This is a genomic window from Kitasatospora sp. NPDC048545, assembly GCF_040651155.1.
Lineage (GTDB): Bacteria > Actinomycetota > Actinomycetes > Streptomycetales > Streptomycetaceae > Kitasatospora.
Genome location: NZ_JBEZIQ010000044.1, coordinates 1 through 57,671 on the forward strand (window position 1 = coordinate 1; position 57,671 = coordinate 57,671).

General features: G+C 73.3%; 37 protein-coding genes and 1 pseudogene (1 of these 38 running past the window's edge). 27 read left to right on the plus strand and 11 right to left on the minus strand.

Going from position 1 to position 57,671, the window contains the following annotated elements; genetic code table 11:
- Positions 1 to 17 precede the first annotated feature (17 nt).
- Together AB0D10_RS32670 and cysD are read left to right on the plus strand one after the other, a co-directional pair.
- The gene (locus tag AB0D10_RS32670) at positions 18 to 7,862 is read left to right on the plus strand and encodes an amino acid adenylation domain-containing protein (RefSeq protein WP_360262638.1); all 7,845 of its coding nucleotides are present in this window, start codon (positions 18 to 20) and stop codon (positions 7,860 to 7,862) included.
- 240 nt (positions 7,863 to 8,102) lie between these two features.
- Positions 8,103 to 8,662, plus strand: a pseudogene (cysD, locus tag AB0D10_RS32675) (sulfate adenylyltransferase subunit CysD); the annotation flags it as partial.
- Between the two features lie 256 nt (positions 8,663 to 8,918).
- Here the strand turns inward: cysD and AB0D10_RS32680 are convergent.
- Positions 8,919 to 11,558 carry an Ig-like domain-containing protein gene (locus AB0D10_RS32680; protein ID WP_360262585.1) on the minus strand — a complete coding sequence of 880 codons (2,640 nt, stop codon included), beginning with the start codon at positions 11,556 to 11,558 and terminating at the stop codon, positions 8,919 to 8,921.
- 466 nt (positions 11,559 to 12,024) lie between these two features.
- Between AB0D10_RS32680 and AB0D10_RS32685 the strand changes: the two genes are divergently transcribed.
- Positions 12,025 to 12,372, plus strand: a complete 348-nt coding sequence (locus AB0D10_RS32685; RefSeq protein WP_360262586.1) for a VOC family protein — start codon at positions 12,025 to 12,027, stop codon at positions 12,370 to 12,372.
- A gap of 108 nt (positions 12,373 to 12,480) precedes the next feature.
- On the opposite strand, the gene AB0D10_RS32690 is transcribed toward AB0D10_RS32685, so the two are convergent.
- The gene (locus AB0D10_RS32690) at positions 12,481 to 13,404 is read right to left on the minus strand and encodes an endonuclease/exonuclease/phosphatase family protein (protein ID WP_360262587.1); all 924 of its coding nucleotides are present in this window, start codon (positions 13,402 to 13,404) and stop codon (positions 12,481 to 12,483) included.
- A gap of 201 nt (positions 13,405 to 13,605) precedes the next feature.
- A complete protein-coding gene (locus AB0D10_RS32695) occupies positions 13,606 to 14,940 on the minus strand; it encodes an FAD-dependent monooxygenase (protein WP_360262588.1) in 1,335 nt (444 codons plus the stop codon).
- Between the two features lie 433 nt (positions 14,941 to 15,373).
- Between AB0D10_RS32695 and AB0D10_RS32700 the strand changes: the two genes are divergently transcribed.
- The 6 genes from AB0D10_RS32700 to AB0D10_RS32725 all read left to right on the plus strand — a co-directional run bounded on the left by AB0D10_RS32700 (position 15,374) and on the right by AB0D10_RS32725 (position 20,561).
- Positions 15,374 to 16,918 carry a hypothetical protein gene (locus AB0D10_RS32700; RefSeq protein WP_360262589.1) on the plus strand — a complete coding sequence of 515 codons (1,545 nt, stop codon included), beginning with the start codon at positions 15,374 to 15,376 and terminating at the stop codon, positions 16,916 to 16,918.
- Positions 16,919 to 17,139: 221 nt separating this feature from the next.
- Complete coding sequence (locus AB0D10_RS32705; RefSeq protein ID WP_360262590.1) at positions 17,140 to 17,304, plus strand: hypothetical protein; 165 nt, start codon at positions 17,140 to 17,142, stop codon at positions 17,302 to 17,304.
- 188 nt (positions 17,305 to 17,492) lie between these two features.
- Positions 17,493 to 18,089: an XRE family transcriptional regulator gene (locus tag AB0D10_RS32710; protein ID WP_360262639.1), complete on the plus strand. Its 597-nt coding sequence runs from the start codon at positions 17,493 to 17,495 to the stop codon at positions 18,087 to 18,089.
- 63 nt (positions 18,090 to 18,152) lie between these two features.
- Entirely contained in the window at positions 18,153 to 19,139 is a 987-nt protein-coding gene (gene lepB, locus AB0D10_RS32715; RefSeq protein ID WP_360262591.1) for a signal peptidase I, read from the plus strand.
- 293 nt (positions 19,140 to 19,432) lie between these two features.
- Complete coding sequence (locus AB0D10_RS32720; protein WP_360262592.1) at positions 19,433 to 19,807, plus strand: hypothetical protein; 375 nt, start codon at positions 19,433 to 19,435, stop codon at positions 19,805 to 19,807.
- Between the two features lie 94 nt (positions 19,808 to 19,901).
- The gene (locus AB0D10_RS32725) at positions 19,902 to 20,561 is read left to right on the plus strand and encodes a zinc ribbon domain-containing protein (RefSeq protein ID WP_360262593.1); all 660 of its coding nucleotides are present in this window, start codon (positions 19,902 to 19,904) and stop codon (positions 20,559 to 20,561) included.
- Positions 20,562 to 20,667: 106 nt separating this feature from the next.
- On the opposite strand, the gene AB0D10_RS32730 is transcribed toward AB0D10_RS32725, so the two are convergent.
- Positions 20,668 to 22,293: an LCP family protein gene (locus tag AB0D10_RS32730; protein WP_360262594.1), complete on the minus strand. Its 1,626-nt coding sequence runs from the start codon at positions 22,291 to 22,293 to the stop codon at positions 20,668 to 20,670.
- Between the two features lie 221 nt (positions 22,294 to 22,514).
- Here AB0D10_RS32730 and AB0D10_RS32735 point away from each other — a divergent pair, with 221 nt between their 5' ends.
- The gene (locus AB0D10_RS32735; RefSeq protein WP_360262595.1) at positions 22,515 to 22,886 is read left to right on the plus strand and encodes a hypothetical protein; all 372 of its coding nucleotides are present in this window, start codon (positions 22,515 to 22,517) and stop codon (positions 22,884 to 22,886) included.
- A gap of 177 nt (positions 22,887 to 23,063) precedes the next feature.
- On the opposite strand, the gene AB0D10_RS32740 is transcribed toward AB0D10_RS32735, so the two are convergent.
- The 4 genes from AB0D10_RS32740 to AB0D10_RS32755 all read right to left on the minus strand — a co-directional run bounded on the left by AB0D10_RS32740 (position 23,064) and on the right by AB0D10_RS32755 (position 27,000).
- Positions 23,064 to 24,038, minus strand: a complete 975-nt coding sequence (locus tag AB0D10_RS32740; protein ID WP_360262596.1) for a ParB N-terminal domain-containing protein — start codon at positions 24,036 to 24,038, stop codon at positions 23,064 to 23,066.
- 460 nt (positions 24,039 to 24,498) lie between these two features.
- Positions 24,499 to 25,911 (minus strand): hypothetical protein, encoded by a 1,413-nt coding sequence (locus AB0D10_RS32745; protein WP_360262597.1) that lies wholly within the window; start codon positions 25,909 to 25,911, stop codon positions 24,499 to 24,501.
- Positions 25,912 to 25,956: 45 nt separating this feature from the next.
- Positions 25,957 to 26,244, minus strand: a complete 288-nt coding sequence (locus AB0D10_RS32750; RefSeq protein WP_360262598.1) for an acyl carrier protein — start codon at positions 26,242 to 26,244, stop codon at positions 25,957 to 25,959.
- A 60-nt stretch (positions 26,245 to 26,304) separates the two neighbouring features.
- Positions 26,305 to 27,000 (minus strand): 2OG-Fe dioxygenase family protein, encoded by a 696-nt coding sequence (locus AB0D10_RS32755; RefSeq protein WP_360262599.1) that lies wholly within the window; start codon positions 26,998 to 27,000, stop codon positions 26,305 to 26,307.
- A 443-nt stretch (positions 27,001 to 27,443) separates the two neighbouring features.
- Between AB0D10_RS32755 and AB0D10_RS32760 the strand changes: the two genes are divergently transcribed.
- The 11 genes from AB0D10_RS32760 (at position 27,444) to AB0D10_RS32810 (ending at position 43,429) form a co-directional block, all read left to right on the plus strand.
- Positions 27,444 to 29,888: an amino acid adenylation domain-containing protein gene (locus AB0D10_RS32760; RefSeq protein ID WP_360262600.1), complete on the plus strand. Its 2,445-nt coding sequence runs from the start codon at positions 27,444 to 27,446 to the stop codon at positions 29,886 to 29,888.
- A complete protein-coding gene (locus tag AB0D10_RS32765) occupies positions 29,885 to 31,186 on the plus strand; it encodes an ATP-grasp domain-containing protein (protein WP_360262601.1) in 1,302 nt (433 codons plus the stop codon). The genes AB0D10_RS32760 and AB0D10_RS32765 overlap by 4 nt, the downstream gene beginning before the upstream one ends.
- Positions 31,183 to 33,180 carry a hypothetical protein gene (locus AB0D10_RS32770; RefSeq protein WP_360262602.1) on the plus strand — a complete coding sequence of 666 codons (1,998 nt, stop codon included), beginning with the start codon at positions 31,183 to 31,185 and terminating at the stop codon, positions 33,178 to 33,180. The genes AB0D10_RS32765 and AB0D10_RS32770 overlap by 4 nt, the downstream gene beginning before the upstream one ends.
- Positions 33,181 to 33,486: 306 nt before the next feature.
- Complete coding sequence (locus tag AB0D10_RS32775; RefSeq protein ID WP_360262603.1) at positions 33,487 to 33,705, plus strand: MbtH family protein; 219 nt, start codon at positions 33,487 to 33,489, stop codon at positions 33,703 to 33,705.
- Between the two features lie 44 nt (positions 33,706 to 33,749).
- Positions 33,750 to 35,474 (plus strand): condensation domain-containing protein, encoded by a 1,725-nt coding sequence (locus AB0D10_RS32780; RefSeq protein WP_360262604.1) that lies wholly within the window; start codon positions 33,750 to 33,752, stop codon positions 35,472 to 35,474.
- 2 nt (positions 35,475 to 35,476) lie between these two features.
- Positions 35,477 to 37,138, plus strand: coding sequence for an amino acid adenylation domain-containing protein (locus AB0D10_RS32785; protein ID WP_360262605.1), 1,662 nt, complete (start codon positions 35,477 to 35,479; stop codon positions 37,136 to 37,138).
- Positions 37,107 to 38,681, plus strand: a complete 1,575-nt coding sequence (locus tag AB0D10_RS32790) for a carbamoyltransferase C-terminal domain-containing protein (RefSeq protein ID WP_360262606.1) — start codon at positions 37,107 to 37,109, stop codon at positions 38,679 to 38,681. The genes AB0D10_RS32785 and AB0D10_RS32790 overlap by 32 nt, the downstream gene beginning before the upstream one ends.
- 222 nt (positions 38,682 to 38,903) lie before the next feature.
- Positions 38,904 to 39,740, plus strand: a complete 837-nt coding sequence (locus AB0D10_RS32795) for a hypothetical protein (RefSeq protein WP_360262607.1) — start codon at positions 38,904 to 38,906, stop codon at positions 39,738 to 39,740.
- 16 nt (positions 39,741 to 39,756) lie between these two features.
- Complete coding sequence (locus AB0D10_RS32800; protein ID WP_360262608.1) at positions 39,757 to 40,656, plus strand: 3-oxoacyl-[acyl-carrier-protein] synthase III C-terminal domain-containing protein; 900 nt, start codon at positions 39,757 to 39,759, stop codon at positions 40,654 to 40,656.
- Between the two features lie 47 nt (positions 40,657 to 40,703).
- Positions 40,704 to 42,485, plus strand: a complete 1,782-nt coding sequence (locus tag AB0D10_RS32805; RefSeq protein ID WP_360262609.1) for an FAD-dependent oxidoreductase — start codon at positions 40,704 to 40,706, stop codon at positions 42,483 to 42,485.
- Positions 42,482 to 43,429 carry a formyl transferase gene (locus AB0D10_RS32810; protein WP_360262610.1) on the plus strand — a complete coding sequence of 316 codons (948 nt, stop codon included), beginning with the start codon at positions 42,482 to 42,484 and terminating at the stop codon, positions 43,427 to 43,429. The genes AB0D10_RS32805 and AB0D10_RS32810 overlap by 4 nt, the downstream gene beginning before the upstream one ends.
- Before the next feature lie 136 nt (positions 43,430 to 43,565).
- Here AB0D10_RS32810 and AB0D10_RS32815 read toward each other — a convergent pair whose 3' ends face one another.
- Genes AB0D10_RS32815 through AB0D10_RS32825 form a run of 3 tightly spaced genes read right to left on the minus strand, consistent with a single transcriptional unit; the run spans position 43,566 to position 47,686 of the window.
- Entirely contained in the window at positions 43,566 to 44,720 is a 1,155-nt protein-coding gene (locus AB0D10_RS32815; RefSeq protein WP_360262611.1) for a glycine amidinotransferase, read from the minus strand.
- Entirely contained in the window at positions 44,711 to 46,360 is a 1,650-nt protein-coding gene (locus AB0D10_RS32820) for an AMP-binding protein (RefSeq protein WP_360262612.1), read from the minus strand. The genes AB0D10_RS32815 and AB0D10_RS32820 overlap by 10 nt, the downstream gene beginning before the upstream one ends.
- A gap of 12 nt (positions 46,361 to 46,372) precedes the next feature.
- Positions 46,373 to 47,686, minus strand: coding sequence for a peptide ligase PGM1-related protein (locus AB0D10_RS32825; protein ID WP_360262613.1), 1,314 nt, complete (start codon positions 47,684 to 47,686; stop codon positions 46,373 to 46,375).
- 193 nt (positions 47,687 to 47,879) lie between these two features.
- On the opposite strand from AB0D10_RS32825, the gene AB0D10_RS32830 reads away from it, so the two are divergent.
- The 6 genes from AB0D10_RS32830 to AB0D10_RS32855 all read left to right on the plus strand — a co-directional run.
- Positions 47,880 to 49,031 (plus strand): GNAT family N-acetyltransferase, encoded by a 1,152-nt coding sequence (locus AB0D10_RS32830; RefSeq protein WP_360262614.1) that lies wholly within the window; start codon positions 47,880 to 47,882, stop codon positions 49,029 to 49,031.
- A gap of 44 nt (positions 49,032 to 49,075) precedes the next feature.
- Positions 49,076 to 49,888: a methyltransferase domain-containing protein gene (locus AB0D10_RS32835; protein WP_360262615.1), complete on the plus strand. Its 813-nt coding sequence runs from the start codon at positions 49,076 to 49,078 to the stop codon at positions 49,886 to 49,888.
- Positions 49,889 to 50,095: 207 nt separating this feature from the next.
- On the plus strand, positions 50,096 to 51,814 hold the full coding sequence (locus AB0D10_RS32840; RefSeq protein ID WP_360262616.1) for an ABC transporter ATP-binding protein: 1,719 nt from the start codon (positions 50,096 to 50,098) through the stop codon (positions 51,812 to 51,814).
- Positions 51,811 to 53,565: an ABC transporter ATP-binding protein gene (locus AB0D10_RS32845; RefSeq protein ID WP_360262617.1), complete on the plus strand. Its 1,755-nt coding sequence runs from the start codon at positions 51,811 to 51,813 to the stop codon at positions 53,563 to 53,565. Before AB0D10_RS32840 ends, AB0D10_RS32845 begins: the two co-directional genes overlap by 4 nt.
- Before the next feature lie 125 nt (positions 53,566 to 53,690).
- Complete coding sequence (locus tag AB0D10_RS32850) at positions 53,691 to 53,981, plus strand: acyl carrier protein (RefSeq protein WP_360262618.1); 291 nt, start codon at positions 53,691 to 53,693, stop codon at positions 53,979 to 53,981.
- Between the two features lie 102 nt (positions 53,982 to 54,083).
- Positions 54,084 to 57,671: the 5' portion of an amino acid adenylation domain-containing protein gene (locus tag AB0D10_RS32855; RefSeq protein ID WP_360262619.1), read on the plus strand. The gene runs 3,567 nt beyond the window's last position; 3,588 of the gene's 7,155 nt are visible here — the first part of the coding sequence; it begins with the start codon at positions 54,084 to 54,086; its stop codon lies beyond the right edge, outside the window.

The following is a 57,671-nucleotide window of genomic DNA, read 5'->3' on the forward strand; positions in this document are numbered from 1 at the left end:
GGCGGGCGGACGGGAACATCGAGTACCTGGGCCGCACCGACGACCAGGTCAAGATCCGTGGCTACCGCATCGAACTCGGCGAGATCGAAGCCCAGGTGGTCGCCCATCCGCTCATCGCGCACGGCGCCGTGGTCGTCCGTGAGGACGTGCCGGGCGACAAGCGCCTGGTTGGCTACGTTGTGCCCGAACCCGGGTTCGACGCGGCCTCCGTCCGGACCGATCTCGCCGCCGTGCTGCCCGACTTCATGGTCCCGGCGGCGATCGTGGCGCTGGACGTCCTGCCACGGACGGTCAACGGCAAGCTGGACCGCCGGGCGCTGCCCGCGCCGGAGTTCACCTCCCTCGCGAGCGTCTACCGCGCGCCCGGCACCGAGCGCGAGCAGGTCGTCTGTGAGGTCTTCGCCGAGGTGCTGGCCACCGAACGGGCGGGCGTGGACGACGACTTCTTCGAGCTCGGCGGCCACTCGCTGCTCGCCGTCTCGCTCGTGGAGAAGCTGCGCGCCCGGGGCGTCCCGGTGGACGTGCGGACGCTGTTCACCTCGCCGACCCCGGCCCGGCTCGCCGCCGCGACCCAGGCAGGACAGTCCCGCACCGTCGTGGTGCCGCCGAACCTCATCCCGGCCGACGCCACGCACCTCACTCCGGACATGTTGCCGCTCGTCTCGCTCACCCCGACCGAGATCGACCGCATCGTCTCCGCCTTCCCCGGCGGCGCGGCCGACATCGCCGACGTCTACCCCCTCGCCCCGCTCCAGGAAGGCATCTTCTTCCACCACCTGCTCGCCACCGACGGCCAGGACCCCTACGTCCTGCCGTCGCTGCTCACCTTCGACTCGCGCGAGCGCCTCGACGCGTTCCTCGGCGCGCTGCTGTTCGTGATCGACCGTCACGATATCCTGCGCACCGCGTTCTTCTGGCAGGGCCTGCCCGAGCCGGTGCAGGTCGTCGCCCGCCGGGCCGAGCTGCCCGTCGAGACGGTCGAGCTGAGCGGCGAGCAGGACCCGGTGGCCGAGCTGCATGCCGTCTGCCCGGCCCGCATGGACATCGGCACCGCTCCGCTGCTGCGCGCCTTCGTCGCGGCCGAACCCGGCAGCGGGCGCTGGCTGCTGGCACTCCAGCGGCACCACCTGATCAACGATCACACCGCCCTCGACGTGCTGATGTCCGAGATCCGGGCGGTGCTGGAGGGCGAGGCCGGCAGCCTGCCCGCGCCGCTACCGTTCCGCGACTTCGTCGCGCAGGCCAGGCTCGGCCTCTCCCGCGAGGAGCACGAGCGCTACTTCGCCGGCGTGCTCGGCGACGTGGCGGAGCCGTCCGCGCCGTTCGGGCTGCTGGACGTGCGCGGCGACGGCAGCGCGGTCGACCGTGCCCGCCTCCCGCTCGCCCCCGAACTGGCGGCCCGGGTAAGGGAGCAGGCACGCGAGCTGGGGGTGAGCCCGGCCACGCTGTTCCACGTGGCGTTCGCCCGCGTGGTGGCCGCGACCGCCAACCGTGACGACGTCGTGTTCGGCACGCTGCTCTTCGGCCGGATGAACGCCGGCAGCGGCGCCGACCGGGTGCCGGGCCTGTTCATCAACACGCTCCCCGTGCGCCTCGACACCGCCGCGCACACCGTCGCCGACGCGGTCGGCGCGATGCGCGGGCAGCTCGCGGACCTCCTGGTCCACGAGCACGCCCCGCTCGCGCTGGCCCAGCGCGCCAGCGGCATCGCCGCCCCCGCACCGCTGTTCACCGCCCTGCTCAACTACCGCCACGGGCGCGGCCACAGCGACGAGCCTGTCGCCGACCTCGGCATCGGTCTCGAACACGGCGAGGACCGCACCAACTACCCGCTCACCGTCTCCGTGGACGACCACGGCACCGCGCTCAACCTCTCCGTGATCGCCGTCGCGCCCATCGACGCGGCGCTCGTCTGCACGCTGCTCGGCACCGCCGTCGAGGGCCTGGTGACCGCACTGGAGACCGCGCCGCACACCTCCCTGCACGCCGTCGACGTGCTCGACGACGCGCTGCGGGAGCGCATGCTGGCGGAGTGGACCAAGCAGCCCGTCCGTATACCCGTCGCCCCCCTCCCCGAGCTCTTCGAGGCGCAAGCAGCGCGTACACCCGGGAACGTGGCCGTCTCCTTCGACAGCACCGGTGCCGACCGCGTCGAGCTCACCTACGCCGAGCTCAACGCGCGGGCCAACCGCCTCGCCCGCCTCCTGGCCGACCGCGGCGTCGGACCGGAGACGCTGGTCGCCGTCGCCATGCCGCGCTCGGCCGAGCTGGTAGTCGCCCTGCTCGCCGTCCTCAAGGCCGGCGGCGCCTACCTGCCGATCGACCCGGACTACCCGGCCGACCGCATCGCCTACATGCTCGACGACGCCCGCCCGCTGCTGACCCTCACCACCGCGGGCAGCGGTGAGACGCCCGGGGAGTGCCTGGTCCTGGACGACCCCGAGACGCGGCAGCTGCTCGCGGCCGTCTCCGACGCCGACCTGACGGCGGACGAGCGACGCGGCCGGCTGCTCCCCGAGCACCCCGCCTACGTGATCTACACCTCCGGCTCCACCGGCCGTCCCAAGGGCGTGCTGATCCCGCACGGCAACGTGGCCCGCCTCTTCGGCGCCACCGACGGCTGGTTCGGCTTCACCGCCAAGGACGTGTGGACGTGGTTCCACTCCTTCGCGTTCGACTTCTCAGTGTGGGAGCTGTGGGGCGCCCTGCTCGTCGGCGGCCGCCTCGTCGTGGTCCCCTCCGACATTTCCCGCGCGCCCGCCGACTTCCACGCGCTGCTGGTCCGCGAGCGGGTGACGATCCTCAACCAGACCCCGTCCGCCTTCTACCAGCTGATGCAGGCGGACGCCCAGGACCCGGAGCTCGGCGCCCGGCTGCGGCTGCGCGGTGTCGTCTTCGGCGGCGAGGCGCTGGACCTGCCGCGCCTGCGCTCCTGGTACGCGCGCCACCGCGACGACGCCCCGGTGCTGGTCAACATGTACGGCATCACCGAGACCACGGTGCACGTCAGCTACGCCGAGCTGGACGCCGCGCTGGTCGGCGGCGCAGCCACCGGCAGCGTCATCGGCCGCGCCATCCCGGACCTGCGCGTCTACGTGCTCGACCCGTCGCTGCGGCTGTGCCCGCCCGGGACGGCCGGCGAACTCTACGTCGCCGGCGCCGGCCTGGCCCGCGGCTACCTCGGCCGCCCGGCCCTGACGGCCGACCGCTTCGTCGCCGACCCCTACGGCACGACGCCCGGTGAGCGCATGTACCGCACCGGCGACGTGGCGCTGTGGAACCGCGACGGCGAGCTGGAGTTCGTCGGCCGTGCCGACGACCAGGTCAAGATCCGCGGCTTCCGCATCGAGCTGGGCGAGGTGGAGAACGCGCTCGCCGCACACCCCTCCGTCGCCCAGGCCACCGCTCTTGTCCGCGAGGACGTGCCCGGAGACAAGCGCCTGGTCGCCTACGTCGTCCCCGCCGCTGTTCCGGCCCTGCCCGACCCGGCCGAGCTGCGCCGCCACGCCGCCGAGTCGCTGCCGGACTACATGGTCCCGGCCGCCGTCGTGCTGCTGGATGCGCTGCCGCTGACCGTCAACGGCAAGCTGGACCGCCGGGAGCTGCCCGCTCCGGAGTTCACCGCCGCCGCCGGGTACCGGGCGCCGTCCGGTACGCGTGAGGAGGTCCTCTGCGAGGTCTTCGCACAGGTCCTCGGCGTCGAACGCGTCGGCGTGGACGACGACTTCTTCGAGCTCGGCGGCCACTCGCTGCTGGCCGTCTCCCTCGCGGAGAAGCTGCGCGCACGCGGCGTCCAGATCAACGTCCGGGCCCTGTTCTCCACCCCCACGGTGGCCGGGCTCGCCGGCACGGCGACGGTCGCCGAGGTCGCGGTGCCGCCCAACCTGATCCCGGCCGACGCGACCGAGCTGACGCCGGACATGCTCCCGCTGGCGTCCCTGACGCAGCCGGAGCTGGACCGGATCGTCTCCCTCTTCCCCGGCGGTACCGCCAACATCGCCGACGTCTACCCGCTGGCGCCGCTCCAGGAGGGAATCTTCTTCCACCACCTGATGAACGCGGGCGGGCACGACGTCTACGTGCTCCCGACGGTCCTCGCGTTCGACTCCCTTACCCGCCTGCACGGCTTCCTCGGCGCCCTCCAGACGGTCGTCGACCGCCACGACGTGCTGCGCACGGCGGTCGTGTGGGAGGGCCTGCCCGAGCCCGTGCAGGTCGTCGCCCGCACGGCGCGGATCCCCGTCACCGTCCTCGAACTCACCGGCTCCGGCGACCCGGTGGCCGAACTGCACGCCGCGTGCCCCTCGTCCATGGACCTCGGCGCCGCGCCCCTCATGCGCGCCCACGTCGCCGCCGACCCGTCCGGCGACGGCCGCTGGCTGATGCTGCTGCAGCGCCACCACCTCACCACCGACCACACCGCGATGGAGGTCCTGCTCGCCGAGATCCAGGCCGTCCTGGCCGGGGAGGGCGACAGCCTCCCGACCCCGATCCCGTTCCGCAACTTCGTCGCCCAGGCCCGGCTGCGCGTCACCCGCGAGGAGCACGAGCGGTTCTTCGCCGAGTTGCTCGGCGACGTCACCGAGCCGACCGCCCCGTTCGGCCTGCTCGACGTGCGCGGCGACGCGGCCGAGGTCGCCGAGGCCCGGCTGCACCTCGCCGACCCGCTCGCCCGGCGGCTGCGCCGCCAGGCCCGCCGCCTCGGCGTCAGCCCGGCGACGGTGTTCCACGTCGCCTGGGCCCGCGTGGCCGCCGCGACCTCCAACCGGGAGGACGTGGTCTTCGGCACCGTCCTGTTCGGCCGCATGAACGGCGGCTCCGGTGCGGACCGGGTCCCCGGGCTCTTCATCAACACCCTCCCCGTCCGGGCCCGCACCGCGGGCGTCAGCGTCACCGACGCGCTCGCGGCGATGCGCGGGCAGCTCGCGGACCTGCTCGTGCACGAGCACGCGCCGCTCACCCTCGCGCAGCGCGCGAGTGGCATCGACGGCACCGCTCCGCTGTTCACCTCGCTGCTGAACTACCGTCACAGCGGTGGGGAGGGAGAGTCCGGTCGCCCGGAGGGGCCGGCGGGCATCGAGTTGCTGCTGAGCCGGGAGCGCACCAACTACCCGCTCACGGTCTCCGTCGACGACCTCGGCAAGGGCTTCCGGCTCACGGCCCAGGCCCTCGCCCCGATCGAGGCGGAACGGGTCTGCCGACTGCTCCACACGACACTCGACGCGCTGGTCGACGCCCTGGAGAACGAGCCGGGTACGGCGCTCGCCACCGTGCCGGTCCTCGACGAGGCTGAGACGCGGCAGGCCGTGGACGCCGGGAACGGCACCGCGCGCGAACGCCGCCTCGGCTCCGTGCCCGAGCTGTTCGCCGCCCAGGCGACACGCGCGCCCGACGCGGTCGCGCTCGTCGGCGACGGCGGTGTGACGTGGACGTACGCGGAGCTCGACGCCCGCGCCAACGCCCTGGCCTGGCGCCTGCGTTCGGAGGGGGTGACGGCGGAGCGCGCCGTCGCCGTGCTCATGGAGCGCTCACCCGAGCTTGTCGTGGCCCTCCTCGGCATCCTCAAGGCGGGCGGCTGCTTCGTCCCGCTGGACGCCAGGTACCCGCTGGCGCACCGCGAGGCGATCGTCGCCGAGACCGGCGCCGCGCTGGTCGTCACGGACGTGGCGCTCGGCGCGGAGGCGGTGCAGCTGGGCCTCCCGGTGGTCCGGGTCGGCACGGAGCAGCGCACCGACGCGCCGCAGAGCCCGTGCGACCCGAGCCAGTTGGCGTACGTGATGTACACCTCGGGGTCCACCGGCCGCCCGAAGGGCGTCGCGGTCACCCACCGCGACGTCGTGGCGCTCGCCACCGACTCCCGCTTCGCCGGGGAGGCGTTCGAGCGGGTGCTGGTGCACTCGCCGCACTCCTTCGACGCGTCGACGTTCGAGCTGTGGGCGCCGCTGCTGGGCGGTCGTTGCGCGGTCCTCGCCCCGGCGGGCGAGGTCACCGCGTCCACGGTGCGGCGGATGGTGGGCGAGCACGGCGTCACCGCGCTGTGGCTGACGGCGGGACTGTTCGCCCTGGTCGCCGAGGAGGAGCCCGGCTGCCTGCGCGGCGTCGCCCAGGTCTGGACCGGCGGCGACGTGGTCTCCCCCGTCGCCGTCGGCCAGGTGCTCGCGGCCTGCCCCGGCACCGCCGTCGTCAACGGCTACGGCCCCACCGAGACCACGACCTTCGCCGCCACCCACGCCGTCTCCGCAGCACCCTCGGACGCCCTGCCGATCGGCCGCCCCCTGGACGACATGCGGGCCTACGTCCTCGATGCGGGCCTGCGCCCGGTGCCCGCCGGCTGCGTCGGAGAGCTCTACCTGGCCGGCGCCGGCGTGGCCCGCGGCTACGCCGGACGCCCGGGCCTCACCGCCGAGCGGTTCGTCGCGGACCCGTTCGCCCCCGACGGCGCGCGCATGTATCGCACCGGCGACCTGGCGCGCCGGTCCACGGACGGCCTGCTGGAGTACGCGGGCCGCGCGGACACGCAGGTCAAGCTGCGCGGTTTCCGGATCGAGCCGGGCGGGATCGAGGCCGTCCTGGCCGCCCACCCAGCGGTCGGCCGGGCGGCGGTCGTCGTCCGCGAGGACACGCCGGGAGTCAAGCGCCTCGTCGGCTACCTCGTCCCGGCGGGGGAGGTGGCGACCGACGCGCTGCGGAGGTATCTCGCCGAGCGCCTGCCCGAGTACATGGTCCCCTCCGCGCTCGTGGTGATCGACGAACTCCCACTGACCGGCAACGGCAAGCTCGACCGTCGAGCCCTGCCCGCCCCCGAGAGCCCCGTCAGTGCGGGCCGTGAGCCGAGCACCCCGCAGGAGGAGGTGCTGGCGACGCTCTTCGCGGAGGTACTCGGCCTGCCGAGGGTCGGCGTGGACGACAGCTTCTTCGAACTCGGCGGCCACTCCCTGCTGGCCACCCGCCTCGTCGGCCGCATCCGGGCGAGCCTGGACCAGGAACTCGCCCTGCGCGACGTGTTCGAGGCCCCCAGCGTGGCCGCGCTCTCCGAACGGCTGGCGACCGGCGCCGAGTCGGGCGAGAAGTTCGCCGAGCTGATGCCACTGCGTCGTGGGGGCACCCTGCCACCGCTGTTCTGCGTTCACGCGGGCTACGGCGTCGGCCTCGGCTACAGCCGCTTCCTGCCCTACCTGCCGGACCGACCCGTCTACGCCCTCCAGGCCCGCAGCCTGACCCGCTCCGACGGCCTGCCCGCGACCGTCGAGGAGATGGCGGCGGACTATGTCGCCCTCATCCGCGAGGTCCAGCCGCAGGGGCCCTACCACCTGCTCGGCCACTCCTTCGGCGGCCTCGTCGTCCAGGCCATGGCCACCGCGCTGGAGGCGATGGGCGAGGAGGTCTCCCTGCTTGCGATCCTCGACGCCTACCCGTACGCCGACTACACGGTCAAGGGCACCGAACGGGACGAGCAGGAGACCCTCGCGGTATTCCTCCAGATGTTCCAGGCACCCGCCGGTACTCCGGACGGCACGCCCGGCGGGGCGCCGCTCACCCGGGAACAGGTCATCCGGATACTCGTCGAGAGCTCCTTCAATTCCTTCTCGGCGCAGGACCTCCTCGCCATGGGTGAGGCATGGGAGCGGCACGTCGCGATGATGCGCTCCTTCGAGCCGGCCCGCTTCACCGGGGACGTGCTCTTCTTCACCGCTACCAGGCAGCGGCCCGAGGGCACCCCGTCGTCCTCGGCCTGGGCCCCGCACACCGACGGCACGATCACCGACCTCCACCTGGACGCCACCCACCACGGCCTGATGGACTCGCAACCCGTGGCGAAGATCGCCCGCGCGATCCTGACGTACCTGGAGGCGCGGGACTGAGCCCATCCGCCGCCACGAGCGGACCGGGGCGAAAGTGCCGACACTCGCCCCGGCCCGCCCGGTCGCGCCCGCGACGGCGGATGGTGCAGGAGCCTGTCGCCTGTTCATCAGCCCTGAAGCGCTCGCAACCCGTGGACCACGCACTGCCAGTCTGGCTCGTGCCCGCGCCGTCATCAGCCCCGGAGGCGGTGGCCAGCGCCGGCGATCGGTAGGCTGCGGTTGTCTTGACGGAGGCTCGCGGACGCGATCGAGAGCAACCGCTTCGACGCCGTCTTCGGCGGCGGCCGCCGCGACGAGGAGAAGGCCCGCGCCAAGGAGCGCGTCTTCTCGCTGCGCGACGAGTTCGGCGCCTGGGACCCGCGCCGCCAGCGCCCCGAACTGTGGAACCTCTACAACGGCAAGCACGCCGTCGGCGAGCACGTCCGGGTCTTCCCGCTCTCCAACTGGACCGAGCTGGACGTCTGCAGTACATCGAGCGGGAGAAGATCGAGCTCCCGGAGATCTACTACGCCCACGAACGCGAGGTGTTCTCCCGGGGCGGCATGTGGCTCACCGCCAGCGAGTGGGGCGGCCCCAAGGAGAACGAGCCGACCCAGACCCGCCCGGTGCGCTACCGCACGGTCGGCGACATGTCCTGCACCGGCACCGGCACCGGCACCGTCGACTCCGACGCCGTCGCGATCGCGGACGTGATCGCCGAGATCGCCGCCAGCCGCCTCACCGAGCGCGGTGCCACCCGGGCCGACGACAAGATGTCCGAGGCCGCCATGGAGGACCGCAAGCGCGAGGGGTACTTCTAACCATGACGACCGAACGCCACACCACCGACGGCGCCCCGTCCGGGGCCGGTTCCGGTCTCGGGGCAGGGCGGGTTGGGTGCACTTCTCGCGGCGTTCGTCGGACCCTCGCGGTGTTCGTCGGACCTGGGACACCATGCGGGTCTTTCGATGGTGTCGAGCGGAAGCCGATCGGCTGGAGTGCCTGACGGACGTGGCGTGGGAGGCCAGTCGGGCCGACCTCCCACGCAACCGTCCCTCTCCATGGTTCAGTTCGGGGTCAGAGGTTCGCGCACTGGCCCGTCCGGATGCCGGTCACGGTGTTGGGGTGTCCGCCGTTGGTCGGTGGCGGGACGTTGCCGGAGCAGGAGAGCGAACCGAGGATGGTGTTGCCCTCGATCTCGGCGCGGTCGTCCTCGGGGAAGGGGCCGGTACCGGTCGTGCCCTGCACCTGGACCGAGCCGCCGATGTGGTTGGCGATGAGTTCGGCGCCGCTGTGGTTGTCGGCCAGTGACACCAGGCCGGTGATCCGGTTGCCCGCGCAACCGTCGTCGCCCGGGTCCCCGATCACCACGAAGCCGGTGGCGTGGGAGACGGCGACCGAACCGGTGATCGTGCTGCCGCAGACTCCGAGCCGGGTGCCGTCAGAGGACAGGATGCTGCCCTTGACCGTGGAGTTGCTGACGAACAGCGCGCCACCGGAGGCACCTTGCACCGTGCCGCTGACCGTGGCATCGACGATGCAGGTGCTGCCGCTGCCCGCGACCACCGTGCCCGCGACGGACCCGGTGATGGTCCGGGTGCAGCCGACCGTCTGCGTGACGGACTCCAGCGGGCCCGCCAGGTAGTTGCCGTCGCCGCTGTACTGGGCCGTGACGGTGTGCGTTCCGGGGAGCAGGTCGGCCCAGCCGAACCGGGTCTGGGCGCAGTTGGTGCCACCGCCCGGCGACAGCGTTCCGGTGCCGAGCGGCGTGCCGCCGTCGCGGAAGGTCACCGTTCCGCTGGGCGGGGTCGCCGGGTCGGCGCTCCCGCCGGCGGGGCAGACCGTGTCGGTGAAGGTGACGTTCTGGCCGGCTGTCGACGGGCCGGAGGACACCAGGGTCGTGGTGACCGGCGCCTGGTTGACCGTCTGGACGAGCGTCGTGGCGGTACTGGACGCGAAGTCACCGTTGCCCCCGTAGACGGCGTCCACGGTGTGCGGGCCCGGGCTCAGGGTGGCGATGGCGGCCGAGGTCGCCTGCCCGGTCGTGGTGTCCACCGGTACCGGTCCGCCGAGCGGGCTGCCGTCGACCCGGAAGCTCACCGTGCCGCCGTCGGGTACGGGCGCGACCGTCGCGGTGAAGGTCACCGGCTGGCCGTACACCGAGGGGTTGGCCGAGGAGGCCGACGTGGTCGTGGTGGTCTGCGGGACGGTCGTGAAGAACATCGCGTGGATCGGCGGCGCCGGCAGGGGCGGGGTCGCCCCGTTGTCGTTGCCGGGGAACGCGCCGTAGAAGCGGTTGCCGACCGCTCTGAGGACCTGGTAGTCGCCGAGGACGCGTTGGTACGCGGTGCCGTCGTTGGTGAAGTCCGACTGGAACGTCCTCAGGACCTGGTCGGTGAAGGTGACGCCGTGGTCGACGCTCCTGGCGAGATGCGCGGCGAAGGTCGGGAAGCCGTTGCCGTTCATGCCCTCGTAGGTGGTGTACAGGACACCGACCGTGCCGTCGTCGAGCACCGCGACCGAGGGGAGCGCCGCGTTGGTCGAGGCGGACACGTTGTATTCCGTACCGACGGTGAGGCTGCCGTGGCCGTCGTCGGTGAGCCGTCGCATCCTGATCTGGTTGTTGCCCGAGACGTCCGCGCCGTAGGCCACGTACACGTCGCCGTTGGACGGGTCGACGGCGGCGTGGTCGATGCCGCCGAGCAGCGCGTTGACCGTGCCGAACTTGTACGTGACGCCCTGGTGGGTGTCGGCCGTGGCCACGGCGAGGCCCTGCCCCGTCGGGCCCAGCGGCCAGGTCGCCCCGCCGTCGGTCGACCGGTTGATCCGGTAGGTGATGTTCTGCGGATCGCCGAGGGTCCCGGGGGTGGTCTGGGTCTGGAAGAGGGCGTAGACCGCGCCGTTCCTCGGGTCGGTCGCAAGACGGATGGCCCCGCTGGTGTTGGTGTCGGTGACGACGGGGCCCGGCGACTGGTCCTGGGTGATGTTCACCGGGTGGGCGTTGTGGGAGACCGCGACGCGCGCCTCTGCGGGCGTGCTGCGGAGGTCCTCGTACGAGACGTAGACGTCGTCCTGGTCCGCGTGGTCCCGGTCGCGGTTCACCCGCAGCCAGGGCTGGTCGGCGAAGACCCGGTTGCCGCTGGTGATCTGTGTGCCGGTGGTGGCGTCGGGTCTCCAGGCCCAGGAGGCGGGGCTGGTCGGGTCGCTGGTCGAGCCGGTGACCACCCTGGCGCCGGTGCAGCCGTTCATGGCGGTGTTGAGCGTGCAGGTGAGGAAGGCGCCGTAGAGCGTTCCGTCGCGGCCGAAGTCGATGCTCTGGTCGGCCGGTGCGAGGGCGCCGGCGTCGGCGAGGCCGGGCGGTGGGGGGATGGACGCGTAGTTGGTCCAGGTGCTGCCACCGTCGACGGAGTAGAGCAGATCGGCGGCGGTGCCGCCGTTCCACGTCGTGTCGAACCGGGTGATGGCGATCCGGTTTGGATTGGAGGGGTCGACCGTGATGGAGGGCTCCCTGCCACCGGTGCTCATGGCCGATCCGGTCGCGTCGACGACGGTCAACGGCGCGAGGGACACCGCCCGGTTCGACCGCGCTGCAGCCGGGGCGTCGCCCGCCCGGGCCTGGGCAGGTAGGAGCGCGAGCGACGCCGAGGCCAGACAGAGCGAGACGCCGGTGGCCAGGACGCGGCGTGGGATTCCCTGCGGGATTCTCTCAGGTGACACGAATGGATTCCTTTCATCGGATCAGCAGACTTGCTGTCAGGGTTCCGACAAGTGAGGTGGCGAGAATCCCTACGACTCCGAGTCCCACTCGCGCGGAGGCACGCAAGCGCGACGCATGCGGTTCGCGGTTCGCGGTGCGCGGAACCGCGGCCCAGTGGTCGTGCTGCGGGGGATCCGGGACGGATCGGGAGGCAGGCCGCATGGTCTGCCGGCCGGCGGGTTCGCCGTCGTCACCCCGGCCGGCCCGACAGGGCGGCACCGGACCGAAACCGGTAGCGGAGCCGTCGCCCACCCGACACCCGGGCGGGTCGAGCAGCTACCTGTGTTGCGAGTGGCAGGGATCAGTCCTCGGCGTCGGTGAACCAGGGAAGTCGTCGGGGGTACGTATCCGGGTGATGCGCCCCGGGGCGGGTCGCCCTGGTACTCCTGGGGGACAGGACAGGTTCGCTTTCGTCTGGAGTCGTCGATGGCCGTTCGCCGTGTCGTGCCCAACATCCGGTCGCAGGCCGTGCAGGAGAGCCGGGAGTTCTACGGCCTGCTGGGCTTCGAGGAGGTCATGAACCACGGCTGGATCATGACGCTCGCCTCCCCGTCCAGCCCGGCGGCGCAGATCAGCGTCATGGCCGAGGACAGGACCGCGTCGGTCGTCCCCGACCTGAGCGTCGAGGTGGACGACGTGGACGCGGCCTACGCGGCCGTGCGGGAGAGCGGTGCGGAGATCGTCCACCCCTTGCAGGACGAGGAGTGGGGCGTGCGGCGGTTCTTCGTCCGCGACCCCAGCGGACGGGTGGTCAACGTGCTGGGCCACCGCTGACGGGCGCTCCCGCGCGCCCGGTGGACGGGGGCCCTCCCGCGCGCCCGGCGGACGGGCCGGGCGAGGCCGGTCGTCGGGTGGGACAGGGCGGGCCGCACCTCGACGGGATCACAGGTCCAGCTCGACCACCACGGGCCGGTGGTCCGAGATCGGCATCCTGGGCGCCCGCACCGAAACCGGCTGGTGCGCGCCGAGCCCGGCGGCGAGGACGTGGTCGAGCTGCACCAGTGGGCGGTGCGACGGAAAGGTGCGGACGCGGGCCAGCCGGCGCCAGCCGGACCGCGTGGGCGGGACGGCGGACCGGGGCGTCGAGGGCCTCGACGAGGGGAGGAGCCCGGCTGCGCCGAGGGTGGCCGCGGGAACGGCGCCGACGATGTTGAAGTCGCCCAGCAGGAGATGCGGCCGGGGCAGGCCGGCGATCCAGCCCTGCACGGCGAGGAGTTGGCGCACGTTCCAGCCCGGGACGAAGGACAGGTGCAGCGCCACCGCCGTGAACGGGCCGCGCGGCCCCCGCAGGACGGCGGCCAGTGCCACGCGCGGATGGTCGCGGATCACCGTGAGGCCCGCCCGCCCGGCCACCGGCAGCGGCACGGCGACCGGAGGCGCGCCGAACCGCCGGGCCCGCCAGCTCAGGACCGGCAGCCTGGACAGCAGCGCGATGCCGTGCGAGGGAGCCCCTCCGTCGTGCCCCGTGCCCGGCGGGCCGTACACCCGCATTCCCGGTTCGGACCGGTCGCGGGCCCAGCTCCGGCCCGGCACCGCACGGGCGTGGAACGCCGAGGCGTAGCGCCAGTCCACGGCGCCGGTCGCCTCGGCGAGGGCCCGGGCCTGGTCCACCCGGCCCGACCGCAGCTGGAAGCGGTCGAGCTCCTGTAACGCCACCACGTCGGCGTCCAGGGACGCGACGGCGTCGACGAGCGGGTGCACGGTGACGGTGTCGGAGGCCTGCGTCGCCTGGCGGCCGTCGTCCAGGAGCTGCCGCCCGTGCAGGACGTTGAAGGTCGCAAGGCGTACCGGGACGGAGCCGATCATGGTTGGACGGTACAACAGCGCGCCGGGCCGCGAGGGTTGGAGGGTGCACCGGCTCGCTCGTCCCGGCAACTGGCCCGCCCGGCTCGGCCGACCAGGCTGGTCCGCCCGGCCCGGCCGGCACTGCCGGCGCGGAAACTGCTCCGACCGGCCCGGCAACTGCTCCGACCGGTGCGGCCGGTGGATCCGAACCGGCGGCCCGGCTCAGCCCCGCAGGACCGCGCTGAGCACCGACGGGCGGAACAGCAGGGTGGGCGGTTCCACCAGGGACATCACCTCGTGGAAGGCCGCGGTGACCAGCGGGTCGCGGGTGGCGCCGGTCAGCACCTTGTCCAGGAATCGGTGCTGGAGCTTGAGCAGGGTGCCGGACGGCGCGCCCGTGGTGGAGGCGAAGCGGGCGTCCTCGGAGCTGGACATCACCCACGGGTTCTTGGACGCCGCGGCGACGGCACGCCGTGCGTCCCGGGCCGCGGCGTGGCCGATCCCGCCGTGGCGCAGCGCGGTGCGGCGCAGTGCCTGGGCGCAGAACAGGGCGACGGTGACCCCCTGGCCGTACACCGGGTTGAAGGTGCTGGCGGCGTCGCCGACCACCACCAGCCCGTCCGGGGAACTGCGTTCGTAGTGTCGCCGCACGCCCGGGCCGGGGAGGAAGCCGCGCACCTCGCCCGCCGGCTCGGCGTTCCGCAGTGCCTCGCGGAGCAGCGGGTCGCGCAGTCCGGTCAGGTGCTTGGTGAAGCCCTCCTCGCCCGGCTCCGGTTCGGCGCCGCGCATCCCGGCGAGGCTGACGATCCAGCGGTCGCCCTCGACCGGGAGCAGGACGCCCATCCGGGGCGCGTCCGGGGCCTTGGTCTGCAGGTAGACCGCCTGGCCGCCGAGGTCGACGCCGGCCGGGCGGTGGAACAGCCGGGAGGTGTAGGCGACGCCCGCGTCGACCCGCTCCTCGGGCACCGGGCGGCAGCCCAGTTCCGTCAGCCACGTCGGAACCGAGGTCGAGCGGCCCGCCGCGTCCACCACCAACTCGGCGTGGACGTCGCGGACGTCACCGCGTTCCGGGCCCCGCTCGCGGACCTTCACCCCGGTCACCGCCGCGGCCGAGCCGAGCAGGCCGACCACGTCGGTGCCCTCCAGGAACTCGATCGTGGACTCGGTGCGGACCCGCTCCAGGACGAGCTGGTCCAACACCGGGCGCGTGCACGAGAGGAAGGCCATCCGTGCCGGGTACTCCGCCATCCACCCGGCGGAGCTGAGCCACTTGACCTCCGAGGTGGTCACCCGCAGCGCGCCCGCGGCCATCAGTTCCTGCTTGATCCCGGGCATCATCTCCTCGAGCGCCCGGTGCCCGGCCTCCAGCACCAGGTGCGCGTGCCGGCCCTGCGGCACCCCCGCCCGGAACGCGGCTTCCGCCGGGTAGCGGTCCCGCTCCACCACGACGATCCGCTCGGCGTGGCCGCGCAGCGCCCACGCCGCCACCAGGCCGGCCAGCCCGCCGCCGATCACCACCGCCGTGCCCCGCCCTGGGGCCCTCTCCGAAGAAGTCATGACACGTAGCGTAGTGGCGCGGGCGGAGCTGCGTAATTGCTTCACCTGGACGAACGCCGGGCGCCCCGGGCGCTGTTGACGTCCGGTCGAGGTCGAGGTCGAGGTCGAGGTCGAGGTCGAGGTCGGGGCTGTGGTCGGCCTCGCGGTGGCGGGGTGTCGGACGCGTCCGGCGCGGTCCGGTGATCGCCGGGCACCGGAGCCGGTCGCTAAGGAAACGTCAAGAAAAGTGCCCGGCGGCGTCAAGGAGGCGTCAGGGGCGCCGTGCGGCGGATGCCGCGGCACTAGTGTCGCGCGGCGGAAGAGAGAGCGGCAGAGAGAAACGGTTCTGCGTTCGGGTCCGTTCGGTGCGCGCCCGGTCCATCCGGTGTGCCCGGATCATCCGGTGTCCGGACGTCCCGGCAGACCGTGCCACGGGGGAAAGGGACGTGCGGTCATGACGACCTCCACGGAGCGCAGGACGGCCACTTCGCAGGAACAGGCCCCGGAGGTGGCGTCGGAGGGGGCGGACCCCGCTCCGCCCGGCGCTCCGGTCCGTTCCGGCGGTTTCGGTGGCCTCGGCCGCCACCTCCGGACGGTCGGCAGCCGTGCGCACTGGACCACCCCGCGCCTGGTGCGCGGCCTCACCGCGCTGAGCCTGGCCACTCTGCTCGGCCTGGGCGCCACCGCCACCGTCGTGCTCGCCGGGGCCCGCGACGGCACCGACGCCATCGGCCACCGGGCCGCCCCACAGGCCACCCGCGCCGCCGACCTCTACTTCGCGCTCAGCGACATGGACGCCCAGGCTGCCGACCTGCTCCTGGTAGGCGCCGACCCCGACTACACGACGCTGCGCAAGCAGACCCTGGACACCTACGAGCAGCGCCGCGCCCAGGCCGACGACGACCTCCAGCAGGTCGCCCGCGCGGCAGCCGACGACCCGGCCGGACAACGTGCCGTCCGACTGGTGCTCGACCGGCTCGGCAGCTACGAGGCCCTGGTGGCCCGGGCGCAGCTGCTGGAGGACCAGGCCGGGGCGCCCGCCGGCCAACCCTCGCCGGCCGCACTGGAGGCCTACCGGCAGGCCACCGACCTGCTGCGCCAGCAGCTGCTGCCCGCGGCCGACCGCGTCACCGTCGCCAACGACGCCTCCGTCGGACGCGTCTACCAGCAGCAGCGCGATGCCCTGGGCAGCGGCCGGTGGTGGCTGCTCGCCGTCGGCCTGGTCACACTCTCCGTGCTGCTGGGGCTCCAGCGGGCCCTGGCGCTGCGATTCCGCCGGGTGGTCAACCCGGCGCTGGCCGCCGTCACGCTGCTGACCGGCGTGGCGCTGGTGATCGGGCTGAACCTGACGGGCCGGGCCGAGGACCACCTGGTGACCGCCAAGAGCAACGCCTACGACTCGGTGGCAGCGCTCAGCCGGGCCCGCGCCGTCGCGTTCGACATGAACGCCGACGAGAGCCGGTACCTCATCGACCCGACCCGCGCCGCCGCGTACGAGCAGACCTTCGTCGAGCAGACCCAGGCGATCGCCCGCATCGAGGGCGCGACCCTGGCGGACTACAACACCCGGCTGGCCGATGACGCCGCGCGGCACCGCGCCGACCACGCGGTGATCCCCTTCGGCGGCTACCTCGGCAGCGAACTGCACAACATCACCTTCCCCGGCGAGCGGGACGCCGCCGAGCACGTGCTGGACACCTTCCAGCAGTACCAGCTGACCGACCGCAAGATCCGCGAGCTGCGCGCGGCGGGGAAGGTCAAGGAAGCCGTCACGCTCGACACCGGGCTCTCGAAGGGGCAGTCCAACTACGACTTCGAGCAGTTGGGCAACGCGATCGGGGACACCATCGCGATCAACTCCGGAGCGATGGACCGGGCGGTCGCCGAGACCGACGGCGACCTGGACGGCACCACAGCGGCCCTGGCGGCGGGCGCGCTGGCGGTAGCGCTCGCCCTGACCGCGATCGGGGTGCGGCCCCGGCTGCGCGAGTACCGGTAGTCCGGACGCCCCGGCCACCGCTGACCGTCGCCTGTCGGACGTCCGCCCCGTCGCCTGCCGGATGTCCGCCCGGCGGCCCGCCGGACGCCGGCCTGCCGGCCCCGTGCCGACCGTTGCGGACCCTCACCGGCCGGTGACAACTCGGCCTCGTTCCAACGACGTTCGGTGGTAGCGCCGGTGTTGCCGGGCAGCCTTCCCACCCGACGAGGGAGGAGATCCGGGTGGTGCGGGCGGTCGTACGGATCGTGGTGGCGGCGGTGGCGATCGGCCTGCTGCTGGGCGGAGGGGTGAGCGTGCTGCTGTTCGCCTTCACCGACTGGTTCGACCCGTTCGGGCAGTGGGTGCACGAGCACGGGTTCCTGGTGTGGCGGTCCGGCCGGCCCTGACCGGTCGTGCCGGGCTCCCAGGCTCCCGGGGCCGGTCGGCCGGCCGGGGTGCGGAGGCGGGTGACCACGGGGGAGGGCTCGACCGGGTGGGCTGCGCCGGGAGAGCCCCGCCGGGAGGGGCGCGCGGAGGCGGCCTCACCCAGGTGCCGGATTGACAAACACCCTTGCCGTACCGGCACATGGCAGACATGGTCGACGAAGAGTTCGAGAACGTCCTCACCACGGTGGGCCTCCGGCTGCGGGCCCTGCGGCGGGAGCGCGGCACCACGCTCGCCAAACTGGCCGCCGCGACCGGCATCTCGCTCAGCACCCTGTCCCGGCTGGAGTCCGGACAGCGCAAGCCGACCCTGGAGCTGTTGTTGCCGTTGGCCCGGGAGTACCGGGTGCCGCTGGACGAGTTGGTCGGCGCCCCGGCCACCGGAGATCCGAGGATCCACCCGCGCCCGGTGACCAGGAACGGTCAGACGATCATTCCGCTCACCCGTCACCTGGGCGGGATGCACGCGTTCAAGCACATCCTGCCGCCCGGCCGGAACACCGAGCCCGAGCCGGAGCTGAAGGTCCACGAGGGCTACGAGTGGTTGTACGTGCTGTCCGGCCGGCTGCGGCTGGTGCTCGGCTCCCGCGACCTGGTGCTGACGGCCGGTGAGGCCGCCGAGTTCGACACCCGCACCCCGCACGCGTTCGGCAACGCGGGGTCGCAGCCGGTGGAGTTCCTCAGCCTCTTCGGGCCGCAGGGCGAGCGCATGCACGTCAGGGCGCGCCCGGGAACCTCTGTTCGGTAGGTTCGTTCCTGACAGGGGGTCTTCGTGGTGACTCCCGTCGGGCCGTCGGGAGGGGCCGAGGAAATGAGTGTGCAGCAGAGCGCGGAGTCCGGCGAGAGCGGCGGAGCCGGGGAGTGCGACCGGGCCGGGGACGGCCGGGCAGGCCCGGGTGCGGGTGCGGGCCCGGCCACGGCCCCGAACGCGGCCCCCGGCCCGGGCCCGGTCACGCCCCCCGGTGCGGCCCCGGGGCCGGTCGCGGGGGAGGAACCGGACAAGGGGACGAAGCAGCCGCGGAAGAAGCGCCCGTTCTGGCAGGAGCTGCCGATCCTGCTGGTGATCGCCCTGCTGCTCTCGCTCGGGATCAAGACCTTCTTCGTGCAGGCCTTCTCCATTCCCTCCGGCTCTATGGAGCAGACCCTGGCCATCGGCGACCGGGTGCTGGTGGACAAGCTCACCCCGTGGTTCGGCGCGAAGCCCGAGCGCGGGGAGGTGGTGGTCTTCCGCGACCCGGGCGGCTGGCTGGAGGGCGCGCCGACGTCCTACGGCGACTCCTTCACGGGTTCCGTCCAGAGGGCGCTGAGCACCGTCGGTCTGATGCCCTCGGCGGACGAGAAGGACCTGATCAAGCGGGTGATCGCGGTCGGCGGGGACACCGTGCAGTGCGACGCGGGCGGCCCGGTGAAGGTGAACGGCGTCGCGCTGGACGAGCCGTACCTGTTCCCCGGTTCGACGCCGTGCGACAACGACCCGGTCGGCACCATCACCGTGCCCAAGGGCAAGCTCTGGGTGATGGGCGACCACCGCAACAACTCGCGGGACTCCCGCTGGCACCACAACGTGACCGGGGACGGCTTCGTGCCGGTGGACAACGTGGTCGGCCGGGCCTTCGTGGTGGCGTGGCCGCTGTCGGACTGGTCCACCCTGCCGGTGCCGGACACCTTCGACAAGGTGCCGGCCGGGGCGGCCGGAGCCCCGGTCGAGGCCCCGCCGGCGCCGGCGGCGCTCGCGCTGGCCGGGGTCGTGCCGGTGGCGCTGTGGCGGCGTCGACGGGCTGCCCGCAAGGGACGCTGAGCCCGAGCCGGAACGGTCCGGCCCGAAGCGGCCGGACCCGGTGGGACCGTCCTGGCCCGGTCCATCTTGATCCGTCCTGACCCGATCCGACCTGATCATCCTGACCCGACCCGACCCGACCCGACCCGGTCCGGCCCTGCCACGGCCGGATCGGGTCGATCGGCTTCGGCGGAACCCCTCCCGCCGTTCTCTACACGCCTGTAGAGTCCAGGAGGTGTGCTGCACCCCCGGTCGCGACGGCCGCCCCGCACCGGGTGACCGCCGCGACCGAGGCCGGGTCGGGAGGCGGAGCCGTGATGGAGAGTCAGTGCGGTCCCCGGAGCGCCGGGGAGACCGCGGACCGGGTCGGCCGTGAGGGCCCGGTCGACGGGGAGTGTCGGACCGACCGGGAGGGCCGCGAGGCCCGGGAGGGCCACGAGGTCGTGGACGCTCCGGAGCCCCGGGACGGCCGGGTGGACCCGGCGGAGCACGACGTCCGGTGGGTGTACCAGCCGGTGGAGGTGGACCTCGGCGACGGCAGCTGGGCACTCGGCCGGATCAGCGGCTGGTGGCAGGACGCGGCCGGACGGCGCTGGTGCCGCCTGCGGGTCGGCCGCAGCGGTCGGCCCGCGTGCTGGGAACGGTTCGACCCGGCACGGGTGTTGCTGCTGCCGGTGTCGGGGATGTGAGCGTTCGGGCCGGGGAATGCGGAGGAACCGTTCGGGACGCCCGGTCGTCCCTGGGAGCGACCGCCGACAGGCCACTTCACGGACCGAGGACGACGTGAGTTCGGAGATCTACTTCAGCAACAACTACCGCGACCTGTGCGAGCAGCACGGCACCGGCGCGGGCTTCCAGTTCGAGTTCTACTGCTACCGCTGCTCGGACACCTGGCGTTCACCGTTCGAGGCGTTCCGGACCGGTCAGGTGGCCGGATGGATAGGCAAGGGCGTCAGCGCGGCCTGGAACCTCATCGGCGGCAGCGCCAACACCATCAGCAACGCCGCCGACGGCCTGGCCGGCCACACCTGGGGCACCTCGCGGGACGAGGCCTTCCAGCGCGCGATCGCCAACGCCCAGACGCACTTCAACCGCTGCGCCCGGTGCACCCACTACGTCTGCGGCCGCTGCTTCGACCCGGCGCAGGGCCTCTGCTTCAACTGTGCGCCGGACACCGCGGCCGAGGCGCAGGCGGCGCAGCACCGAGGCCTCAACGACGCGGTCACCGACCGTGCGTACAAGGCCGGTCAGCAGTCCGGTGCCGGGTTCGACGTCAACACGCCGCGTCAGCTGGTCTGCCCGCAGTGCCGGACCGAGACGCACGGCACGCCGTTCTGTCCGGGCTGCGGCTTCCGCCTGGCACAGCCCGTCCAGTGCACGGGCTGCCACCGGGACGTCCCGGACGGTGCCGCGTTCTGCCCGTCCTGCGGGGCGAGACGCTGACGCGGTCGAGGGTGCGGGTGGCGGGGCGTTCCCGGGACCGGTCGGTCCGGGTGCGCCCCGCCGTCGTGTGACGGGCGGGCCGTGTGCGCGGGGTGGGCCCGCGGGCTCAGCCGTACGAGACGTTGGCGCAGGGGTCGTCGTCCGCCGAGCGGGCGGTGCCGCTGACGCTGGTGGGCAGCGGCGCCGGGGTGGCGCCCGCGGCGGCGGTCGCCGGGTTGGCGGCGGCGAAGTCGTGGCCGAGGACGACGCTGATGCCGCGGCTGCCGGGCTGGACGCTCGCGCCCGGGAACAGCTTGGCGACCGCCTCGGCCGAACCGCGCTCGCCGGTGCCGTACTCGACGACGGTGGTGGTGCGGGCCTTGCCGGTCGCGTTGCCGACGGTGGTGACGGTGTACCCGGCGCCCTTGACGGCTTCCGCGGCCTTGCCGCCGAGCCCGGCCTCGCCGGTGCCGTTGAGTACGGAGACCTTGATCTCGGCGGCCTTGGCGTCCGGGGTGGCGGTCGGGGTCGGCGTGGCCTCGGCGGTGGGGGTGGAGCCGGCAGCGGGTGCGCTCGCGTCCTGGCCGTCGATGGTGCGGTCGGCCTTGAGGGCGGCCCACAGCTGGTCCACGTCGGGGTGGACCAGGGCGACCCGCGGTCCTTCGTAGCGCCACGGCGTGGTCAGGAACTTCACGTCGTGCAGGTCCACGTCCTTGAGGGACATGGTGAAGTCGAGCAGCTTGGCGGCCGAGCCGAGGTCGGGGTCGACGGTCAGCGACTTGGTGGCCGCGTCGGCGAGCGGCAGCAGGGTGGTCGGGTCCATGCCGCGGGATTTGACCTGCTTGATGAGGGAGGACAGGAAGGCCTGCTGGCGCTTGGTGCGGCCGATGTCGGAGCCGTCGCCGATGCCGTGGCGGACCCGGACGTAGTCGAGTGCGGCCTGGCCCTCGACCTTCTGCTTGCCCTTGGCGAAGATCAGTTTGCCCTTGTGGCCCAGGTTGGGGTTGAGGTCGCCCTCGTGGATGTCGTTCGGCAGGCAGACCTCGACGCCGCCGACCGCCTTGGTCATCGAGGCGAAGCCGTTGAAGTCCACCACGATGGTGTGGTCGACGCGCAGGTTGGTGAGCTTCTCGACGGCGTTCTGGGTGCAGGCCGGGTTGCCCTGCGCGGTGTCGCCCACCGAGAAGGCGCTGTTGAACATCGCATTGGTCTGTTCCTTGGTCCACTTGCCGTTGGGCAGCTTGCACGACGGGATCGTGACCAGGGAGTCGCGGGGGATCGAGATGCCGACGGCGTGCTTGTGGTCGGCGTAGACGTGCAGCAGGATCGCGGTGTCCGACCGGGCGCCGCCGTCCCCGCCGCCGCCGAGGTCGCTGTTGCCGTTGCCGCGGCTGTCCGAGCCGATCAGCAGGACGTTCACGGGGGTACGGCCCTGGGCGTCGGGGGCCGCGGCGTCCGGACGGTCCTTGCTGACGGCGTCGCGGTCGAAGGTGGAGAGGTTGCTGTTCAGGCGGTAGTAGAGGGCGCCGCCGCCGAGGAGCACGAGCGCGGTGCAGCCGGCGGTCACCCAGAGGACCTTCTCCTTGGTGCTGCGCTTGGGCTTCTTCTTCGCTCGGCCCGCCGGGCGGCCGTCCGCTATGTCTGCTGTGTCCTTCTCGCCCCGGTTCGGAGCGGCGTTTCGGCCCGCCGCCCGGCGTCCGCCCGCCCGGCGCGGCGAAATTTCGGCGTCAGGGGAACCCTTGCGGCCAGGCACGTCGTCATCCTCCACAGTTGCCACGGAACCCCCGTCGGAGCGGTGGGCTCGCGTGGCTCGGGGCCGGAGCCGATCCGGGCGGGGCCCGTCGCTAAACTTTTACACCGCTGTAGAACTTCAGTGGAGCATACTAGGCGCGGATGAGAAAACCACCTGGTCAGACCATGAGAATTGGCTGACCGGGCTCGCCCGCGCAGCCCCGAACCCGTACGAGGAGCACGATGACTCACCGGATCGCACGTTCGATAGCCGGCGCCCTGGTGGCACTGCTGGCCGCCGTCGGCCTGACCGCCGCGGCGTCGAGCGCGACGGCGGTGGCCGCACCCCGAACCGTCGCGGCCGCCGCGCCCGCCCCCGCCGCCCCGGCCGCGGGCACCGCCGCCCAGGGTGCCCGGTCGGTCGCCTCGTCCGTCGCCCCGTCGAGCGCCGACGCCGCGCACCTCGCGGCCAAGGACGACAAGAAGAAGAAGGGCTTCTTCGCCAAGCTGGGCAAGTTCCTGCTGGTCGTGATCATCCTGATCGTGCTGTTCTTCGCGCTCCTGATCTTCGGGATCATCTACGCCGCGAAGCGGATCTTCAGCCGCCGCAAGTAGGCGGACGGGCCCGTCGACCCCGGGTGGCGGGAGCCGTCGGGCGCGGGCGACCCTCACGCCGGCCGCGCGTACGACGAGCACCGCGCGTACGACGAGCACCGCGCGTACGACGACCACCGCGCGGCTCCGACTTCGGAGCCGCGCGGTGGTCTGTTTCCGGACGCCCGTCGGGCCGGGTCAGCCGGTCCTCGGAATGTCCCGGCACTCCTGCTGTTGTTCCACGTCGTCGGCGAATTCGGCCCACCAGCGGCTGCAGCATTTCGCCATGTAGGCGATGCGGGCCTTGTTGTGGGCCGGTAGCGATCTGATGAGACTGGCGCGCTTCTCCTGGCTGATGGCGTGGAAGCTGAGCCAGCGGAGCAGGAACCGGCCGCTGCCGGTCAGGCGCAGCGACGGGTCCTTCTGCAGGCTGGTCAGGTCGGAGACGTAGGACCCGTCCATCGGGTCGGGGCCGGTGGCGGGGGCCGCGGTCCGGTCGAGCGGTCCGGCCGCGGCGCCGGTGGTCGGGCGCGAGCCGGGTAGGAACCTGGCCGGAAGGGGGCCCTCGCCGCGGCCGAGGCGGTTGCGGACGTCCCGGGCGGTCCCCACGGAGATCCCGGCGCGCTTGGCGATCTCGCGCAGGCTCAGGTGCGGCTCGGCACTGATGATCTCGCCGGCGCGCAGCCGGCCGGCCGAGCTGTTCAGGGGACGGACCCGTCCGTCGCGACCGATCCTGGCCTGGTCCTCGGGCCGGTGGTCGGGTCGCGAGCGGGCTCGGATCCGGGCCACGGTGGGGGCGCTTAGGCCGGTCATCCGGGCGATCGCCCGGTCCGACCAGCTGCCGCCGGAGGCGAGGATGCGGGTGGCGGCGGACTCGCGGTCGGAGAGGGAGAGCGGCAGTCCGTGGGTCACGTTCAGCTGGACGGCGCGGATGAACGCCTCCAACTCGGTGCCGTCGAAGTACTTGACGGGTACCTCGGAGTCACCGCGGGACTGGGCCACCCTCAGCCGGTGCATCCCGTCGATGACCCGCATCGATCCGCGGTGCACCAGGATCGGCGGGAGGGCGGCGTCGGATTCGGCCAGGAGTCGGATGTGGTCGGGGTCCTCGCCGTCGAGTCGGGGGGAGTCGGCCGGCCGGAGCCGGTCGATCCGGACGGTCTCCACCGTCATGTTCCAGGAACGGCGAGCGATCAGTACGGCACTGTCTGTCGTGGGGGTCGAACGCCCTTCGCTGAGCAATTTCACCTTCACAGGACGAGTGGAAACCGCAGGGGACGTTAATCGGTGGTTTATTCTGCCCGAATGCGGCCGTAAGTCGGTTGGGGCGACCTGCGGCAAAAGTGAGGCAACTTCCGGGGCCTCCGGGCGTGATTCACCTCCTTATCGGAGCGTATTTGCGGGGCATAGGCATGTCAAGAGAGATCGACGCCGGGCGGCGCCGGACGTGATTTGCGCTGGTGGGCGGCGTCGGCCGGGAGTGGCGACGGATACCCAGCAAATTTCGCCGCCAAACCGGCATGATCCGGCCGGTCGAGTTCGGGCGAATCGCGCGGGTTGCGCGGGTCCGGAGATATCACGGGAAGATCTCGGCGTGTTGGGGGAATAAAATGCGAATGGTTGCCCGGGCCGATCAGTGCCGGTCGGCCGCGTCGCCGCCCGGGGAGGCCTCCTGGTGGAACACGCAGCCGACCCACCCGCCCGCGGCCTCCTTGATCACTCCGGCCTGCGGGTCGGTGCTCGCCCGCAGGTAGCAGCCGCCGTACCCGTCCGAGCCGGTGACCGACGGGTCGGTGACGAACACCCCCCAGTTCACGTGGAACGCCCGCTCGCCGCCGTCCGTCGCCGGGAACACGTCGGGGACCGGCGTCACCCGCCGCTGCAGGACGTACGGTCCGCCGACCGCCCGTCGGACGCGGTCGAGCCACTCCGCGGGCGGGACGGTCCAGCCGGGCACGACGCCGATGCCGCTGTGGGAGAGCACCGGCTTGAGGACGAGGTTCCGTTGCTCGGCCCGGGCGTAGGCCTCCACGTCGCCCGTCGAGCCGTCCGGCAGGCGGACCCGCGGCCGCAGGAAGCGGGTCCACGGCAGGAGGCGGTCCAGGCAGGCGCGCTCGGCGGCGTCGAGGACGTCGAGGTGGCGGTCGTCGGACAGCAGGGCCAGAGCGCCCTTGTTGCCGTAGAGCTCGGCGTCCAGTCGGCTGATCAGCCGGACCGCGCCCGACTCGACGGTGCGCAGCAGCGGCTCCAGCAGGGCCTCGTCCTGCGGGGTGCGGACCTGTTCGATCAGGAACATCCGCAGCACGGCGTCCACCGGCCGGCCGTGGACCTCCAGCCGGCCCGAGTGCTCGACCAGCTCCCCCACGTGGCAGGGCACGGCCTCGATCCCCGCCTCGTCCAGGAGCGACGCGAAGACATGCAGCCACAGCTCGTACGCGGCGAACCTCGTCGGCCAGTCGGCCAGCGCCACCACCGGTCGCTCGTGCGGCGGACCGCACTCGGCCCGGACGGTCGCGACGAGGTGCTGCACGGTGTCGACGTAGCCGAGCCCGTGGTCGGCGGCGAACCGGGCCAGTGCCGGGTGGCCGAGCAGGGCCCGGTTGAGCAGGGCGTTGTTCGCCCCGCCGAGGGCGCTGGAGATGTTCAGCTCCAGCAGCCGGAAGCCCTCGGCGGCGCGGAACAGGTCCGCGCGGGCCAGCCGTGTCGACGGCGGCCCGGACGCGGCACGGCGGGCGAGCCGCGCCTGCGGGGCCGTCACGCCGAGGGCCTCGGCCAGGGCGCCCGGGTCACCGTCGAAGCTGCGCTCGGGCAGTTCGGTCAGCAGGCGGTAGACCGTGCCCAGGTCCTTCGCCAGCGCGGCCCGTTCGGTGGCGGAGAGGAAGAGCGGCGCGGGGAGGAACTGCCCGCGGTAGGTGATCCGCAGCAGCCGGTTCCCGTCGGCCTCCCGGGTCAGGTCCTCCGCCCGGACCCCCTCGCGGGCCAGGTGCTCGCGGTAGGCGCGGCCCAGGCCGGAGCGTCCGGGCGCGCCGAAGTGATCGATGTCCATTCCTGTTTCCCCCGTCGGTGGTGCTCGTCTGCGGTCGGCGGCCGCTCAGGCCCGGCCGCCCTCCGTCAGGCTCGGCCGGGGCGGGGCGGGCGGCGCCGACCGGAGGGCCTCCGTCAGCCGGGACACCGTCGGCGCCTCGATCACGGTCCGGACGCTGATCGCCAGCCCGAAGACGCTCCGGATCCGGTTGACCAGCCGGAGCGCGTCCACGGACCTGCCGCTGAGGGCGAAGAAGCTCTCCTCGTCGTCGACCCGGTCCAGTTCGAGGACTTCGCACCAGATCCCGCGGACGAGCTCGGTGGTGGGGGCGGGCGTGGGGTGTGCGGGGCTCATGGCTTCGGTCTCCGTCGACAGGGCTTCGAGGGCAGGGCGTCGAAGGCGCGGGGCGCTGGGTCAGCAGAACTCGAGGAAGAACATGTCGCGGTGCCCTTCGACGGCCGGTGGGGCCGGCCGTACCGGCGACGCGGAGTGCAGGCAGGTGCGGTCGTCCAGGAAGATGAACTCGCCCGGCTCGGTCAGGGTGTGGGTGAGCACCGGCGTGCCGGAGTTGTCGTACAGGGTGCTGGACCCGCCGGAGACGCCCCGGCGCGCGACCAGCATCATGACGATGTGCTCCACGCCGTCCCGGTGGAGGCCCTCCGGGGTCGGGTTCCCGGGCTCCGTCCCGGACGCGGTGATCCGGTGCTGGTGGATGTTCACCCGGCGGATCGCGGGCGCCGGCCGGTCACCGGGCGCGGTCCGGGCGATGTGCCCGGCGAAGCGGTCCAGCAGCCGGCGGACCACGACGGTGTCCAGCAGCCCGGGGTCGACCGGCTCGAACCGGCGGACGACGCCGCCGTTCAGCCGGTTGATCGCCTTGCTCTGCAGAAAGCCCTCGTGGTCGAGTCGCCGGACCGCGCCGCCGTCGAGGTCGTGCGAGATCGTGGCGTATTTCCGGCGCCGATACGTCCCCCCGTCCCCCATGTGTGCGTCGAGTGGCAGATCCTCCCAGAACCGGCTGAATGCGGCCCAGTCGTCGGAATGCCAGAGCGGATCGTCGCGAACGTTGCCAAGCGAAAAGACCGGCTCATCCATTCGGCCCAGACTCATCACGGGCCGAGGCGCTGTCAAGGGCCGTCGGATCGAGCGGCGGGGGTGCGGTGCACGCCGATGGAATTCGCGGGGGAATTCCCCTATGCTCGCCGTTTCCGCCCGCAGGTGAAGGGCGCCCGGCCGGTCCGGTCGGCAGCGGCACGGCAGTGGCCCCGGACGGCGTGCGCGACCTCGTCCGTGCAACTGCCAGCGGCTGTCAGTTGTCCGCCCGCCGGTGGAAATGGGCCGGCCTTGACGAATGTCCGGGCCCTCGCCGTTACTTGCTTCCGGCCGATGCTCACCCCCTCGTACCGCTCCCCGGCCGTTCCGACGTTCCGGCCCGGAGGAAGTCGTCGCCCGACCCGCGGTTCCAGCGAGGTGATGCGGTGCGGTGTGCGGGTGCCGAGTCCCCTCCGGCGCGCCCCGGTCCCCGACTCGACACGTGAAGGAGCCCCATGGCCATGGCCGACCGCCCCGACCCCGCGACGACCGGGAGCACCGTCCGGCTGCCCGACGGACTGACCGAGGGGCTCGCGGACCTGAGCCGGGTGCACGACGTTCCGCCGGAGGTGACGCTGCTCGCCGCGTACGCGGTGCTCGCCCTGCGGCACGGCGGCGAACCGGACCCGACGGTGACGGTGAGCGCGGGCGAGCCGGCCCGCACCGGCGCCCACCGCCTGGACCTGACCGGTGATCCGTCCTTCGCCGGGCTGCTGGCACGGCTGCGTGAGCAGGCCCCGCTCGGGCCCGTCGACCCGACCGCTGACCTGCGGATCGAGCTGCGCCCCGGCCTCGGGACGGCCGTCGACCCGAGCCGGCCGCCCGCACTGACCGTCCTGCGGACACCGGACGGCCCGCGCACCCGGATCGGCCACCACCCGGCCGAGGCCGAGCGCTGGACGGCGCGCTGGCACACCCTGCTGGCCGGCGTCGTCGCCGATCCGGACACACCGGTCGGGCGGACACCGGTGCTGCCGCGCGCCGAACTGGACCTGCTGCTCGGAGAGTGGTGCCGCACGGGTTCCTCGGCACCCGCCGCCGCCCTGGTGCACCGGCTGGTGGAGGCCTGGGCGGAGCGGACGCCCGAGGCCGTCGCACTGGTGCAGGCCGGGCGCTCGCTCAGCTACGCCGAACTGAACGCCCGGGCCAACCGGTTGGCCCACTGGCTGCGCGAGCGGCAGGTCGGGCCGGAGGTCGCGGTGGCGCTCTACGGCGGCTCCACCGTCGCGATGCTCACCGGCATGCTGGCCGTGCTCAAAGCGGGCGGCTACTACGTGCCGCTGGACGTCGCCGCGCCGCCCGCCCGCACCGCCGAGGCCCTGGCCGAATGCGCGCCCCGGCTGGTGCTCACCGAGGCCCCGCACACTGCCGCGCTGACGGCGCCGGCCGCCGGCCGGGAGGTCCACGACCTGGCCGCGTGCGACCTCGCCGGCCGCCCGGCCGGCAATCCCGACCTCGCCGTGCACGGCGAGGACCTCGCCTACCTGATGCACACCTCGGGCTCCACCGGCCGCCCCAAGGGCGTGGCCATGCCGCACCGTGCGCTGGTCCGGATCCTCGACTGGTACGTCACCGCGACCGCGATCGAACCCGGGGCGCACGTCCTGCAGTTCAGCGCCCTCAGCTTCGACGCGTCGTTCTGCGAGATCTTCGGTGCCTGGCACGCCGGCGCCCGACTCGTCCTCCTGCCCGACGAGGCCGTCCGGCGCGACCCCGAGGCACTGCTCGACCTGCTGGAGCACGAGGCGATCGAACACCTGGAGGCGCCCTACTCCGGACTGCTCAACATCGCGCACTGGGCGGCCCGCCCGGACGGGCGCCGGGCCACCCGGCTGCGCACCGTCGTCACCGGCGGCGAGCAACTGGTGATGGCCCCCGACCTGGTGCGGTGGCTGGAGCAGATGCCCGGCTGCGTGCTGCGCAACGGCTACGGCCCCTCGGAGACCAGCGTGGCCACCACGCACTGGCTGCGCGGGAACCCGGCCGACTGGCCGCAGCTGCCGTCGATCGGACGCCCCATCACGGACGCCTCGGTGTACCTGCTCGACGAGGCGCTCCAGCCGACCCCGACCGGCGTGATCGGGGAGCTGTACGTCGGCGGGCCGATCGTCGCCCGCGGCTACGCCGGCCGGCCCGCGTTGACCGCCGAACGCTTCGTCGCCGACCCGTTCGGTCCGGAACCCGGCAGCCGGATGTACCGGACCGGCGACCTGGCCCGCCACCGGCCGGACGGCTCGCTGGAGTTCCTGGGCCGGGCCGACCACCAGGTGAAGATCCGCGGGCACCGGGTCGAGCCGGGCGAGGTCGAGGCGCGGCTGCTGGAGCACCCGCTGGTCGGTGAGGTCGCGGTCACCGTGCGCGAGGACGGCACCGGCCGCAGCCTGGTCGGGCACGTCGTCGCCCGGGACCCGGCCCGCACCCCCACCCCGCAGGAGCTGCGGGCGCACGCGGCCCGGCTCCTGCCCGCGCACATGGTGCCCGCCCGCTTCGTCCTGCGGTCCGCGCTGCCGCTCACCCCGACCGGGAAGCTGGACCGGGTCGCCCTGACGGTGCCCGAGCAGGCCGCCCAGCCCGATCAGGCCGCGCAGCCCGAGCAGGCCCCGGCGACTGCGGAAGCGGCGGGACCGACGGCCGCAGGGTCGGAGCCGCCCGTCGGAACGGCCGGGCCGTCCGGGACGGCCGCCGCGCTGCTCGGCATCTGGCAGGAGGTCCTGGCGATCCCGCAGATCGAGGTCACCGACGACTTCTTCGACCTCGGTGGCCACTCCCTGCTGGCCACCCGGGTCATCTCCAAGGTCCGCACCGCGCTGGGCAAGCGGGTCCTGATCGGCGACATCTTCGAATGTCCGACGGTCGAGCTGCTGGCGGCCCGGATCGACCGCACGGCAGCCCGGGGGGCGAAGTGAGCCGGCCCGTCGTCGTCATCGTCGAGCCCTACTCCTCGGGCAACATGTACGCGCCCGCGCTGCGCCGGGCCGGCTTCTCGCCCTGCGGGGTCACCCTGCGCTCGGCCGCCCCACTGGCCGCCTCGTTCCGGGCCGAGGACTTCGACCACCACCTGGAGTACGGCGCCGACGACGCCGCACCGATCACCCCCGGGCTGCTCGACCCGGTACTGGACCGGCTGCGCGAGCTGGCACCCGTCGCGATCCTCCCGGGCGAGCAGCACGGCGTACGGCTCGCCGACCGGCTCGCCGCCGAACTCACCCCGGACCGCGCCAACCGGCCCGAACTCGCCGCCGCCCGCTGGCACAAGGGCGAGATGTACGCCGCCGTGGCCGCCGCCGGGCTGCCCGTCGTCGAGACGCTCTGCGTCCGCGACCCGCGGGAGGCCGCCGACTGGCTGCGCGACCGGGGGCTGGAGGGGCGGGACCTCGTGGTCAAGCCCGCGAACGCGTCCGGCACCGACGGCGTGACCAGGCACCCGGGAGGGGCGGGCTGGCGCGAGGCCGTCACCGGCCTGGCCGGCTCGGTGAGCCGGCACGGCATCCGGCTGACCGACGTGGTCCTCCAGGAGTACGTCACCGGCGTCGAGTACGCCGTCGACACCTTCAGCCACGACGGCGTGCACACCGTGACCGACATCGTCCGGTACCGAAAGCACTCGGCCGACGGCCGGATGGCGATCTACGAGAGCATGGAGTTCGTGCCCCACGACGCGCCGGGCCACGACGAACTCCTGCGGTACACCCGACAGGTGCTGGACGCCCTCGGCGTACGGTTCGGCGTCGCGCACACCGAGGTCATGGTCACCGACCGCGGGCCGCTGCTGATGGAGGTCAACGCCCGGCCGCCGGGCGGCGCGCAGCCGTGGGCCTGCCAGCTGGCCACCGGTGACAACCTGATCGAGCGTGCGGTGCGCCACCTGGCCGGGGACGGCGCCGTCCGCCTCGACTACTCCCTGGAGATGACCGTCCTGGTGGTCTTCTTCTCGGTCCGCTCGGCCGGTCCGATCAGCGGGATCGACGGCCTGAACGCCATCACCGAACTGCCCAGTTGCTGCCACCTCAAGGTCAACGTCAAGGACGGCGACGAGGTGCCGGAGACCCTGGACCTGATGGACGCGCACAAACTCGGCGTGGCGGTGCTCGCCGACCCCGACCCGGCCCGGGTCGCCGCCGACCACCTGGAGGTGCGGCGGATCGCCTCCCGGGTCGGGCGGCCCGGCGGGTTGACCGTCGACACGGCGGCGGTGGCACCATGACCGTCGGCCCGCCGTTCTCGGCCCACCCCGGCCTCGCCTCCTACCTCGACGCGCTGCGGGACCGGGCGCGGATCCCGGTGTACGGGGCGGCGGACGACCGGACCGCCGCACTCACCGAACTCACCGCCCCCGCCCGGCCGTCAAACGATCCGGCACCGCCCGGTCCGGTCGGCGGGGTGCTGGTGCTCGCACCGCCCGGTTCGGCCGCCGCCCCGGTGGCAGCGGCGCTCGCGGAACGCGTCGGAGGGACGTTCACCACCGGCGCGCCCGGCGGGGCGTCCACCCCCGGGCGCGGCGACGTGGACCACGTCGTGCTGGTCGCGCTCGCCGCCGAACTGTCGCTCGGACCGGTGCTCGACACCCTCGACGCGACGGCGGCGCTCCGCCGCGAGGGCCGGGGCGAGGCGGCGCTCGGCGTCGTGCTCGGCCGGGACCTGGGCGAGTTGAGCCGACTGATCGCGAAGGGGCTCGGCAGCGGCCTGCGGACACCACCGGACCACCCGCAGCTCTGCGTCGCCCCGTGGGGCGGTCGGCAGCGGGACGACACGCCCGGTGTGCACTGGGTGACGGGTCCCGACGCGCGCGCCGAGGTGGTGGCACCGCTGCTGACCGGGCGGCGGCACGGACTGGTCTCCTTCGCCGTCGCCGGGCGCGAGCACGGCCTCGTCCTCTCCGACACCGTGGTCTGCGGCGCCGTCGGCGACCGGACGGCCGGGCGGGCCCCGGCGCCCGCCGGTGCGCCGAGCTGTGCCTTCACCGGACAGTGCTTCCGCCCGGGGGTGGACGCGGCCGGGGTCGTCCTGGCCCGGGAGGTCCGCGCCGACGTCGTCCTCGCCAACAGCTGCATGTCCTGGCGGCCCGGCCACGGCCTGGTGGCCGCCGACTACCAGCTGACCAACGCGTTCGCGCACGGCACCGCGGCGGCCTTCATCGGGGCCGTGCACCGGATGGTTCCGGACGTCGGCCTGAACCGCCTCGCCCACCGGGCCGCGGCGGCCGGGGCCGACGTGGGCCGGCTCGGCGTCCTGCTGAACCGGCGGGCCGCCGGCCGGGAGGTGCCGCACTACCTGGTGCTCGGCCTGCCGTGGGTGGTGCCGGTCCCCGGGGCCGGTCCGGTCCGGCTGGAGGACCTCGACGCGCTGGTCGGCGAGCCCGTCCCGCCCCCGGGCGGCCCGGCCGCCGCGACCCAGGACGACCGGACCAGGGCCCGGCTGCGGCAGGCGGGCCGGGCGATCCGGGCCCTGCGCGAGCTTCCGCTGGCCGGGCTGCTGCCGGCCGACGGCCTGCCGGAGCTCGACGCCCGGGTCAGCACGGCGGTGGCCGTGCTCAAGGGGGATCCGTCGGTCCTGGCGACCGACGCCGACGGCGACGGCGACCCGGTGGAGCGGCTGCTGGAGCAGGTGGCCGAGGCGGAGTACGGCGTCGCGTTCGACCTGTACGACTTCGGACAGGTCAGCGAGTCCTCCCTGAACGAGGTCTGGGAGGACTTCCTGGAGACGACGGCCGTTCCCGGCACTGCGCGCTGCCCGTACTGCGGGGGGCCGACGGCCACCGTGACGGGTCGGCACCCGGCCCACCCCGGGCTGGAGCGCGCGGTCCTGGCCTGCCACACCTGCGGCCCGGTGCTCGACCTCCCCACCGGTTCGCCGGTCCGCGACATCAGCATCGACTGCCCGCCGGTCTGGCGGAGTCCGGGGACGGTGACGGTCGAGGTGACGGTTACGGCAGTCGACGGGGCGGTGGAGGTTCTTCCGGCGGCGGTGCTGGTCCAGGTCGCCAGGGGAGCCGCCCACGGTCTGGCGGTGCCGGAGCCGCAGCGGCTCCGGCTGGTGCCCGGGAGCCCGCTCCTGGTCCGGGCCGAGGTCGAGGTGGCGGAGGACGCCTTCGCGCACCCCGAGCACGCCGTTCGGGCCGTCGTGGTGGCCGGTGGCCGGGTCCACAGCGCCACGCGTCCGGTCGCCGTCCGTCCGGTCGCCGTCCCGCCGCCGGCCTGACCGGGCGGTGGGACGACCGGGGTGGCCGGCAGGCGACCGGACGGTCGGCGACCGGGCGGTGACCGGGAATTCGGTCCGGGAATTCGGTCCGGCAATCCGGGTCGGCGATCCGGGTCGGCGATTCGAGGAAGTCCGGAAAGGCCTTGCGGTGCCGTGCAACTGACAGGGCGTCGCGGTTGAACGGTGTCGTCCGAGGCGTCGGGAAATGCTTGTGCACGCCCGGTCCGGTCGGATGTAGTGGTCGAGATGCCGGGGCGGCCCCGAGGCGATACCGACGGGGAACGCGGCACGCGGAAAGGTGGAGAATTGAACCCGTTCGACGACCCTGAGGCCTCCTTCGTGGTCCTGGTCAACGAGGTGGGGCAGCATTCGCTCTGGCCCGAGTTCCGCGACGCGCCCACGGGCTGGCGGATCGCCCGGCAGAAGGCGAACCGCGCGGAATGCCTCGCATTCATCGAGAGGAACTGGCAGGACCTGCGGCCGCCAGGCCCGGTCGGGAAGCCGTCGGTGGCCCCGACCGCCTGATGTCGGCTGCGGGCTGCCTCGACCCGGCAGCAGAAGGAGGGGAAATGGCTGCGGTGCCGCTGTCGTTCGGACAGGAGCGGTTCTGGTTCCTGAACCAGGTCGAGGGCTTCTCGGCCGCCCACAACTCGGCGGAGGCGTTCCGGTTGTCCGGTCCGCTGGACGCCGGGGCGTTGGAGGCGGCGCTCGGGGACGTGGTGGTTCGGCACGAGATCCTGCGCACGGTGTTCCCGCTGGTCGACGGCGACCCGTCCCAGTGGGTGCTGCCCGCGGCGGAGGGCCGCCCGGCCCTGGTGGTGACGGAATCGAGCGAGCCGGACGTGCGGGCGCGGGTGGCCGAAGCCGCCGGCCGGGGCTTCGACCTGACGGCGGACCGGCCGCTGCGCGCGTGGCTGTTCGCCGTGGGGCCGCAGGAGCACGTGCTGCTGCTGGTGTTCCACCACATCGTGTGGGACGCCTGGTCGGCCGGACCGTTCTGGGGGGACCTGGCCCGGGCTTACGAGGCCCGGCTGGCCGGTGACGAGCCGCAGTGGTCCCCGCTCCCGGTCCAGTACCGGGACTACGCGGTGTGGCAGCGCGCGGCGCTCGGCGACGAGGACGACCCACAGAGCGCCCTGACCGGACTGCTGACCCACTGGTGCGGTGAACTGGCCGGACTGCCTGAGGAGTTGGAGCTCCCGGTGGACCGCCCGCGGCCGCCGGTGCCCAGCCGGGTGCTCGGCACCGTCCCGTTCCGGATCGAGGCCGGACTGCACGGTCGCCTCCAGGAGACCGCGCGGGAGGGCGAGGCGACCCTGTTCATGGTGCTGCACGCCGCCGTCGCCGCACTGCTGACCCGGTTGGGAGCCGGCCCGGACATCCCGGTGGGCACCCAGGTGGCCGACCGCGGTGACGACGCGCTGAACGACCTGGTCGGCTTCTTCGTGAACACCCTGGTGCTGCGCGCCGACACCTCCGGCGACCCGAGCTTCCGCGCACTGCTGCGCCGGGTCCGGGACACCGACCTCGCCGCGTTCGAACGGCAGGAACTGCCCTTCGAGAAGCTGGTGCACGCGCTCAACCCGCAACGGTCGGTCGACCGCCACCCGCTCCACCAGGTCTCGATCGCGTTCGGCGACGGCGTGGAGAACACGCTGCGGCTGAAGGACGTGCGCTCCCGCCACGAGAGCATCGACACGGACAGCGGGACGCTGGACCTCGTCTTCGACCTGAACCCGACCCGCACCGCGACCGGCGGCCCGGGCGGCATCGACGGCACCCTGGCCTTCGCGGTGGACCTCTTCGACCGGGCGACCGCGCAGCGGCTGGCCCACGGCCTGGTGCTGCTGCTGGAAGCCGTGGCCGCGGACCCCGATGCACCGATCGGCCGGGCCGACCTGCGCTTCCCGTTCGACCGGGCCCGGGCCGTGCACCGGCCGAGCGGACTCGAACGGGCTGCCGTCCCACGGTCGCGGGAGCCTGCCCGGACGGCGGACCGGGCCCGGACGCCGCTGGAGGAGACCCTGTGCGGGCTGTTCGCCGAGGTGCTCAAGCGGACGCCGGTCGCGGTCGACGACGACTTCTTCCTGCTCGGCGGGCACTCCCTGGCGGCCACCCGGCTGGTCAGCCGGATCCGTTCGGTACTGGGAGTCAGGTTCGGCGTCCGGGAGTTCTTCGACGAACCCACGGTGACCGGGGTCGCCCGTCGGCTCGGCGACTCGGACCGCACGGACCCGCTGCCGCCGATCTCCCGCCGGTCCGCAGCCCCGGGCAGCACCGGCCGGGACGCGTAGCGGTGAGCGTCGACACCGGACCCCGTACCGGACCCGACACCCCGCCCGATACCGGACCCGACACCTCGCCCGACACCGGACCCGCCGCCGGCGCGCCGCACCGGCGGACCCGGGCAGCGGCCGCGCGGTGCCTGCACGAGGTCTTCGAGGAGTGGGCCGCCGCCGCGCCCGGCGCCCTGGCGGTGGCGTATGCGGAGGAGCGGCTCAGCTACGGCGAGCTGGACGCACGGGCGGACCGGCTGGCCCGACGACTGGCGGACGCCGGCGTACGGCGCGGTGCGCTGGTCGGCGTCCACCTGGACCGAGGCGCCGGGATGGTCGTGGCGATCCTGGCCGCACTGAAGGCCGGCGCCGGCTACCTGATGCTGGACCGGGCCTTCCCGGTGGAGCGGCTGCGTGCCATGGCCGAGGACGCGGCGCCCGCCGTGGTCGTCGCCCGCACGGCGGCGGACGCGGCCCGCCTCGGCACCCCGGCGGGCTTCGTCCCGCTGACCGGCCCCGGCCCGGCGCTGCCCCGCGGCGCCGTCCGCGCCGGACCGGAGGACGCCGCCTGTGTGATCTTCACGTCCGGCTCGACCGGCCGGCCCAAGGCGGTGTCCGCCCCGCACCGCGCGATCGTCGGCACCGTCCTCGGGCAGCGGTACACCCGGTTCGGCCCGGAGACCGTCTGGCTGCAGTGCGCGCCGGTCTCCTGGGACGCGTTCGCGCTGGAGCTCTGGGGGCCGCTGCTCACCGGCGGCGCCTGCGTGATCCATCCGGGCAGCCCCGATCCGCTCCGGATGGCACAGCTCGTCGCGACCCACGGCATCACCACGATGAACCTGCCGACCGTCCTGTTCCACGTGATCGCGGACACCGCTCCGGAGACCTTCGCGAACCTTCGGGACCTCCTGGTCGGCGGCGAGGCGCTCTCGCCCGACCTCGCCGCGCACGTGCTCCGGGAGTACCCGCAGCTGCGCCTCGTCAACGGCTACGGACCGGTCGAGTGCATGGTCTTCGTGACGACGCACCGGGTCACCGCCGACAGCGCCGCCCGGCCCTCGGTGCCGATCGGCCACCGCCTGGCCGGCAAGCACGTCCGCGTGCTGGACGAGCGGCTGCGGCCGGTCGCCGACGGGGAGGCCGGTGAGCTGTACGCCGCGGGGGAGGGGCTCGCCCACGGCTACCTGGGCCGGCCCGGACCGACGGCCGAACGGTTCGTCGCCGACCCCTTCGGGCCGCCGGGCAGCCGGATGTACCGCACCGGCGACCTGGTGCGCAGGGCGGGCGACGGTGCGCTGGAGTTCGTCGGCAGGGTGGACGAGCAGGTGAAGATCCGCGGCGTCCGGGTCGATCTCGCCGAGGTCGAGTCCGTCCTGGCGGCGCATCCGGAGGTCGGCGAAGCAGCCGTCGTCGCCGCGCAGGACAAGCACGAAGACCGTTTTCTGGTGGCATATATGACGGTTCGTCATCGAATGGGGAAAGGGGTGTCCGAGCGTGACCTACGCGCCTATGCGGCCGGAAGAATGCCTGATTTCATGGTGCCGTCCCGATTCGTGATCGTGGACTCGTTCCCCCGGACACACAACGGAAAGCTCGATCGCACGGCCCTGGTCGAACGCGAAGCAGGCAGACCGCACGGAGGTGGGCAGGATGCTGATTCTGGGATTCAAAGAAGGTCATGACGGTGCGATCGCCGCGATCGAGGACGGCCGGCTGCTGTTCTCCCTGGAAGCGGAGAAGGACTCCTTCCCGCGCTACGACCGGCTGACCGCCGAGGTGCTGCTGCTCGCCGCGGAACGGCTCGGCCGGATCCCCGACGCGCTGGCGGTCGGAGGCTGGGTCAAGGGTGCGTTCTCCGTCGAACCACCCTCCAGGACGGGCTACTTCGGGGTGGGCCCGGGCTCGGTCTCGGACCAGGCCGGGACGTTCTTCGGCCAGGAGGTCCGGGTCTTCTCGTCGACGCACGAGCGGTCCCACATCATGACCGCGCTCGGCCTCTCCTCCTTCCGGCCCGGCCGGCCCTGCTACTGCCTGGTCTGGGAGGGGAACATCGGCTCCTTCTACCTGGTCGACGAGCGCGGCGAGGTCACCCACCTGCGCCACGTGCTGGCCGACCCCGGGAACAAGTACGCCTACCTGTTCGCCCTCGCCGATCCGCGCTTCCCGGCGGACAAGGGACTGCTCCGCCTCCAGGACGCCGGCAAGCAGATGGCCCTGACGGGCTTCGCGCAGCCGGGTGGCACGACCCGGGCCGAGCAGGAACTGATCGACTTCATCCTGGACCAGGACCAGATCATCCTGAACCTGGCCAAGGGCGACATGACCTGGACGCCGTTCCACAACATCGGCGTGGAGTCCCAGGAGTACAGGAACCTGGCGGCCAAACTCTCGGACGCGATCTTCGACCGGTTCCACGAGTACGCCGCAAAGGAACTCACCGAGGGCTACCCGCTGTTGATATCCGGAGGGTGCGCGCTCAACTGCGAGTGGAACCGCCGCTGGCGCGAATGCGGTCTCTTCCCCGAGGTGTTCGTGCCGCCCTGTCCGAACGACAGCGGCTCCGCGCTCGGCACCGCGATCGACGCGCAGCTCCACTACACCGGCTCGGCCGCGGTCTCCTGGGACGTCTACGCCGGGGACGCCTTCGTCGAGGACGCGGCCTTCGACCCGGCCGCGTACGACGTGCGGCCGCTGGACTTCGCCGAGGTGGCCCGCTTCCTGGCCGACGGCCGGGTGATCGCCTGGGCGCAGGGCCGTTGGGAGATGGGGCCGCGCGCGCTCGGAAACCGGTCCGTCCTGGCCGCGCCCTTCAGCACCGACACGACGACCCGGCTCAACCGGATCAAGCAGCGCGAGGGGTACCGGCCGATCGCCCCGATCTGCCTGGAGGAGGACGCCGACCGCTGGTTCAGCGGCTCGATCCCCGACCCGTACATGCTCTACTTCAGCCAGGTGCGGTCCGAGGAACTGCGGGCCGTCACCCACGTCGACGGGACCGCGCGAGCCCAGACGGTGACCCCGGAACAGAACCCGGAGATGGCCCGACTGCTCGGCGCCTTCCGCGACCTGACCGGATTCAGCGTGCTGTGCAACACCTCGCTCAACTTCTCCGGTCGCGGTTTCATCAACCGGACCAGCGACCTGATCCGGTACGGCGAGGAGCACGGCCTGGACGGCTACGTCGTGGGCGACACCTTCGCCGTCCGGCGGAGGCCGAGCGCGTGAGGGGGCTCCCGTGCTGACCGGCACCGGCGCGCCCACCGCGCCCGCACCGAGCCGCCCCCGCCGTGCCGGACATCCCGGCCGTGCGGGACATCCCCGCCGTGCCGAACACCCCAGCCGTGCCGAACACCCCAGCCACTGCGAACGCCCCGCACACTGCGACCCTGCCGAGCACCTCGGCGCTGCCGAACGCTCCAGCCACGCCAACGGGAAGGCGGTTCCCTCGTGAGTCCAGCACCGCGTCAAGTCGCCGGTTTCCAGGCGGATCCGGAGTTCTTCCGCTTGGAGGAACGGACCGAGTTCGACCCCGGGCCGGTCCTGGAGGTGTTGCGCGGACAGCGGCTCGGCGTGATCTTCCGCAACGTGATACCGGACGGGGCGCAGAAGGAGTCGGTCGCCCGGTTCTGGTCCAGCCCGGCGCGCCGGCACCGCGAGGGGGAGCCCTCGCACTACATCGGCTCCTACCACTGGAACAAGTCGACCGAGACCTACCTCGTCGAGACCGGCGAGGTCGCGGCGCACGTCCGCGAGGTGCTCGACGTGCCCGACTCGCCCTGGCAGAGCTTCCGTTCGGGACTGTCGGCGGAACTCGCCCGGCACGGCGCCGTGCTGCGGATCGCCGAGCACCAAGGTGCGGAGGCCTGCCCGGCGCTGATCCGGGCCTGGGACAAGGAGGGAAGTTTCGCCCTCGAACCCCACGAGGACGAGGCGCAGTGCGCCGATCCGCGGCAGGCCGGGTTCGAGATCCAGGGCGTGCGCGACCACGAGGTCTGCGCGGTCAACATGTGCGTCGAGCACGAGGAGGGCGGACGGCTGGTGATCTGGAACATCCGCCCGGACGACGAGAGCCGGCGCCGCCTGGGCATCGAGCACACCGGGTTCTCCTACCCGGCCGACACCCTCACCGGGTTCGACGAGCTGCGCATCGACGTCGAACGCGGCGACGTGTACGTCTTCAACGGCGCCTTCGTGCACGCGGTGGACACCAGCAAGGGGAACCGGACCAACCTGTCCTTCCTGATGGGGTTCATCGACGACCGCACCGTGGTCTCGTGGACGTGACCTCCGGCGGCGGCCGATGACCGTCCTCCACCTCTCCGCCATCGCCTACGTGCACGGCGAACGCCGCCCGATCGCCGAACTGTCCGGACGGCTGGACCCCGAACTGCTCGACCCGGCGAGCGGCCTGTCCTGGTACCGGGCCGACGACCGGGACATCTGGCGGCTCGCCGCGGCGGCCGCCGCCCGCACCGTCGAGACCGCCGCCGAACCGCCCGACCTGCTGGTCTACGTGACGGAGAACGACCACGGGAGCAGCGACTCGCTGTCCCGGCTGGTGTGCGAGCTCGGCCTGCCCGACATCCGGTACCTGCGGGTCTCCGGGCACGACTGCGGCAACCTCGGCCCGGCGCTGCACCTCGCCGCCCAGGCGCTCGCCTCCGGGGAGCACCACCGGGTGCTCCTCCTGCTGGCCGACCGGGTACTGGACGGCGACCGCAGCCAGGCCGACACGCTCTCCGTGGTCAGCGACGGTGCGGCCGCCTGCCTGGTCACCGTCGAGGATCCGGGGCCGGGCGGCGTGCGGTTCGCGGTGCACGGCGTCTCCACGGTCACCGGGGCCGTGGCCGGCGCCGGGGGCGCCGCCGGCGACCGGATCCTGGCCACCGTCGCACTGGCCGTGGCGGGCACGGGGGAGATCGCGCGGCGGACCGGACGCGCGGTGGAGGACTTCGACCACCTCCTCTTCCCCAACTACCGCACCGTCGCGCAGCAGTTCCTCTGCTCGGCCATGGGCGTGCCGCTCGACCGCCTGCTGGCCGGCCCGGTGGCCGAGTTCGGGCACTGCTTCTCCGCGGACAGCCTGGTGTCCCTGGCCCACTGCGCCGACCGCGGTGAGATCCGGCCCGGAGCGCACGTCCTGGCCTTCGGCGACGGCCCCAGCTCCTGGTCGTCGCTGGCCGTCGAGCGGCTCGGCTGACCCCCGGACCGGCCCCACCTCAGAACGAACGATCGTAGGGAATCACCATGCCCATATTCGTAACCGGCCCGGTCAACCGCGAGGTGCGCGACCTGGTCGAGGACGGGACACACCCGCGGGACCGCCCGGGGCCCGTCACCGACGCCCGGCGTGCGGTCGTCGTGGCCGACGACGGCACGGACCCGGACGGGGAGGACACCCCCTCCGGCCGGAACCCGGTGACGGTGCGGGCGTTCGAGGCGGCCGCGCTCCCGGTCGGGCCGGCGGACGCCCCGTCACCGCTCGTCGAGGTCACCGGCTCACCGGCCCAGGCGTTCCTGACCGCGCTCCGGCACGCCGAGCAGCACGGCCGCCCGGACGGCGGGCAGACGGCGCTGCCGGAATCCCCCGTCCGGGACGTCGTCCTGGTCGGGGCCGGGGTCGTCAATCTGCTGACCGCCTGGCAGCTGGTCCGCGCCGGCCACCGGCTCCGGATCCTCGACGCGCGGCCCGATCCGCGGAGGGCGCTGCACTGGTCGGCGTACGGCTGCAGCCGGTCCGGCGGCGACGCCCGGATGTTCACCCTGACCGAGGCCGACGACTACCACGCCAGGAGCGCCGCCGACCGGCCGCTCGTCAACGGGGTGTTCCGCCGCTCCCTGGACGCCCGCGGCTGGAACGTGAAGGCGACGCCGTTCACGGCCGCGGAAGAGCACTGGATATCGGAATTCGAAAGCGTCCCGGGCTGGTTGGCCCAGATCTACCACGACGACATCATCTCGTTCAACCGGGAGAGCCACACGCTCTGGCATTCGCTCCGGCACGAATGCCCCGGGCTCTTCCGGGACGTGGGGTATTCGCCGGGCATTCTCCGGCTCTACACGGACGAGGCACAGCTGGAACAGTCGACGCGGCGCCACGTGACGCTCGGCGCGGTGCGTCGTGTCCTCGGCCCGGAGGCGCTCCGCCGGCGTCACCCCGGCCTCGACGGTGCGACCGACGAGCTGGTGGGCGGCCTGGAGGTGCCCGGGTTCACGGTCAACGTGCACTCCTTCATGGCCCGGTTGATCTCCTGGCTGGAGCGGGCCGGGGCGGTGTTCCGCTGGTCCACCCCCGTCGAAGGGCTGGAACGCGCCGCCGACGGACGGCTGCACGGCCTGCGCCTGCCCGACGGGTCGTTGACGGCCGACGGCTTCGTCATCTCCCCGGGGGCCTACGGCCGGAAGCTGCTGGCCGGCACCCGGTCTGCCGGCCGGATCCACGGTGTGCTCGGGGTCTGGATGGAACTGCCCGATCTGGAGCCGGAGTTGCGCCGGTCGTTGAAGATCGCCCGGCGCGGACACCCGGCCGAGGACGCGAACGTCACCCGGGCGACCGACGCGCACGGCCGCCCGCTCCTGGTCGTGGGATCCGGCTACGGCCACACCGGCGAGGACCCCGCCGACGTCGATCCCGCCGCGCTGGAGACGATGTTCGCCGCGGTCGAGGACACCTGTCGGCAGTTCTTCCCGAAGGCGTACGCCCTGGCCCGCGAGGACGGTTCGCTGCGCCGCAGCCGTCGGGTCTGCGTGCGTCCCTGGACCTCCGCCAACCTCGGCATCTTCGAGACGATGCCCACCACCGCCGGCGGGGTCGGTGTCATCACCGGTGGCCACAACACGGGCGGCTTCGCCCAGGCGCCGAGCGTGGCACAGGCCGTCGTCGCCGCCCTGAAGGGACGCCCGCACCCGATGCACGAGCTGTACCACCCGCAGCGCCTGGACCGCTTCCTCCGGCCCGCCCGGTACCGCCCGGCCGCGGAGCCGTTGCTGACGCCCGCCGTCCTGCCCGGTGGTCGGGGGCTGCGATGAGGCTGGAGCGGCGCAACGGCAACGAGTGGCATCGCACCGGGCACGCCGGAGACGCCGGAGACGCCGGGGATGCCGGGGACACCCTGGGCACCCCGGTTGCCCCCGGCGACCGGCTGCGGGTGGCCGTCCTGTGCTCGGACGACCCGCACCACCGCTACCTGGTCGCCCGGGTCGCGCGGGACCTGAACCTGGTCGGGGTCGTCGTCGAACCGGGCGCCGAGCAGCAGCGCCGGCTCTGGGCGCGGCGTGCCCGGACGGACGCGGTCGCCCGGGCGTACCAGGTCCGCCGCCAGCGGTGGACCGGCCGGTCGGCGTACCGGCGCCGGTACTTCGCCGCGCTGACGCCCCCGGTGGGTCCCGCGCCGGAGCGGGTCCTGCGGGTCGACTGGATCAACTCCCCGGAGGCCGTGGACTTCCTCGGAGGGCTGGCGCCGGACGTGACGGTCGTCTGCGGGACGACCTACCTCAGGCGCCCGGTCATCGAGGCCGGCGGTCTGATGATCAACATCCACGGGGGGTACCTCCCCCAGTACAAGGGCAACCACTGCGTCTTCTTCGCCTTCCTGCGCAAGGACTACCACCGCATCGGTGCCAGCCTGCACCTGGTCACCTCCCGGCTGGACGGCGGCGAACTGGTCGAGGTGGTCCGGCCGGAGATCCGGCCGCAGGACAACGACGAACACCTCTACGACCGTTCGGTGCACCTGGCGATCGACCGCCTGACGGAGATCCTCACCGTCTTCGAGGCTGGCGGCACCGTGCTGCGGACCGTCCCGCAGGAGGACACGGGGGAGACCTTCCGCCACCGCAGCCGCAAGCCGCACCTGGACCTGTGGGCCTGGCTTCGGATCCGGCTGGGGCTGGAACGGGTCCCGCACATCCCGCGCGAACAGCCGCCGTTCGACTGCCTGGTGCCGCGCGGCGCCCTGCGCCGGGACTCCTAGGGTCCGTCTCCACGCCCCGCCGTCCGCGGGCGGGGGTCCGAAGACGGGCCCCGGGTCCGGGCTGCCCGGGTTCGTCGGGCGCGGACGTTCAGGGGCGGTCCCGCCACGGGGCCGCCCCTGAACGGCTTTCCACGGCTCAGCCGAGGTAGTCCTCCAGCACCGAGCCACGGCGGACGGTGTCCAGGGTGAAGCAGTGCAGCCCGCCGCCGAACAGCCGGCGGTGCCGGTGGCGGACCGGGACGGCGGTGAAGCCGTGCCGCTCCAGGGTCCGCATCAGCTCCGGGCACGCCTCGTTCACCAGGACCGTCTCCGGGTCGACCGAGAGGACGTTGAGGTCGATGTACGGGCTGGTGAGCACCAGGTCGTCGTCGTCGTAGGACGGGAAGGCGTTGACCTCCGGCTCGGGCGCGAAGATCATGTCCCACTTGCGCAGCGGTTCGGGCAGCATCTCGGCGACCCGCGGCGTGCGCACCAGGAGGAGGCCGGGGCGCAGGGCCAGCACCATGCTGTCGATGTGGTTGTCCGTCATCGAGACACGGTGGATCCGGAACCGGCCCTCCAGGTGGCGTTCGAGCCAGTCCACGCCCAGGGCGTGGTTCTTCGTCGAGACGTTGATCATCAGGTCCCTGCCCAGGCGCAGGCACTGGGCGCCGTCGATCATCATCTCGAATCCCGTGTCGTACGGCGAGGCCGAGGGCTGCTTGATGAACTCGGCCGGTCCGCCGGGCGAGCGTTCGGCGTAGGACGGGTCGAAGGAGGCGTCCGTCATGATCGGCCGGGGCATCACCGTCCACCGGGCGCCCTGCTCGAAGTAGCCCTGGAACACCTTCTTCAGCAGCTGCGTCTCGAAGTACCGCGACCGGACCTGCGGCGGGGTCTCGATGATCTCGTCGCCGAGGATCAGGGTGTTGTCCCTGATGTTGAGCGGCGGCAGCACGGCGGCCGGCCAGGCCAGGGTCTCCACCTGGGAGACCTCGGCCAGCGGCATCGGCCGGTGCACCGTGACCGAGAGGGACTCCAGGGTCTGCGCGATGCCCTCGACGTCCTCGTTCAGCTCCTCCACGTACCGCCTCTTGATGGGCGACTGCACGCCCGCCTCCGGGCGCCCGCCGGCGCCGGGCGGGGAGATCACCGGGTAGTACTGTCGGTCGTAGAAGGACTTCTGTTCGGAGAGCTGGTCGTAGAAGAACAGCTTGAAGGAGAGTTCTGCCTCGTGCGTCGTGTAGTTCTCGGCGGACCCGACGATGACCTCCTGGAGCGGAGACCAACCGTCGTAGCTGTTCAGGCGCATGGGCCTGCCTCCTTCTGCGGTGGTTGTCCGGACACCCGGGCGGATCCGGGCCCGGTGGTGGTGGCGGTGGTGGAGTCGGTGGCCGTGGCCGTGGCCGTGGCGGGGCGCGGGGCCGCGAGCAGCCGGGTCAGGGTTCTCAGGGTGGGCGCGGCGAGGAACGCCGGCACGGAGAGGGCCACGCCGTACTCGGCCCTGACCCGCTGCAACAGCTGCATGACGCGGGCCGAGTCGCCGCCGTGGGCGAAGAACTGGTCCGGCAGCGCGGCGGTGTCACGGCCGAGCACCTCGCACCAGAGCGCGGCGACCCGGCGCTCCTGCGCGGTGCGCGGCACGTCGTCCGCCGGCTCCGCCGCCGGTGGTGCGGGCAGCCGGGAGCGGTCGAGCCGGCCGGCCGGATCCAGCGGCAGCCGCGGCAGCACCACGATCCGGTGCGGTACCGCGTAGTCGGGCAGTGCCCCGCGCAGGTACCGCAGCAACTCCTCCGGCACGGCAGCCTGCAGGCCGCGCGAGGTGGCGTACCCGATCAGGCGGCCGCCGGGCGGCGCCGCCGGGTCGGCCGACACGGCCGCGTGCCGGACCGTCGGATGGGCGCGCAGCAGCACTTCCGCCTCGGCCGGCTCGGGCCGGTACCGCGGCGCGGGTTCGACGAACAGCCCGGCGGTGGGGAAGTGCCGTGCCAGGTCCGCGGTTTCGCTGTCGGCGAGGGGGGAGCCCGCGGTCCTGTCGGCGTCGGCGTCGGCGTCGGCGTCGGCGACCGCCACGGCACGGAGCGCCGGCGCGGGCCCGCCGGCCGCCAGCTGGACGAGGAACAGCCGCAGCAGGTCGGGCGTGCAGTGCAGGACGGTGGCCCGCTGCCGGGCGAGGTCGCCCAGCAGGGTCGCCGGCGGGGCCGCGTACGGATTGACGACGTGCAGGCTCGCGCCGCTGAGCAGGGCGCCGAACAGCTCCGGGGCCGCGTCGTCCAGGGCGTGCCGGGCGATCAGCGGCACCCGGTCCTCGGGGGTGAGGCCCAGGCGTCCTGCGAAGCGGAGCGCCTGCGCCAGCAGTTCCCGGTCGGTCCGCGACGTGCCGTCCGGCCGGACGCAGGCGGGCGTCCCGGCGGTGTCCGGTGCCCCGGCGGTGTCCTGTACCCGCGCGGTGCCCGGTACCGCCGTGGTGTCCGGTGCCCTGGTCGTCGGGCCGGCCGGTCCGTCCCCGGTCGCCGGCACGCGCAGCACCGGTCGTCCCTCGGCCGCGCGTTCGGCTGCCCGGGCGTGGACGGCGTCGGTCAGGATCAGCGCCGGACCGGTGGCGGTGAGCGCGGCGCCCGACCGTGCCGCGGGTTCCTGCGGGTCGAGCGGCAGGTAGGCGGCGCCGGTCCTGAGCACCGCCAGGGCGGCGACGACCGACGCGATGTCGTGGCCGCACCAGAGCGCGACCAGGTCGCCGGGGCCGGCCGTGGACCGGATCCGGGCGGCCAGGGTCTCCGAGGCGACGTCCAGCTCGCGGTAGGTCAGGCTGCCGGAGGGGCCGTGCACGGCGGGCCGGTCGCCGAACCGGGCGACGGTCCCGAAGAACCGGTGGATCAGCGTCCCGTCCGGTCCCGGCGGTGCGGTGGCCGGCGGTCGGTCGCCGGGGTGTTCGGTCTGGTTCCGGGTCATGCTGCGCTCCTCTCAGGCGGGGATGAACAGCTCGCCGAGCCTCTCGTTGACCTCCCAGGCGTCGTCGAGGTCCGCCGCCACCGTGCAGTAGGTCGCGCCGCGCCGTTCCCGGTTGTAGCCGCTGACCACGATCACGCCGGTCCGGGTGGCCGGGTCGTAGGCCAGCCCCGCACCGGCGATGGCGTCGCGCATCGCCTCGAAGGACGGGGTGGCCCAGCCGCGTGGCCAGACGTTGGTGAGCAGGACCCGGTCCTTGGTGTAGCCCGGGCCCACCACGACCTCCCCGAGGACGTCGTAGGCATGCGTCGAGCTGGTGATCCGGCCGTTCCACTCGGTGAAGAGCACCTGGCGGTCCGGGGTGATGATCGCGTCCGCGCTCAGCCGGCCCCGGTAGCCCATGGCGTGCAGCGGCGCGCACACCTTCCGTCCGCCGGCGATCAGCGCGGCCTGGAGTTCGGCGTCGAGTTCGGGCGGTGTCACCTCGGCCAGGTAGCGCGGGGCGTGCATCAGTTCGCCGATCCCGCCGAAGACGACCTCCTCGTCCTCGATGGAGAACTCGGCGTAGTAGGCGCGACTGTCGTTGAAGTACCGTTCGACGACCAGCAGATGGGCACCGTCGTCGGTGAGCCAGGACCAGTTCTCCGTCAGGTGGCGGCGCACCGCCGCCCGGTCGGTCAGTCGCACGGTCCGCCGCGCGCCGACCGGCCGCATGCCGTCGACCGGGCTGAGCACCTCGTTGCCCCCGCCGCCGGCGCCGTACTCGAGCTTCACCATCGCACTGTGGCCCCGCTCGATCAGCCTGGTGACGGCCTCCTCGGCGGCCCGGAGGTCCGCGCACACCGCGCCCTCCGGCAGGGGAGCCCCCGCGCCCGCGGCCGCCGCGCGGAAGACCGCCTTGCTGGTCACCACGGCGCCGCCGCCCTGGTCGACGAACGCGTACCCGGGCAGTGCCGAGCGGGCCCGCAGCCGGTCGGCCAGCACCGCCACCGAGGTGTGCGGCCACATCGCGAACACCTCGTCCACCGGTCGCCCGTCGAGTGCGGCCAGCACCTCGACGGCCAGCTGCGGATCGCTGATCTGCTCCCCGGTGAGCATTCCGGCACTCGACGAGGATTCCCTCGGCGGAACCACGACGGTGAGCGTTTCCCGGTCGACTCCGGTGTGCGCGGTCACGTATTGCAGGAATTCCTCCTCCGGAGCTTCCGGAAGGACCAGGACGTCGTGGTTCCGGGCGAACCAGACGAAGTGGTTGACCCACCAGATGGCACCGTCGGCGTGCTTTCCCAGGTTTTCGTCCCAGTCGTTGCCTATGAGAACCCTTGCCATCTCAGCCCTCTCTGGAAACCATGGCGGATGAATGACCGTCAGTTCGATTTCCGCCCCGTCGGATGATGTCACAGAAGGTCCGGCGTGCAAGCGCGTGCACATTCGGTCCCGCGACGGTCCGGCGCGCATTCCGCGGGCGATTGCACCACCGTCGGCCGGTGGGTCCGGCAATTCACGAGGGGATTTCGTCACGATGCAGGTACGGGTGCACGACACGCTCGCGGCAGTTCCGGCCGCGGACTGGGCGACGGTGGCCGCCGGGGGCGGGCTGTACGCCTCCCACGCGTGGCTGACCCTCGTCGAACAGGAGACACCGGGCCGGTGCCACTACCTGCTGGCCCACGACGGCGCCGGGCCGGCCGGAGCGCTGCCGGTCTACCTGACGGCCCGGGAGCCCAACCCCTACTACGACCCGGGATCGGTCTTCCGCATGGCCGCCCCGGGCCGGGACGGCCGGTACTGCCTGGCCGGCAGCCGCAGCGGCTACCGCAACCGGATCCTGCTGGCCGACCGGCTCACCGAGCCGGAACGGCGCGCCACCGTCGCCGCGCTGCTCGACCGGCTGGCCGGCCTCGCCGCGGCGCAGGGACAGGAACACGCGTACCTCCTGTACCTCGACGCTCCCGGCCTGCACCAGGTCGGCGGGTACGCCGAGGATGTCGAGCCGGTGCTCAGCTACAGCGGCGACGCCTGGCTCGACGCTCCCGGCAGCGGCTTCGAGGACTACCTCGCCGCCCTCACCGCCACCCGGCGCAAGACGACCCGCAAGGAGCTCCGGCGCTTCGCCGAGCGGGGCCTCGACACGGTCCGGCTCGACCCGTCCGGGCGGCCCGGGCTGATCGCGCGGTTCGCCCGGCTGGGCAACGAGAAGTACGGGATCGAGGAGGACGAGGCCCGGCTGCGCGACCGTTTCGAGCGGCAGAGCGCGGCCCTCGACGGCAACGGTGTGCTGTTCGTCTGCCGGCGCGGGCCGACGGCCGTGGGGATGGCGCTCGCCTACCGGTGGGGGGAGTGGCTCTACCTGCGGGCCTCCGGGTTCGACCACGATGCCGCGGCCGGGGCCTATCCCTACTTCAACGTGGTGATCTACGAGCCGCTCCGGTACTGCTACGAGGCCGGTCTGCGCGGTCTCCACCTGGGCTCGGGATCCCACGACGCCAAGGCCGCGCGCGGCGCCCGCATCGGACCGCTCGCCTCGGTGGCGCTGCCCGCGGCGGGCACGGCTCGCAGCGATCCGGCCGCGCCCACCGCGCGGCCCGGCGTACGGCGGTACTGGGAACAGCAGTTCACGGCCCTGCCGCACCTGCTGGACCGGGAGCTGTGGCGACCGTGGCTCGGCCGCTGACGCCGGGGCGGACCGCAGGGACGGGACACGACGGAGGGGCGCACATGCCGCAGGGAACGGACACCCCGGAAGGGGCCGACGTGGAGGAGAGGACGCCGATGGAGGAGAGGACGCCCATGGAGGAGCCCGGCTGGGACGCCGACCAGGCCGCCCGGTACGACGCGGAACACGCCCGGATCGACACCCCGCTCACCGTCTCCTATCTCGCCGAACTGGCGGCCGGCGCAGACGTGCTGGAGTTCGGCGTCGGCACCGGCCGGCTGGCCGTCCCGCTGGCGGGAAAGGTCCGCAGCGTGCTGGGCGTCGACAGCTCGGCGGAGATGCTGGCGGCGGCCCACAGGACGCCGCTGCCGGGAAACCTGACCCTGGTGCGGGGCGACGCGCAGGACTGGACCACCGACCGGCGCTTCGGCCTGGTGCTCTGCGTCTACAACCTGCTGCTGCACTTCACCACCCAGGAGTCCCAGCTCGCGGTGGTGCGCAACGCCGCCGCCCACCTGGCGCCCGGCGGCAGCCTGGTCGTGGAGAACCTGCACCCGCCGCTGCGGGCCCTGGAGGACGGCGAACGGATCAGCGCCCTGCAGCTGGCCGGAACCGGCATGGGGATCAGCACCCAGCGGTTCGACTGGAAGTCGCTGCTGCTGGACCAGAGCGTGCTCTACGTGGACGAGGGCGGTCACCGGGTCCGGCGGTTCACCCAGCGGATGCTGCTGCCGTCCGAACAGGACCTGATGGCCCGGCTGGCCGGGCTGCGGCTGGTCAAACGGATCGCCAACTGGCGCGGCGGCTCCTGGCGTGCCGACTCCAGCGGTCCGGCCGCCAGCAACGTCATCTCCGTCTACCGCCGGACGGATTGAACCCGAACCGGCGGGGCCGTACCGGGGCGGCGCCGTTCAACCGAGAACACCTGACAGTTGAACGCGCGCCGTCAGGACCCGCCCGGGCCTCGGGCCGCGGACCTTGGACGATGGACAAACCGCGTGCGGTCCGAGGTTAATGGCCCTGCCGACGAACCGAGATGGAGGCGCACGTGTGGGGCAGGCTTCACCTGGCAGGGCTGAGCGGTGCGTGACTTCTTCGACCGGGAACCCGGGGTACCCGACCTGCGCGGCCCGTGGCGGTACCTGCTGCGGATGGCCGTCCGCCACCGCCGGGTCCTGTTGCTGGACTGCCTCGGCAACATCCTGTGGGCGGCCGGGCTCGGGCTGACGCCCGCCGTGATCGGGCAGGCCGTCAATCAGGGCCTGGTCGCCAAGGACCAGGGCGCACTGGTCGGTTGGGGACTGGCCGTGCTCGGGGCAGGGGTGCTCTCCGCGCTGTCGGCGATGTCCGTGGAACGCCTGGAGACCCGGCTGCGGGTCGAACCGGCGTACGAGACCATGCGGTTCGTCACCGCCAAGGCCTGCGAGCTGGGCGCCGCGGTCGGGCGCAAGGTCTCGGCCGGTGACCTCGTCACCGTCGGCGTCTCCGACATCGGCCTGATCGGCCAGACCCTGGAGGTCGGTGCCCGCGGCGTGGGCGGCGTGGTCGGCTTCGTCGCCGTCGCGGTGTTCATGCTGGTCGCCTCCTGGCAGGTCGGCCTGCTGGTGCTGGTCGCGGTGCCGGTGATGCTCGTGGTCACCACCCGCCTCGCCCGGGTGCTGCGCGAACGGCAGGGCCGGCTCCGCACCCGCCAGCGCGAACTCACCGACCAGGCCGTCGACATCGTGCGCGGTCTGCGCGTGCTGCGCGGGATCGGCGGCGAGGACCTGTTCGCCGCCCGCTACCGGGAGGGCTCGCAGCGTCTGCGGGCCACCGCGCTCCGGCAGGGCCGCGCCTCGGCGGTGCTCGGCGCCACCAGGACCTTCCTGCCGAGCCTGCTGCTGGCCGGCGTGGTGGCACTGGCCGGCGAACTCGTCCTGGACCAGAAACTGAGCGCCGGGCAGATGGTGGCCTTCTACGGCTACGCCACCTACCTGGTGATCCCCACCAACCAGATCACCTTCGCCGTCTCCAAGGCCATGCAGGGCCACGTCGCCGCGGAGAACGTCGTCCGGTTGCTCCGCACGGAACCCGACCTCGACCCCGGCCCGGACACCGGCGCCGTGCCCGTCCCCGGCCCGCTCGCCGACCCCGACTCCGGCCTGCGGGTGCCCGCCGAGGGGCTGACCGCCGTCGTCGGCTCCCCCGCCGACGCGGTCACCCTGGCCGACCGGCTGGGACGCCACACCGACTCCGGGACCACCTACGCCGGACGGAGGCTCACCGAGCTGCCGCTGGCCCGGGTCCGCGAGCGGATCCTGGTCGTCACCGCCGAGGACCACCTGTTCGCCGGGTCGCTGCGCCGAGAACTCGACACGGCGGACCGGCCGCCGGGCACCGACTCCGACGACCGCCTCTGGGCGGCCGTCGACGCAGCGGCCGCCCGGGACATCGTCGAGGCCCTGCCGGACGGGCTCGACACCGAGATCGCCGCCGGGGGGCGGGAGTTCTCCGGCGGCCAGCAACAGCGCCTGCGGCTGGTCCGCGCGCTGCTGGCCGACCCGGAGGTGCTGATCCTGATCGACCCGACCAACGCCGTCGACGCGCACACGGAGAACAGGATGGCCGAAGGCATCGCACGACTGCGCCGGGGCAAGGCCACCGTCGTGTTCACCACCAGCACCGTGCTGCTCCACCGGGCCGACCACGTCGCCCTGGTCCTGGACGGCAGCGTCGCGGCGGAGGGCTCGCACCGGGCGCTGACGGCCGACCCGCGCTACCGCGAACTGGTCGAGCGCCGGGCGGAGGCGGAGGCGGCATGAGCGACCTGCCCGTCGCCACCACACGCGAACTCGCCGCGTACGCACGGCGCGCCGTCCTCGCCCACCGGGGCGAATTCGCCCTGGTGGTCGGTCTCCAGGCGCTCGCCGCCGTCGCCGGACTGTTCGCCCCCTGGCTGCTCGGCACCCTGGTGGCCGACGTCACCCACGGCCACGACACCGTGCTGCGCCTGGTCCTGCTGATCCTCGGATGCCTGGCCGCGCAAGCCGTGCTGGTCCGGCTCGCCGAGTACGCGGCGGCCAGGCTCGGTGAGAAGGTCCTGGCCGACCTGCGCGAGGACTTCGTCACCGACCTGCTGGCCCTGCCGCCGGAGACCGTGGAGGACACCGACGCCGGCGACCTGATCACCCGCACCACCCGCGACATCGACCAGCTCTCCGGCGCCATCCGGTCCGCGATCCCGGCCACCATGACCTCGGTCGGCATCGTCTGCTTCACCCTGGGCGCCCTCCTGCTGATCAGCCCGCTCCTGCTGCTGCCCTGCCTGCTCTCGGTGCCGGTGCTCTACGGCGCCGGCCGCTGGTACCTGCGCCGGGCACACCAGGGCTACCTGCGTCAGGCGGCCACCTACTCCCGGCTGACGGAGAGCCTGGCCGAGACGGTCGAGGGCGCCCGCACGGTCGAATCGCTGCGGCTGGCCGCCCGCCGGATGGACGAGGTCGACGAGTCCATCGCCGCCTCCTACGCCGCCGAGCGCCACACCCTGCGGCTGCGCAACGTCTTCCTCCCGCTCTGCGACACCAGCTACGCCCTGCCGGTGGCCGCCATGCTGATCTTCGGCGGCACGCTCTACCTGCACGGCACGGTCTCGCTCGCCGCCGTCACCGCCGGCACCCTGTACGCGTCCCAACTGCTCAATCCGCTGGACCAGTTGATGTTCTGGCTGGACTCGCTGCAGTCGGCCGCCGCCGCGCTCGCGCGGTTGCTGGGGCTGTCGCGGTTCCGGCAGCCGGCCGTGGCGGCCGCCACCGCGGGCACCGGGCGCAGCGCCGGCGGCCGGCGGGACGCCGAGGTCCCGGACATCGAGGTCCGCGACCTCCGCTACGCCTACCAGCCGGGCCGGGACGTGCTGTGCGGGATAGACCTGACGATCCGCCAGGGGGAGTGGCTGGCCGTGGTCGGCCCCTCCGGCGCCGGCAAGTCGACGCTGGCCAAGTTGCTCGCGGGGATCTACACCCCGCACGGCGGAGGCATCACGGTGGGCGGCCGGGAGGTCGCGGGCCTCGCCCCCGCCGATCGGCGCGGCACGGTCGCCCTGGTGACCCAGGAGCACCACGTCTTCAGGGGCACCCTGCGCGACAACCTCACCATCGCCCGCCCGGACGCCGGTGACGAGGAGATCGCCGACGCCCTGCGCGCCGTCGACGCCTGGGAGTGGGCCGAGGAGCTGGGAGTGGACGGCGTGGTCGGCCCCGGCGGTCAGGCGCTCGACCCGGCGAAGGTGCAGCAACTGGCCCTCGCCCGCCTGCTCCTGGCCGACCCGGACATCCTCGTCCTGGACGAGGCGACCTCGCTGCTGAACCCGCGGGCCGCCCGGCACCTGGAGCGATCCCTGGCCGCCGTCACCACCGGCCGGACGGTGGTCGCCGTGGTCCACCGTCTGCACACCGCTCAGGACGCCGACCGGATCGCGGTGCTCGACGACGGCCGGATCGCCGAGTTCGGCACGCACGAGGAACTGCTCGCCAAGAACGGCGTCTACGCGAGCCTCTGGTGCGCCTGGCAGGGCTAGGCGCGGCCGGGGGACGCGTCCGCTCCCGGGCCGCCGACACGCGACCCGAGAGTGCGCGCCGCCCGAATTCCTGTCGAGAAATCCGTCTGCCGGAGAACGTCGTAGGGGAGGGGGTGATTTTCCCAATGAGCCAGCGGATACTGGAGGACGTACGGGCGGCCTGGTGTGATGTCTTCGGGTCGGCCCCGGACGAGCCCGAGCGCGATTTCTTCGACTGCGGCGGCAATTCCCTTCTGGCCATCCGGCTGCAGCGGGCCCTTCTCACGCGGACCGGGGCGGCGCTCACCGTCGCGGAACTCCTGCGGCACCGGACGATCGGTGCGCAGGCCGCGTACATCGGAAGCACCGGGCCGGTCGGTTCCGGGCCGGATTCCGGGTCCGGCCCGCGGGCCGACGAGTCCGGCCGGGCCGATTGACGGGGCGGGCCCTTCGAGTCGCCCGGATCGACACCGGTCCGGGCCGGGTCGACATCGGATCGCGTCGAACCGGATCACGTTGAATCGGACCAGGGGGAAAAGATGCCGAACGATGTCCTGCTACCGGCCTCCTTCGCTCAGCAACGACTCTGGTTCCTGGACCAGTTGGCCCCGGGAGGCACCGAGTACCTGATCCCCTCGGTGCTGCGGCTGACCGGGGACCTGGACGTCGCGGCGCTGTCCGCCGCGGTCGCCGACCTGGTCGCCCGGCACGAGTCGCTGCGGACCGTCCTCCGGGAACGGGACGGCAGGCCCGGCCAGCTCGTGCTCGCCCCCGAGCCGGACGTCCTGCGGGTGGTCCGTGCACCGGCCGGCCCGGGGGAGGCCGCGGCGACGGCGACGGCCCCGATGGATCTTCGGCGCGGTCCGCTGTTCCGTGCCGTGCTGTACCGGCAGGGCCCGGCCGAGCACCTGCTCGTGCTGACTTTCCATCACATCGTCGCCGACGGATGGTCGGTCGGGATCGTGGTCGAGGAGCTGAGCCGGCTGTACGCCGCGCACCGCGCGGGCCAGAAGGCCGATCTGCCGGAACTCCCCATCCAGTACCCGGACTTCGCCATCTGGCAGCGGGACTCCCTGGACGGGCCGGTGCTGACGGGGCAACTCGCGCACTGGACCGCCCGACTGGCCGGACTGGCCACGCTGGAGCTGCCCGCCGACCGGCCCCGGCCCGCGGTCCGGTCGCCGCGCGGCGACACGCTCGCCTTCCACATTCCCGCCGACCTGGCAGGACGGCTCAAGGAGCTGTTCCGGGCCCACCGGGTCACGCCGTTCATGGGCCTGCTGGCGGCCTTCCAGGTGCTGTTGGCCCGCTACACCGGCCAGCACGACATCGCGGTGGGGACACCGGTCGCCGGACGCAACCGGTCCGAGACCGAAGGGCTGGTCGGCTTCTTCGTCAACACCCTGGTCCTGCGGACGGACCTCGGTGAGGACCCGTCCTTCGCCGAGCTGCTGGCGAAGGTCCGGGAGACGGCGCTGGCCGCCTACGACCACCAGGACCTCCCGTTCGAGCGGCTGGTCGAGCACCTCGCCCCCGAACGCGACCTCGCCCGGACCCCGCTGTTCCAGACCATGTTCAACCTGCAGGACACCCGGGCGGCCGGGCCCGGCTGGGACCTTCCCGGGATCGCCGTCAGCGCGGAACCGCTCGGTCTGGACGTCGCCAAGTTCGACCTGTCGATGGAACTCGCGGAGACCGACGCCGGATTCACCGGGATCCTGGAGTACGCCACCGACCTGTTCGACCGGACCACCGTCGAACGGATGGCCGGCCACTACCTCACCCTGCTGGCCGGTGCGGCGGCCGACCCGGCCTGCGCCGTCTCCCGGCTGCCCCTGCTCACCGCCCCCGAGGAACACCGGCTGATCAGCGACCTGAACCGGACCGCGGTGACCTACCCGGACACCCGGGTGCACGAGCTGGTGGCAGCCCAGGCGGCGCGGACGCCGGACCGGACGGCCGTCCGGTGCGGCGATCGCGCGCTGACCTACCGCGAGCTCGACGGGCCGGCCGACCGACTCGCGCAGCGGCTGGTCCGGGCCGGCGTCGGGCCGGACACCCTGGTCGGCCTCTGCCTGGACCGCAGCCCCGAGCTGGTCGTGGCGCTCCTGGGCGTCCTCAAGTCCGGCGGTGCCTACGTCCCGCTGGACCCGGACCACCCGCGCGACCGGCTGGGGGTCCTGCTGGCCGACATCTCCGCCCCGGTCGTCGTCACCCGGCGGCACCTGGTCGAGCGGATCCCCGTCCGGGCCGGTCAGGTCGTGCTCTGCCTCGACGACGACGGCCCGGCCGCCGACACCGCCGACACCGCCGGCCAGCCGGCCGCCGCTCCGCCGCGCCGGTCCGCGCCCGGCGACCTGGCCTACGTCATCCACACCTCGGGCTCCACCGGCACGCCCAAGGGCGTCCAGACCGGGCACGGCAACCTGGTCAACGGCCTGCTCGCGATGCAGGAGATCCTGCGGCTGGGACCGGACGACCGGCTGCTGGCGGTCGCCCCGTACACCTTCGACCCGTCCGGCATCGACCTGCTGCTGCCCCTGGTGTACGGCGCCCAGGTGCACCTCGCGACCCGTGAGGAGACCACCGCGCCCGCCCGGCTCGCCGAGCTGCTCACTGCTCGGGGGATCACCGTTCTGCAGGCCACCCCACCGCTGTGGAGGCTGGTCGTCGAGGAGATGCCCGACCTCTCCGACCGCCTGCACGTCCTGCTCGGAGGGGAGGCGCTCGACCCCCGGCTCGCGGCCGTCACCCGCCCCAAGGTCCGCCGGCTCACCCACCTGTACGGGCCGACCGAGACCACCATCTGGACGCTGGGCGCGGACGTCGCACCGGAGCGCGTGTCGGATCCGGTGATCCCGATCGGCACACCGATCGCCAACACCCGGGTGTACGTGCTGGACCGGAACCTGAACCCGGTGCCGGTCGGGGTGCCCGGCGAACTGTACGTGGCCGGGGCCGGGCTGTCCCGCGGCTTCCTCAACCGCCCGGCGCCCACGGCGGAGCGATTCGTGGCCTGCCCGTACGGTGCGCCCGGGGAGCGGATGTACCGTACCGGCGACCTGGCCCGCCGCCGGGCGGACGGGAACCTGGAGTTCCTCGGCCGCACCGACAAGCAGGTGAAGATCCGCGGTGTCCGGATCGAGCCGGGCGAGGTCGAGGCGGCCCTGCGCGCCGGCGGGCTGGTCGGTGACGCGGTCGTGATCGCGCGCGAGCACGCACCGGGGGACCGGCGGCTGGTCGCGTACGTGACACCCGCCGAACCCGGTGGCGGGGTCGACCTGCCCGGGCTGCGGCGACGGGTGGGCCGGCAGCTGCCGGCCCACCTGCTCCCGGCGCACACGGTGGTGATCGACGCGGTGCCGCTGACGGTCAACGGGAAGGTGGACCGGCGGGCACTGCCGGCCCCGGACTGGTCGCGACCGGAGACCGGCCGGACGTACGTGACGCCGGCCGGACCGGTCCAGCAGTCGATCGCCCGCGTCTGGGAACAGGTCCTGGGCGTCGAGCGGGTCGGCGGCGAGGACAACTTCTTCGAACTCGGCGGCCATTCCCTCCTCGCCACCCGGGTGGTCTCCCAGCTGCGCCGTGAGTTCGGGGACGCCCTCGGTGTGCAGAGCGTCTTCGCCGCGCCGACGGTGGCCGCACTGGCGGAGATCGTGACCGCGACCGGCGGGTCGGGCCCGGGCGCCGGCCCGCTGCCGGGCATGCCGCCGATCCGGCAGGTGCCGAGGAACGGACCGCTGCGCGCCTCCTTCGCCCAGGAACGGCTCTGGCTGCTGGACCAACTCGTCCCCGACAGCGCCGAGTACGTCGTCCTGCGGATGCTGCGGCTCACCGGCGCACTGGACGCGGACGCCCTGGAGCGGGCCCTCGCCGAACTCGTCGCCCGGCACGAGGTGTTGCGCACCCGGTTCGAGGCCGAGGACGGTGTTCCCGTCCAGGTGATCGAGCGGTCCGCCGCCCCCGCGATGCCGCTGACCGACCTGAGCGGGCTGCCCGTCGAACGGGCCGAGGCCGAGGTGTCGGCCGCCATCGCGGCCGAGAGCGCCGAACCCTTCGACCTGGGCGTCGCCCCGCTGCTGCGCGCGCGGCTGCTGCGGGTCCGGGCCGACGAACACGTCCTG

Coding starts and splice junctions, on each gene's coding strand:
- AB0D10_RS32685 (WP_360262586.1), top strand. CDS start 12,025: ATGGCCGTTCGCCGTGTCGTGCCCAACATCCGGTCGCAGGCCGTGCAG.
- AB0D10_RS32690 (WP_360262587.1), bottom strand. CDS start 13,404: ATGATCGGCTCCGTCCCGGTACGCCTTGCGACCTTCAACGTCCTGCAC.
- AB0D10_RS32695 (WP_360262588.1), bottom strand. CDS start 14,940: ATGACTTCTTCGGAGAGGGCCCCAGGGCGGGGCACGGCGGTGGTGATC.
- AB0D10_RS32700 (WP_360262589.1), top strand. CDS start 15,374: ATGACGACCTCCACGGAGCGCAGGACGGCCACTTCGCAGGAACAGGCC.
- AB0D10_RS32710 (WP_360262639.1), top strand. CDS start 17,493: ATGGTCGACGAAGAGTTCGAGAACGTCCTCACCACGGTGGGCCTCCGG.
- lepB (WP_360262591.1), top strand. CDS start 18,153: ATGAGTGTGCAGCAGAGCGCGGAGTCCGGCGAGAGCGGCGGAGCCGGG.
- AB0D10_RS32735 (WP_360262595.1), top strand. CDS start 22,515: ATGACTCACCGGATCGCACGTTCGATAGCCGGCGCCCTGGTGGCACTG.
- AB0D10_RS32740 (WP_360262596.1), bottom strand. CDS start 24,038: ATGACGGTGGAGACCGTCCGGATCGACCGGCTCCGGCCGGCCGACTCC.
- AB0D10_RS32745 (WP_360262597.1), bottom strand. CDS start 25,911: ATGGACATCGATCACTTCGGCGCGCCCGGACGCTCCGGCCTGGGCCGC.
- AB0D10_RS32750 (WP_360262598.1), bottom strand. CDS start 26,244: ATGAGCCCCGCACACCCCACGCCCGCCCCCACCACCGAGCTCGTCCGC.
- AB0D10_RS32755 (WP_360262599.1), bottom strand. CDS start 27,000: ATGAGTCTGGGCCGAATGGATGAGCCGGTCTTTTCGCTTGGCAACGTT.
- AB0D10_RS32760 (WP_360262600.1), top strand. CDS start 27,444: ATGGCCGACCGCCCCGACCCCGCGACGACCGGGAGCACCGTCCGGCTG.
- AB0D10_RS32770 (WP_360262602.1), top strand. CDS start 31,183: ATGACCGTCGGCCCGCCGTTCTCGGCCCACCCCGGCCTCGCCTCCTAC.
- AB0D10_RS32780 (WP_360262604.1), top strand. CDS start 33,750: ATGGCTGCGGTGCCGCTGTCGTTCGGACAGGAGCGGTTCTGGTTCCTG.
- AB0D10_RS32790 (WP_360262606.1), top strand. CDS start 37,107: ATGCTGATTCTGGGATTCAAAGAAGGTCATGACGGTGCGATCGCCGCG.
- AB0D10_RS32800 (WP_360262608.1), top strand. CDS start 39,757: ATGACCGTCCTCCACCTCTCCGCCATCGCCTACGTGCACGGCGAACGC.
- AB0D10_RS32805 (WP_360262609.1), top strand. CDS start 40,704: ATGCCCATATTCGTAACCGGCCCGGTCAACCGCGAGGTGCGCGACCTG.
- AB0D10_RS32810 (WP_360262610.1), top strand. CDS start 42,482: ATGAGGCTGGAGCGGCGCAACGGCAACGAGTGGCATCGCACCGGGCAC.
- AB0D10_RS32815 (WP_360262611.1), bottom strand. CDS start 44,720: ATGCGCCTGAACAGCTACGACGGTTGGTCTCCGCTCCAGGAGGTCATC.
- AB0D10_RS32820 (WP_360262612.1), bottom strand. CDS start 46,360: ATGACCCGGAACCAGACCGAACACCCCGGCGACCGACCGCCGGCCACC.
- AB0D10_RS32825 (WP_360262613.1), bottom strand. CDS start 47,686: ATGGCAAGGGTTCTCATAGGCAACGACTGGGACGAAAACCTGGGAAAG.
- AB0D10_RS32830 (WP_360262614.1), top strand. CDS start 47,880: ATGCAGGTACGGGTGCACGACACGCTCGCGGCAGTTCCGGCCGCGGAC.
- AB0D10_RS32835 (WP_360262615.1), top strand. CDS start 49,076: ATGCCGCAGGGAACGGACACCCCGGAAGGGGCCGACGTGGAGGAGAGG.
- AB0D10_RS32845 (WP_360262617.1), top strand. CDS start 51,811: ATGAGCGACCTGCCCGTCGCCACCACACGCGAACTCGCCGCGTACGCA.
- AB0D10_RS32850 (WP_360262618.1), top strand. CDS start 53,691: ATGAGCCAGCGGATACTGGAGGACGTACGGGCGGCCTGGTGTGATGTC.